Here is a 57,671-nt window from a genome sequence, read left to right on the forward strand (position 1 = left end):
TTCACGGTTTAGATCGCCTTGGCTTGATCCACCGCATTGCCAATGTAATTGGCGGGGGTTAAATCGCGCATGGTTTGTTTTGCGTGTTCGGGGATATCCAAGGTTTCTACAAATGCAGCGAGCACTTCGCGGTTAATAGTCTGGCCACGAGTCAGTGCTTTTAATTTCTCATAGGGTTCTGCGACGTTATAGCGACGCATAATGGTTTGGATTGGTTCGGCTAACACTTCCCATGAATTATTCAAATCTTCCGCGAGACGTGCACGGTTAATTTCTAATTTGCTCATACCTTTTAACGTAGATGCGTAAGCAATCATGCCGTAACCAAAACCGACGCCCATATTACGCAATACAGTTGAGTCGGTGAGGTCGCGCTGCCAGCGGGAGATTGGCAGTTTTTGTGCGAGGTGGGTGAAAATCGCATTAGCGATCCCCAGGTTACCTTCAGAGTTTTCAAAATCGATCGGGTTCACTTTGTGGGGCATGGTGGAAGATCCCACTTCACCGGCGATGGTCTTTTGTTTGAAGTAACCGAGTGAGATATAACCCCAGATGTCGCGGTCAAAATCGATCACGATGGTATTGAAACGTGCAATCGCGTCAAACAATTCAGCTATGTAATCGTGCGGTTCGATTTGGGTAGTGTAGGGGTTCCAGCTCAAGCCCAAGCTTTCAACAAATTCTTTCGCATTGGTTTGCCAATCTACATCAGGGTAGGCAGACAAGTGTGCATTGTAGTTACCAACGGCGCCATTAATTTTGCCGAGCAATTCCACTTCTTTAATGGTTTTTAACTGGCGACGTAAACGCGCAGCCACGTTCGCCATTTCTTTGCCCACAGTAGTGGGTGATGCGGTTTGGCCGTGAGTGCGGGAGAGCATGGAATCTGCCGCGTAATCGTGTGCGAGTTTGGCGATTCCGTCGATAATGGATTCAGCATCTTTCAGAAATACTTTGCGGCCTTCGCGCAGCATTAATGCGTGCGAGAGGTTATTGATATCTTCCGAGGTACATGCGAAGTGTACAAATTCCAACACGGCCTCGAGTTCAGGATTGCCAGCAAATTTGTTTTTAAGAAAATATTCAACCGCTTTTACATCGTGGTTGGTGGTGCGCTCGATATCTTTTACTGCTTGTGCATCGGCCTCGTTAAAATCAGTAACGATCTTGTCGAGAAATGCATTGGTCGCTCCACTGAATGCCGGGACTTCCTGAACACCTTCAAGGCGACTGAGTTGTTGCAACCAGCGAACTTCCACTTCTACGCGGAAACGAATTAATCCGAATTCGCTAAAAATGCTGCGCAGTGCGATGGTTTTGCTACCGTAACGGCCATCAACTGGCGATACAGCATTAAGCGCGTTGAGTGTGTTAAATGAATTGTCCATTGTGTTTCTCGTTTAAAGATTAAAAAATAAAATGCGAATTTGTTCACCGTGTTTTATGAATCAATTACATCCTGCGCAAAAAATCATCGACCTGTTGCGCAATATGCTTACGATAAAACAGGAGTTGCAAGCGGTTGCCGCCAACTTGTCGCCATAAGATTGCCGACCGCACTGAAGCGAGCAGCAGGGCGCGTATTTGGTTGGCGATGCGCTGTTGTTGCAGATAATTGTAGTCGCCATTAACTTGAATGCGAAAACGGAAGGTGCTCAGCGTTTCGGTATAGAGCGTGCCTAAATTGGCGATAACGTTTTCATGGGTAGACGAAAAATGTTGCGCCTGTTGCGCAACTTGTTCCAGACGGCTGCCAATAACGCCGAGCATATCGCGCCGGCCAGCGAGTTTTTTCTGCAGGTGTAGCACACCTAAACCATAGCGCAATGTTTCCCGGTGTTTTTGCGAGCCGGGGCGCAGTAGTTCGCGCATGACTTCGAGCCCGGTACGAAGGTTTTCCAGGTTCCCGCCATAAACGGCGAGTGTGCTCTCAGGATTGAGGTCGAGCATGCTTTCAATACTGCATTTATAGGCATCGGGCGGGACATGGCCTGTTTTTGCAACCTGTTCCACTAATGCAGTTGCTTGGAATACGCCTGCGAGGGCGAGGGTAATGTCTTGCCAGTTTTTGCTCACGCGAAATTCTCTCAGCTACTTGAAAAGGGATTTGATTTACGGGTTAGCGGTTGTCGGTAGATTCGATCACTGCACCACCGAGGCAGATGTCATGCTCATAAAAAACGACGGATTGGCCCGGTGTTACTGCGCGCTGCGGTTGCGCAAAACCCACATCCAGGGTGCCATCAGCCAACAGGGTTACTACGCACTCCTGATCGGGTTGGCGGTAGCGGGTTTTGGCAGTACAGGTAAAGGTAGATGAGGGCGGGGTGCCATTAATCCAATGGGCTTGCTGGGCAATTAAGTGATCGGTATATAAAAGAGGGTGATCCGTACCTTGCACTACTATCAGCACATTGCGTGTCAAGTCTTTCTGCGCAACGAACCAGGGCTCTTCGTTGGCACCTTTTACGCCGCCAATGCCCAACCCCTGACGCTGGCCAATAGTGTGATACATCAGACCCATATGCTCGCCGATCACCTTGCCGTCTGGGGTTTGAATCTCACCCGGTTGTGCGGGCAGGTACTGTTGCAAAAAGTCTTTAAAGCGGCGCTCGCCGATAAAACAAATCCCGGTGCTGTCCTTTTTGTTGTGAGTAACCAGACCGTGTTCTTCTGCAATCCGGCGTACTTCCGGCTTTTCCAGCTCACCGACAGGAAACAGGGACTTGGCAAATTCAGCTTCGCCCACCGCATGTAAAAAGTAACTTTGGTCTTTGTTGGGGTCTAGGCCTTTCAGCAGATGGGCATGGCCATTGCGGTCGGCCCGGCGCACATAGTGGCCGGTGGCAATCAGCTCGCCACCCAACATGCGCGCGTATTCCATAAAAACTTTGAATTTGATCTCGCGGTTACACAGGATATCCGGGTTAGGTGTACGCCCGGCCTTGTACTCTTCGAGGAAGTGTTCGAATACGTTATCCCAATATTCCGCTGCAAAATTAGCGGTGTGTAGCTTGATACCAATGCGTTCGCAGACCATTTCGGCATCCGCCAGATCGGCTTTGGCCGTACAGTATTCAGTGCCGTCGTCCTCATCCCAGTTTTTCATGAACAGGCCTTCGACCTGATAGCCCTGTTGTTTCAGGAGCAGGGCAGAGACTGAGGAATCAACACCGCCGGACATTCCAACGATAACTTTTTGGCCCTGGCCTATAGATGAGCTTGAGACGGGGGCGGGAAGAGCGTCTGACATAAGGAGCAACTGCTGGGAAAGGGAAAGGCGGGCATTTTACCCGCCCCGGCCCCTCACTGCCACCTTAGCCGACGACATTGAGGGGAAAGCGGCGCCCTGCAAGGTATTCTTCAATGATTTGCAGGGTCATGGGGCTGCGTAACTGGTCTTTGCGGGCCAGCAGCTCCTCATAGGTCAGCCAGACGGCTTCAATGATGCCGGTATCCAAAGTGCGCGCTGCATCATGACTGACGACGTTGGCAATAAACGTGGTGCGGAAGTAGGTGATACCATTGCTGGGCGCGGTATACAAATTCACACCTACTACACCAGTCAACTCCACAGTCCAGCCTGTCTCTTCCAGGGTCTCGCGAATTGCCGCTTCTTTTAATGTCTCGTTAGGGTCTAAATGGCCAGCCGGTTGGTTGTAAACTTTTTTGCCATCGGCCTCTTCGTACACCATTAGAAAACGATTATCGCGTTCAATAATGGTGGCGACGGTTACGTGGGGTGCCCAGGTCATAAATATTCCTTGGAAAAATCGAAAGAGCGCAAATCCTAGCAGACTTATCGCTAAATTCAGCGAGTTTCATTTGTTGATTTTTAGTCGGTTCTTTGGTTGAATCCGCCTAATCACGGACAGACATTAATCAACACATACAGCAAGGATGTTTATATGACCGCCACTGCATTAATTTTTTATCCTGAACCCTATGTTGGTTTTAATAAAACTCAATTGATTGAGCGCCATCTGTCTGCGGCAGGGGTGATAGGTTCAAAATTCAAATCTTCTTCTTTCTTTTCGGCTGGGCAAAATTTCCGCCATTTTATTCCCAAAGTTGATTCTATTCATAAATACCATTACGGCCTTATTCGTATCCAGATCCAAGCGGTTGGTGGGTGGGTAAAAGTGGCAGGTAGGGCTGCAATTCTGGATTGCTCAAACGTGGTTCTGGTGGAGGGCGATATCATCGGTTATCCGCTTGAACGGTATGCGGCCCTTCGTGAATTGCTTGCTCAAATTACCGGTGACCACTACGAGGTAGGTATTGTTCATGATCCTTTGGGGGGCGGCGTATCTGAGCCGGAGAGCAATTACTGCATTACCACCGCCGAGTTGGTCGATTGAGCTTTTATCATCCTTCATAACGGGCGATTAGTTCTGCTGACAGGTCTTGTCACTCCATTGTGGAGAATAGCGGCATCATTGAATGATGAATGTCATAACTTTGTGTTATGCCTAACAATTCGTTGGACAATGATCAAAAAGGGAATATTATTTGCCAACCGACCAGATGGTCGGCTGGTTTTCTCTGACAGCTAAAGCGGATAGGTCACTTTTACACTTTGTGACACTTGTTGGTTTTGGTTTTATATGTGGCTGTGCAACAATTCTTCAGCTGAAAAATGCCGAAGTTATGGTTGGGATACCTACGGTTTATCACCTCCTCCCTCCGTAGTCGCTTGCCAACCCCATATTTTTGAATCCTCTCTCCTTTCAATGGTTCTTCATCTTATGAACAATGCGAAATCAATCGGTATTGCTGCGGTAAGTCTTATCGGAATTGTGGCGATTGCTGCGGGCATTAAATTTACGCAGTTTTATGCTATGGGACAGGCTCAAGCTAGTACACCTCCTCCGTCCGAAACCGTCAGTACCTTCACCACGGAAATGCAAAAGTGGCCTAACAGTTACACGGCGATGGGTACTGTAGAAGCCTCCGAAGGTATTGTGATTGCCGCCGAAGTTGCCGGTAAGGTGAAAGAGATACGCTTTAAATCCGGTGAACAAGTTAAAAAAGGTACTGTGATTCTGGTGCAAGAGTCGGGTAATGAGCAATCGCAACTGAGCGCCGCGGAAGCGCGTCTGCGTTTGGCTAAATCAAATCATGAACGGTTAGTGGAGCTTCGCAAGCGCAATACTGTTTCGCAAAGTGAACTCGACACTGCCGTTCAGCAAATGGAATCTGCTGAAGGCGATGTAGGCGATTTGAAAGCTACTCTCGAGAAAAAAATAGTGCGCGCGCCTTTCGATGGGCGCTTGGGCATTCGTCAAGTGGACTTGGGGGAAGATCTACAAGTCGGTGGCGAAATTGTATCTTTACAAGCGACTAATAGTGTGCGCGTCAATTTCCCCGTACCACAATTCTGGTTGGTACAAATGAATCGCGGTTTGCCAGTTGAAGTCAACGTGGGCGATGGCTCTGATGCGACAATTACCGGTGAAATTACGGCGATTGGTGCAGAGATCAGTTCAGTAACCCGTAATGCAATTGTGCAATCCTATTTGCAAAACGAAAAAAATCAGTTGATTCCCGGTATGGCAGTTGAAACCAAAGTGACTTTGTCTGATCCGCAGGAAGTATTGGCTGTTCCAAGTACAGCAGTCATTTATGCGCCCTTCGGTGATACGGTTTTTGTAATTGAAGCCGGTGAAAAAGCCGGCACATTTAAAGCGCGTCAACAATTTGTACGCTTGGGTAAGGCACGCGGCGATTTTGTTGAAATCGTTGATGGCTTGAAAGTGGGTGATGTAGTTGCCAGTGCAGGCGCATTCAAATTGTTGAATGGACAAGCGGTAACGGTAAGTGCATTGCCAACACCGGAGTTCAAGCTCGAACCAACTCCAGCTGATAGTTAGTATTTGATTACCTGCTCGCTCCTCATTGTGGAGCGAGTGACAAGATCACACGCTTTACTTACTCCATAAGCCAAAAAGCCCATGAGCCTAACTTATGAAATTTACTGATATTTTTATCAAACGGCCGGTACTTGCCATCGTGGTGAGCCTGCTTATTTTAATTTTGGGTATACAGGCAGGTTCCAACCTGACTGTGCGTCAATATCCCCGTAGTGATATTTCCGTCATTATCATCAACACCGTTTATGTTGGTGCTAACGCAGAATTGGTGCGTGGATTCATTACTACTCCGATTGAGCGCGCGATTGCCTCCGCGGGTGGTATTGATTACATCGAATCGCAAAGTGCGATGGGTATGTCGACCGTCACTGCGCACTTGCGTTTGAATTACGACCCACTGAAAGCCATGACTGAAATTTCGGCCAAGGTGAATCAGGTGCGTGGTGATTTACCACCAGAAGCGGAAGTGCCTGCGATTCGTATCGAGGCAGCGGATTCTCAATTTGCTGCTGCCTACTTAAGTTTCAGTTCTGAAATTCTTGAACAAAACCAAATCACTGATTTTTTAACCCGCTCGATCCAACCGCGTTTAACGGCCGTTGCAGGTGTACAAAAAGCTGACGTGTTGGGTGGTAGAACTTTTGCTATGCGTATTTGGTTGAAGCCAGAACGCATGGCGGCGTTAAACGTAACACCAGTACAAGTGCGTGCTGCATTAGCGGCCAATAACGTGCAAGCAGCGGTAGGGCAGACTCGAGGCACCTATACCCAGGTTAATTTGCGAGCTGATACGGATTTAAAAAGTGTCGATGAATTTAAGCAGCTAGTTATTCGCAACTCTGCTGATGGCATTATCCGGTTAAGTGATATTGCTGACGTCGCATTAGGCGCAGAGAATTACGACACAGTTGTTAACTACTCAGGCGATACTGCGGTATTTATGGGGGTATGGGTTGCACCCAATGCAAACGCATTGGATGTAATGAAAGCGGTCAATAAGGAAATGGAAGCGATTAAGGCAGAATTGCCGACAGGTTTATCCGGCACAGTTGCCTATGACTCAACAGAGTATATCGACGCCGCGATTCATGAAGTAATCAAAACCCTCTCGGAAACCCTGTTGATTATTGTGATAGTAATCTTCTTATTCCTTGGGTTTAGCCGCTCGGTCATCATTCCGGTATTGGCGATTCCACTGTCGTTAGTCGGCGCATTATTTATTATGCAGGTCTGCGGTTTCTCCCTGAACTTGCTCACGCTACTCTCAATCGTACTTTGCGTAGGTTTGGTTGTGGATGATGCGATTGTGATGGTGGAAAACATCGAACGCCATATTCAGGAGGGGATGAAACCTTTCCCTGCCGCAATTATTTCCGCACGTGAATTGGCGGGCCCCATTTTGGCGATGACAGTAACACTGGCTTCTGTGTACATTCCAATCGGTTTACAAGGCGGTTTGATCGGGTCATTGTTTCGTGAGTTTGCGATAACACTTGCAGGAGCAGTGACAATTTCCGCGATTGTTGCAATTACTTTGTCGCCGATGTTGGGGTCGCGCATGTTGAAACCCCACACTGGTTTGAAGGCGCCGCTGGAAAAACCTTTTGAGCGTTTTCGTGAATGGTATAGTCGCAACTTGGCGGCAAGTTTGCAAAATCGCGTAGGTGTTTACATTTTTTGGATTGGTATAACAGCGCTCTGTTTTCCTCTCTATCTTTTTTCCGCGAAAGAGTTAGCGCCTACGGAAGATCAGGGCGTTATTTTCGGGATTGTAGAGGCTCAAGCCAACTCTACGGTTGATCAATCGTCGCATTACGGTAAGCAAGTGAATGAAGTCTTCATGAGTGTTCCTGAAACTGACTTTACATTTCAGTTGACCAGTCCGACCGGTGGTTTTTCTGGCATGGTGACTAAGCCTTGGGAGGAGCGTGATCGCGATGTTTTCCAAATCATGCCAGAAGTGCAACAAAAATTATCAGCGGTTGCTGGAGTGAAAATTCTACCAATTACGCCGCCGGCATTACCGGGTGGCGGCCAATTTCCAGTAGAAATTGTGTTGGCATCTACAGCTGATATCAAAGAAATCTATGAGCAAGCATTGAAGGTGCAAGACATCATGGCGAAATCGGGCATGTTTTACTTTACGACTCTGGACGTGAAAGTAGACCAGCCAGATTACAAACTGACCATTGATCGTGAAAAAGTTGCGGATTTAGGCTTGGATTTGCAAACAGTTACACGTGATGTAGGTACATTGTTGGGTGGTGGCTATGTCAATCGCTTCAATATGGCTGGACAAAGTTACAAAGTAATTCCGCAAGTGAAGCGTGTTGAGCGTTTAAATCCTGAGGATCTCGCTAATCTTTATGTTACTGGACCTGATGGCGGTTTGATTCGTCTGGATCAAGTTGCCGGCCTTACGCACAGCACAGAGCCTCGCTCGATCAATCGTATGCAACAATTAAACGCAGTTAAAATCAGTGGCGTTACTGGCAAGCCACTAGGTCAGGCATTGGCTCATGTAGAAACAGAGGCGCGAAAAATATTGCCTAAAAGTTACACCATTGACTACACCGGCGAATCGCGTCAATTAATTCGTGAAGGCAATACCTTTCTGCCTGCATTCCTAATGGCAATCGTGATGATCTTCCTTGTATTAGCGGCGCAATATAATAGCTTCCGTGATCCATTGGTTATTTTAGCTGGCTCAGTACCCTTAGCGATGTTCGGTGCACTTTTGTTCACCTTCCTGAAGATTCCTATGCCCATTCCGTTCTTTACCAATGGATTCACCAGCACACTGAATATTTATTCACAGGTGGGCTTGGTGACCCTCATGGGATTGATCGCACGTAACGGTATTCTGGTGGTGGAATTCGCCAATAAATTGCAGGAGCAGGGTGTCGCCAAGCTTGATGCAATTCGCGAGGCATCCTCGTTGCGTCTGCGTCCGGTGATGATGACTAGCGTCGCGACTATTGCCGGCCATACGCCCTTGATATTTGCGGCAGGTGCAGGTGCGGAGGCGCGCAATGCGATTGGTATTGTGTTAGTGCTCGGTATGACGATTGGTACTTTCTTTACCTTGTTTGTATTGCCCTCGGTGTACATGCTGCTTGCCAAAGATCATCAGCATGATCGCGAAGAGCTTGAGCATTTGGCTGAAGCTAACTAAAGCAGCCGATTACAAAAAAGGGTGCCAATTGGCACCCTTTTTTGTTAGGGTGCGACCAAATTCATTAGCAGAAATTTGAGTGCTGAATAGCGTTACACAGAGGGTTCTATGGCAAGCAATCAAAGTACAACACATCATCAAGCGATCCCGCAGGTAAAAAATATTATCGCGGTTGCATCGGGTAAGGGGGGAGTAGGTAAATCCACTACTGCCGTTAATCTTGCACTGGCGTTAGCAGCAGAAGGTGCGCGGGTAGGTATTTTGGATGCGGATATTTACGGCCCCAGTCAACCGCAAATGTTGGGGGTAGGGCAGCGCCGCCCGGAAGTGGTTGGTGACCAGGGTAAGCAGCAAATGCTACCGATCAATGCTTACGGTATCCAATCGATTTCCATGGGCTATCTGGTTACTGAAGATACTCCAATGCTCTGGCGTGGCCCTATGGCGACGGGAGCGCTGCAGCAATTATTGATGCAAACCCGCTGGGATAATTTGGATTATTTAATCATCGACATGCCCCCAGGTACCGGCGATATACAAATTACGCTCGCCCAAAAAGTACCAGTAACGGGTGCGGTGATTGTTACCACACCACAGGACATAGCTTTGCTGGATGCCAAAAAAGGCATAGAGATGTTCCGCAAAGTCAATGTGCCAATTTTAGGTGTAATTGAAAATATGGCGATTCATATTTGCTCCAACTGCGGCCATGAAGAGCATGTTTTTGGTGAGGGTGGTGGCGAACGCATCGCGCGCGATTACCAAACAGAATTGCTCGGTTCTTTGCCACTGGATTTATCCATTCGTGCAGATGCAGACCGGGGTAAGCCTTCAGTGGCTGCTGATCCCGAATCGGCGATTAGCCAAAAATATCGCGCAATTGCGCGTAAGCTAGTAGTTAATGTACAGCAACATAATCAAAGTAACCAAGTGTTGCCGGATATTGAAATTTCGGATGATTAGTGTTCTTTAACGAAAATTATTGGCCCGGCTCGCTCAAACGAGTCGGGTATTTTTTTATTCAGTTACGTGGTTTCTATTATTCAGTTCTTCACAGGGATTCTTATGCTGAAAAATATCGTGTGTATGTTCTGCACCATAAGTGTGTTGCTGGTAGTTAGCCCACTGGTTAATGCGGGTTCCTATACCCCTAATGTTGACCAGTGCGATGGGTTCGCCCAATTACCTGTTGTAACCCAGGCGGGAACCTGTTTGGGGTTGGTCGCGGCGCGCAGTCCAAAAAATCCATTTAAAATGCCACGTACATTGGTGCAAACTCCCGATGATAAGTTGCTCATTGTTGATATGGGAGCTTGGGTGCCGCGCAAGGGGCAGTTGCTGCTTTTGGATTACCGAAATCCTGATGCTTCAGTCAAAATTTTATTAAGTCACTTAAATTTACCACATAAAATTTTGCAGGGGCATGATGGGAAAATATATGTTGGTGAAGCTAATCGTATACAGCGTTTTTCATGGAAAAACGGTCAGATAGTTGATCTGGAGACGGTGGTCGATAATTTGCCTGTTGATGTTGATTATTTACATCCGCTCAAAAATTTTACATTTGATGAGCAATCAAACCTGCTGGTTAATATCGGTAGTTCATCAGATCGTTGTAACAAAAAAGCGCCACTCACTGATTGCATCAATGGCAAGGAAGCGAGTATCCGTCGCTACCGCCTAGATAAAAAAACAAATAAATTTTCCTCGGATTTTGAAATCATAGCGCGCGGCCTTCGCAATTCCATGGCATTAGTTGTGCACTCATCTGGAACTATTTTGCAGGCTGAAAATAGTATGGATTTTCCCGAGGCCGATGAGCCTTACGAAGAATTAAATGTTATTGAAGGTAATAAATTTTATGGTTGGCCTTTATGTTTCAATCGCAATATGAATTTGTATGGTAGTAGCTGTAAACAAGCTGACTATCAACAACCTTGGACATTGTTGCCTCCCCACGTTGCTCCGCTGGATATGCTTTACTACTCACATACAAAATTACCTGCGTTACAAAACAAATTGCTTATGAGTTGGCATGGTTATCGTGTGGCAGGCAATCGTTTAGTCAGTTATGCAATTGATAAGCACGGTCGCCCCGAGTTACAGCAGAGTGCGATTTTCTTTCGGGCGCCGGCTACATTTGAAGGTGCTTATACTCAACATACCTTTTCTCCAAAAGGTGGCTTGGGGGAAGGGCAAAAAAATATGAGCGATAAAAATGTAGCGCAACACAGTGAAGTAATTTCGCAGTGGCATGAAGTTCCAGGTTTGCGGCCTGAGGGTGCACCGGTAGGTCTTACACAAGCACAAGATGGCAGTATCTTTATTGTGGATGATCGCAATGCAGCGATACTGCGCTTATCTGTTGGGAAAAATTATCAGATGCAGAAGGCGCCTGAGCGGGCAGTTATGGCTAAATCATTGGTTCCGCCTGCTGCGGTCAGTGTGATTTTGCAAGAGCGCTGCGCACAATGTCATAGCGGACTTTTGCAACAGTCGAATAGTTTGTTAACGATTAATAATTGGCTAAATAAGCAAGATGGAAAAACACAAATGGAATCCAAGATATTTGAAGATAAAAATTGCCCTATGCCGCCCGATAAAAGTTTAACGACGGAAGAGAAGAAAATACTGATGGACTGGTTTGTGAGTATTTGATTTTGATGAAAAAGCCCTCACGTTTGAGGGCTTTTTTGTTGGACTTTTTTCAGCGTTCAGAAAGTTGGCAGTTCATCCAATGTGATGACATTGTTGTGATTGTAGACCTTGGTTTTGTGCGCGTTGGTGTTGTAATACTCACCCGTCCAGAAGTTATCTTTATGGGTAACACCAGCGCCCTCGGCAGTGTGTCCATCGTTCCACACCATAAACCACAGCCACCATGCGCCATCAGTTGCAATTTTATCTGGGTCGGGAATGTAACTATTTTCGCTCAGTGCAACCATTTTGTTTTCAAACGGGTATTTGCGTGCTTGTGTATAAGTGCTGATTTGCGATTTATAAGTTTTGTTATCAGTGCTGTCATAAATATCGTGGCTGACGATATCCACATATTCATCGCCGGGATACCAAGCGGCGTTTTGTCCATTCCATACCCATAACAAATTATGGAGCCCGTGATCGTTCGTCAATCGGTTGTAAATGTGTCGCCATAATAAAATTTGGGCAAAGGACTGCGGTACACCATCGGTGCGTGTACGCCCCCACCAGAACCAGCCATCACCGTTGTTACCTGACGCTTCGTGCAGCGGACGCCAGAGCACACTTACACCGGCATCATTTAGTTTTTTCAGTTCAACGGCGATTAAATCAATGCCGGCATTGATGTGGGCGAAAGCTGCGCTGCCTGTATCCAATGCGCCATCTTTAACAGGTATCTGGAAGTTGGTGTCTTTAGTATAAAACTGGGCGTCATTAACACTTGCGGTATTGAGCAATGCCGGATCGCGCCAGTGCCAGGCGAAAGTCACCAAGCCCCCCTTTTTGGCGTAATCGATAGCTTCTTGTGTTTGTTTAACGCCCTCGACCCAGTTGGCAGTCATGCCATAGTTCATAAAATCGTAACCCATTATGGCAGGGTATTTACCCGTATCAGTAAACACGCGCTCCGCCATATCGATGGAATCTTTCCAGGTTAAATCCTGCTGCCCCGAAAGGGTTTTTTGTCCCCAGATGCTCTTCAGGTAAGTGTAAATTGCCTGAGTTTTCGCATTTGCATTGGGATCGGTTGGCGCTGTACGTGTTGCTGTGACAGGCAGGCTAGTGCGGTTAGCTGGGCAGAATTTTTGAGCTATGCAGTATTGGCTATTTTCAAAACTCCAACTGCCATTATCACTGGCGCAGACATTCCACTGCTTGCCATCAACCGTGCATTTAGCAAGCGCGGCAAGGCTCGATGACGATACTTGGGATGAGCTACTTGATGCGATTGAACTGGGGGCGATGCTCGAAACAGGGGGGCTGGATGCCGGTTTGGATGCGGTAGGTTTAGATGAGCCACCTCCTCCTCCGCCACAAGCCGTTAACACTAAGGTGATACCCAGACAGATTGCACCTGTAGCAAATTTGGTTGAACTCTTCATTAGGACTCCGAGCTTATTATCATTTTGGATTATGGGGTTATTAACCAATGTAACCGGTTACTTTGTAAGTATACATACGCTAGATGCTTTCAGATAGTCCGATTAGATCTTAGCCGCAGGAAAAACTGATTTTTTAAGCGGTGCAGAGGCTTAGCTACTTGCCAGTCATCGCTACCTGCTGTGTGATTTGGCCTCAAGAGTCATCTCATGTAGAATGCGCGCCTCGCTTTTTCTGCCTGTTTCAGGCCTAAACCCAGACTAAATTGCGCATCATCATGGAAATTAATCCCTTATTACTTGCCCTTAAAGACCTGACCGAGCGCACTAATGTGCTTAGGGGGTATCTTTGACTACGATCTTAAAAAAGAGCGTCTAGCAGAAGTTGAACTTGATCTCGGCGAGCCGAGCGTCTGGGATAAACCTGAGCGTGCCCAGGCGTTGGGACGTGAGCGGGCAGCCTTGGAGATGGTGGTAAAAACCATCGATGATCTGGATAACGGCGTGCGCGATTCGCGCGAGCTGCTCGACATGGCTGTGGAAGAGGATGATGAATCCATGGTGGCCGATGTACAGGCCGAGCTGGAGCGCCTTGATAAACAATTGGGCGTGCTGGAATTCCGCCGCATGTTTTCGGGCGAGACAGATGCGAACAATGCGTATCTTGATATCCAATCCGGTTCAGGCGGTACTGAAGCGCAGGATTGGGCTGAAATTGTTTTGCGTATGTATCTGCGCTGGGGTGAAGCCAAAGGTTTTAAAGTGACGCTGGAAGAAGTGTCCGCTGGTGATGTGGCCGGCATCAAAAGCGCCACCATTTATTTTGAAGGCGAATATGCCTTTGGTTGGTTGCGCACCGAAACGGGCGTGCATCGTTTAGTACGCAAGTCACCATTCGATTCTGGCAATCGTCGTCACACCTCTTTCTGTTCGGTATTTATCTCACCGGAAATCGATGACAACATCGAAATTGATATTAATCCCGCCGATTTGCGTATCGATACCTACCGCGCCAGTGGTGCTGGTGGTCAGCACATTAACAAAACGGATTCGGCTGTACGTATTACACATATTCCAACCAACATTGTGGTGCAGTGCCAGAACGAACGTTCGCAACACGCCAACCGCGATAAAGCCTACAAAATGCTGCGTGCAAAAATGTACGAGCAGGAAATGCAAAAGCGCAACGCTGAAAAGCAGGCGATGGAAGATAATAAATCCGATATCGGTTGGGGTAGCCAGATCCGTTCGTATGTACTGGATGATTCGCGCATTAAAGATCTGCGTACCGGCGTGCAAACATCGAATACCCAAGCAGTGTTGGATGGCGATCTCGACCAATTTATTGTCGAAAGCCTTAAAGCCGGTTTGTAATTTATTTTTTGGTTAATCCCTAAATTTTTTCAGCCCTAAACCTTTTATTAATGATCAGTGAAGACTATGAGCAACGAAATCAATTCAGCACAGCCAGATGCACATGACGAAAATAAATTGATCGCAGAGCGCCGTCAAAAGCTGTCTGCGATTCGCGAAAAGGGCAACGCATTCCCTAATGACTTCCGTCGCGGTGACAAGAGCATTGATCTGCAAAAACAATTTGGCGAAAAAACCAAAGAAGAATTGGAAGCACTGAATCATGTGGTTAGTGTTGCCGGTCGTATCATGGCAAAACGTGGCCCGTTTATGGTTGTGCAGGATGGTGAAGGCTCAATCCAGTTGTATGCTGATAAAGCAGCGCAAGAAGTTATCAAAGACAAATGGGGTTTGTGGGATATAGGCGATATCGTTGGGGTTAAAGGCGCATTGCACAAATCAGGCAAAGGCGATTTGTATGTGAATTTGGAGGAGTACCAACTGCTCACCAAATCCCTGCGTCCGCTGCCAGACAAATACCATGGTCTGAGCGACCAGGAAATTCGCTATCGCCAACGCTATGTCGATTTGATTGTGAATCCGGAAGTGCGCGACACATTCCGTTTGCGTTCACAGTGCATCAGTTTTATCCGCAATTACATGAGCGGTTGTGGTTTTATGGAAGTAGAAACGCCCATGTTGCATGTTATTCCAGGCGGCGCATCTGCCAAGCCATTTATTACCCATCACAACGCATTGGATATGGAAATGTTCCTGCGTATCGCGCCGGAATTGTATTTGAAGCGTTTGGTCGTTGGTGGTTTTGAGCGTGTGTTTGAAATTAACCGTAACTTCCGTAACGAAGGTGTTTCAACTCGCCACAATCCAGAATTCACTATGATGGAGTTCTATCAAGCTTATGCTGATTACAAAGATTTGATGGATTTAACGGAAGATTTGCTGCGTAAATTGTGTATTGAGGTGACTGGCGGTACCACGCTGAAATACCAAACCAGCGAGTACGATTTTGGCAAGCCATTTGTTCGCCTGTCTATGTTTGATTCTGTATTGCATTACAATCCACAAATTACGGCAGAGCAATTAAGCAGCGTTGAAGGTGCTACCAAAGCGGCCGAAGATTTGGGTTTGAAAATTAAACCCGGCACTGCACTCGGAAAAATCCAAACCGAAATTTTTGAAGAAACCGTTGAGCATAAACTGGATCAGCCAACATTTATTACAGAGTACCCAATTGAAATATCGCCGCTTGCACGTCGTAGCGATCACAACCCGGCAGTAACTGACCGCTTTGAATTCTTTATCGGCGGGCGTGAGTTGGCGAATGGTTTCTCTGAGTTGAACGATGCAGAAGACCAGGCTGAGCGTTTTATGCAACAAGTGCGCGAGAAAGATGCCGGTGATGACGAAGCAATGCATTACGACGCTGACTTTGTGCGTGCACTGGAATACGGTTTGCCACCAACAGCGGGTGAGGGCATAGGTATCGATCGCTTGATTATGCTCTTTGCCAATGCACCGTCAATTCGCGACGTATTGTTGTTCCCGCACATGCGTCCGGAATAACGATCGGAAGTGAAAGTAGCGCCTTCAGGGCGCTATTTTTTTATCTGTACTTTTCTATGCTCCGTCTTGGTATCTTCGAATAAAAAATATTGGTTCACGGTTCGACTTTTTTTATAGCGTCAAAATGTTAGTTTGTTCGTGTTTTTATACGGTAAATGCTTGCATTGCACAAAAGATATACTTATTCTCAGTGGCAGTCTCTTGTCTTGATTTAAGTTTGTCCTCCCGCCCGTACCGGAAATTTCCCCAGATATTGATGTTCCTTTTACCTTGCTGGTTTCTGTGTATTTGCAAATGACAACGTTGACAATAGCTGACCGGCGAATATAAAAAGGTTTTAGCCTTATGCAACCGCCATTGACGGTGAGAGATTTTTGTTGCGATTCGCCAACCCCGTTTCCTTAACTAACGATAATGAAAGGATAAATAACGTCGATGAAAAAAATACTTTCACTGGGTGCGCTACTCAGCGTTTCCTTAGCCTCAATGGATGCCTTTGCCGTAAGTTGTGCTGGTTTGCCACAATGGAATAGCAGCAGCGTTTATACCCAGGGCAATAAGGTCCAACATTTGAATCGTGGTTATACCGCGAATTACTGGACCCAAGCGAATAATCCGACCACTTCATCAGGACAGTGGGCACATTGGACCGACAATGGTGTTTGTGATGGCGCTACCTCCAGTGTTGCTCCAAGTTCTGTGGCCCCAAGCAGTTCACGTTCTTCAAGCTCTCGCTCATCAACACCAAGTTCAATAGCGCCAAGCAGTGTTTCATCATCAGTTGGCAGTGTTGGTTCTTGCCCTGCCTTTGTTGCGGGCACTAGTTATGCTGCCGGTGCGGTGGTGATTAATGCCGGTGGTGCTTACACCTGCCAGGTTCCGGGTTGGTGTTCATCAACGGCAACTTGGGCTTACGCACCAGGCACGGGTACTTATTGGCAACAAGCCTGGACTGCCGGTGGCAATTGCCCGGGTACCAGTGCATCCAGTGCGAGTACATCTCGTTCCAGTTCCAGCAGCTTGGTACCGTCATCGGTTAGTTCATCCAGCGTGAGTACATCGCGCTCCAGTGTTTCATCAGCAAGCAGTAGTTCCGTAGCGCCGAGCAATGGCAGGGAATTGGTAGGCTATTGGGAAAACTGGCATTGGCCGTTGGAAGTACCAGCGACAATTCCTAATTACACTGTATTGAATATTTCATTCCCTTCAATCAATGCCAATGGTTCGCTCTATCTTGGTAATGATGGTGGCGTGCAAAACAATCCAACCGCAGAACAAATTTCTGCAGCAAAAGCCGCAGGCAAAAAAGTATTGCTGTCGATCGGCGGAGCTAATGCGACTTTTGTACTGAACAACCAAACGCATGAAGATAATTTTGTAAACTCTTTCATCGCGATTAAAGATCAGTTTGGTTTGGATGGTATTGATATCGATACCGAAAAAGGTTTGCATACCAATCCAAATGCGCAAATTAGCCAAACCAGCCCGCAATATTCAGCGGATTATCTGGTGCGTGCAATCAAGCGTTTGAAAGCGCGTTATGGTGCGAACTTCCTGCTGACTATGGCTCCTGAAACTGCACACACCATAGGTGCGAACCTGCCCAATAACTGGTTGGGTCAATACAACTGGGGTGTTTATTTGCCACTGATGAATGCATTGCGCGACGACATCAGTTGGATCCAAATGCAGTACTACAACACCGGTTCTATGCCAGGCAAAAATGGCCAGTTCTATAACTCTGCAACGCAAGACGGTTTGGTGGCTTGGACAGAAGCGCTGATCGAAGGCTTCCCAATTGGCAGCACTGGCGTAAGTTATCTGGGCCTGCCTGCTAACAAAGTGGTGATCGGTTTGCCAGCATCTACTTCACCCGCTGCAGCCGGTAGTGGTTACACGAATCCTACTGTTGTGAAAGCGGCAATACGTTGCTTGCGTTCCGGTGATTGCGGTAGCGGTTACAAACCAGCAAAAACCTATCCAGATCTGCGCGGTGTGATGGCATGGTCTACGTGGGAAGATGGTTTAACGGGTTATGCTTTCTCGAATGCTCTGAAGGCTTGTGCGTTGAATAATCAATGTAACTGATAGCGTTAGATCGCGAGTAAAAAATCCCCACTGGCCGCGAGGCTAGTGGGGATTTTTTCATTTAGATATTGATGAATAAAAATTGCTGAATTGTTAATTATTATTTAGCTTGATTTCAACTCTGCGGTTGTAGAACGGTTGCCATTTTAAATCTGTTGCTGAACGCCACAGCCATTCGATAGGTCCATAGCTGAAATATTTCAGCCACCAACGGCAGATCAAAATTTGTGTGGCGAAAATCGCTATGCATAACAGCGCATTCTGGCTGGGGCTAGTTAACGTAAATAAGCCAAGGCCGATGTTAAAGAATAAAAATACACCGATAACTGATTGGCTCAGGTAAACACTCAGTGCCATTTTTCCAACGCTGGCCAGAGGGCTTAATCGTGCTTCCCACTTAGGCTTTAGAATTAATAGGCTAATGCCGGTGATATAGATCAGTGTAAGGCTGGTGTTGAAAATTTCCAGAATAAACCCGCCTATCCATCCTGCAAATGGAGTATTTTGCATATCAATCTTTAATGCAAAAGTGGTTGCGCCGAAAGCTATTCCTACTAAAACGGTTATCAGTAAAATCCATCCACTTCTTTTCAAAACCTGCTTAAAGCGCGCCTGATGTTGATCTATATTAACGAACCACTGCATACGCCCAGCAAGCATGCCTAGTAAAAAGAATCCAAGCGTAATAAAACCGCGACCGCTATTAATCTGGTAGGTAAGCTTTTCCGTTACTGCATGGATGTTATGCTGGATCATTTGAGCAAAATTGCTGTTTTTAATGATTTCATAATATGCTGCACCTGCAGTTTTGTGATCTTCCTGAATCAACTGCAATTGATCGCGTAGTAGAATGGAAATTAGTTCAGCGCATTTAGTTGGGATATTTAATACTAATAACGAACCCACAATCAGCAAGGTTTTATTACTTAGGTTGCGAAAAAACAGTAGCAAAAACCCGAGCGGAACATAAATTGTTAAAATATCAGCGCGCCAAAAAATGTGGTGTAACGCACCTATAACACCCAATATGGCCAAGCGCCAGCCGAAACGTGTCAAGACTGGCTCATGGCGTTGGACAAGCCCTTGAATCTGGATGTGGAAACTCAAGCCAAATAAGAATGAAAAAATCGCAAAGAATTTACTAAGTATAAAAATCATGTAAGTCCCTATTGCGATTCCGCTCCCTAAATCTTTATAAAGTTGATAAGTCTCTTGAGGCAACGGACCGCCGGCGTACCAAAAAATCATATGCGCGTAGAGAATTCCAAACAGTGCGAAGCCACGCAGGACATCCAGAGTGACTATGCGATCCATTTTATGAATGGGATGGGGGGAGGGTACAGATGCTGTCATGGGAGATTCCTTGCGCCGACGATGGTAATTCGATCATGAAAATGACCGGTTATTCAATTTCGCATTGATAAGACTGGATGTTTTCCGGTTTTGGATTCACCAGCCTTTACTATTTTTAATCAATCGTTATTTGAGCTGCAATTCCTGCGGTAATTCTACAATTACCGGCTGTTTGGTATTGGGGCAAACAAACTCCAATCGATAAGCCAGCAATTGCAAACCCGAAGGGGATTTGGTGCCGTAAAGTTTGTCGCCCACAATCGGGTGGCCGATATTGGCAAGGTGTCGGCGGATTTGATGTTTGCGGCCGGTTTCGATATGCACATCCAGCAAGGTTTTATTGTTTTCCACGCGAATTTTTTTGATATGGGTAGTGGCGGATTTGCCATCCAACTCCTCATTCAGAGTGAGCCCTGTGGTGGGGACATCGCAATCATCCACTACCCACGCCTGATAAAATTTGCGCATATCGCGCGCTTGGAAGAGAGTGGATAATTTTGCTGCGCTTTGGCTATCGTGCGCGAGGATAATGAGCCCCATTGCATCAGCATCCAAGCGGTGTACTAAAAAACACTCGCGTTGCCGCTGCCCTTCATTAGGTTGGCCATTCACTTCAACCCACCGTAAAATGCTACAGTGGTCGCCCCATTGGGAACCCTGCGAGAGCATACCAGCGGGTTTGAACCAAATGCTGTAATTGCCCCCGTCATAAATCAGGTTGGCGCTTTCAGGTTTGCGTGCAAGCACCTGCTCATCGTAAAAAAACTGGATTTTAGAACCCTTGTACAACACTTTGGTGGCGCGACGTAAACGCAGTGTTTTGCCTTTGAGTGTCCACCAGACGGCGCCTTTATTCATCGCATCTTTAATGCGCTGCTTGGATAGCCCGGTGCCTTCGGCCAACAAATCCAATGCGGTTTGCTCGGCTTGGGTAACAGTGAATTCGAATTTTTGCGGTATTTCAAATGAAGTATCGGACATTATTTAGCTTTAAATAAGTGAGAAAAATTGTGGCAGTGAAGGCAACTATTTATAAGGCGAACCTGAGCTTGTCGGATATGGATCGCAATGTGTTTGGCAATTTCAACCTGACCGTCGCCCTCCATCCCTCTGAGACTGTTGAGCGCATGATGGTGCGTATTCTAGCCTTTTGTTATCGCGCTGCGGAAAATTTAACCTTTACTAAAGGCCTATCCTCCATGGAGGAGCCGGATTTATGGTTGAAGCACGATAACGGCACTATCCTTGAGTGGATTGAGGTAGGGCAGCCAGCACCGGATCGCTTGAAAAAAGCATCGGGCCAAGCGCAAGCGGTGAAAGTGTTTAGCTATGGCCGCGGTATGGATGTCTGGTGGAAGACCAACAGCGCTGCCATCCGTGCCTTGCCCAAAGTGAGCGTCCACCATTTTGCTGCTGATGAATTACAGGCCCTGACGGCATTGGCAGATAAAACGATGAACCTGACAGTCACAATTACCGAAACTATCGCCTATGTTTCCACAGCGACTGAGAATGTGGCGATTAGCTTGCGTGAGATGGAATAACCCCTATGAAAACTCCAGAAATGAATGCTCCCTTATTAGCGATTGTTGATATAACCCTCGATAACGCTCAGCAGTTTTTAATTGTTATCTAGGCATTTAACTGTAACCATTTGTTTACAGTTGTCCAATACAGCTTTATTCTCGGTCTTTCTTCAGTCGTAGGAGAGGTTGATTATGGAGTTGCTTTTCGCTAGCGATGAGTTTGAAATTCATGGCGTTTCCTACCCTGGATTTCCGCTTATATTTGATCGGCATATGGATTTGGTATGTGAAGCATTCGACTTCTTAGTTAAGTACTGTATAAAACGAGGGAGAGTCCAAAGCGCACATTCATGGAAGGCATATGGTCAAAGTATCTATGATTTTTTAAGTTTCCTTGAAGTTAATAATGAGTGGGATTGGAGAAATACCAATCTAAATCGTGACGACACGATACTGGTTTCTTACCGGGACTGGTCTTTAGGTACGCTGGGTTTAAAACCATCTACAGTAAATTTTCGCTTGCGGATTATTAATGCATTTTACCGCCATGCTTTACTTAAGGGGTGGATAAGCTCCCTTCCTTATCAGCTTGAACGTGTTGTTGTCAAACAAGCTAAAGGATTTCTGGTTCATACGAGTTCTAAAGGGAACTCAATGTTGTCCCCAGATGTGATGTTAAAATCTCATGGCGCTCGTATTCGAGTGTTGAATCTTGTTCAGATAAAACAATTCCTATCTGCGGTAAAAAATCCTACACAAAAGCTTATCGCTCGCTTGGCTGTTCAGGCAGGACTGAGGAAGGATGAGCTAGTTACTTTTCCGGTTAAATATATACGCTCGCCACGTTCGTTGACAGATGTGTCTAGTCATATCAGTGTGGAGTTAAATCCTGCTGATATGCACACCAAAGGAAGTAAGGCGCGTACCATACACGTCCCTCTCGGTTTAATGGCTGATTTATGGGAATATGTACTTCACGAAAGAAATAAGCTTGAAAAACAATCAGGCATGAAGCAAGCTCAATTGTTCCTAAATAGATTTGGCCATCCTTATGCGCATGGTGGTTTATCGCTTAATAAACTTTGGAATAATTTAGAGTTACCATTCAAAGTTTTCCCTCATATTTTGAGGCATTCCTATGCAACCCACACGCTAAGCGAATTGAGAAAGAAAAAAGATTGCGGGGTGGATCCACTTATGTATGTGCGTAATCGCCTTGGGCATTCCAGCATATTAACAACACAAAAATATTTACATTTTTTAGATGATATCGATGATGATTTAATGAATGATTTTCAAGCTGAGATAGATCGGTTTTCGATGGGATCTGCGGATGAATAAAAAGAATTTTACATCTGGAATAGTAAAGGATCTAGCGCTTGATGTGCCAAGCGTTTCAGGACAATCGAGCATATCTCCAATTAAAATTCTCCCTGCGGTAACTGTAGTCAAATTTCCTAAGCACACTCATTCTTCTCGGAAATTTGATTTTTCAATATATTATCGTACCGGATTTGATGAAATTGTCATCCGTACTCAGGAGGTTATAGAGCATCTTGTGAATGAAAGTGTTTCGACTCGCGGAGCCAGTTTAAGTATCGCTACAATTCAAGGCTACTGTGATGGTGGATTAGTATACTTTTTTCAATTTTGTAAAATTGTTGCATCATCTATAAAGCGAGAATTATATTTTAATGACATTGGCAGAGAATTTATAGAGCACTTTATAGTGTACCTAAGCCAATCTGGCCTCAAATCAACAAGCCAAAAAAATGCATATAGTAAAGTGAAGGCTTTACTGATGATAATCGGTAGGCAAGGTCTTATGGGGGCGGACTACTTTAACTATTTCCCCAGAAACCCATATCCCGGAAACCATAGAAAAGCGAAGGGGGAGAGTCCACTATCGACACAAGACATCAGTACCTTAACTAGGTGCCTAAAGAAAGAACTCGATCGAATATCAAAAGATACCGGTGAAATCAACTCGTATGATCTAACAATATGTATATTGGCGATAGCTATTCGTACAGGAATAAATAAAACCCCTCTCCTTGAATTGCAGGCCGACTGTATTCAACCACATCCATTGAAACATGATAGGCGTTTGCTTATAAGCTTCAAGCGCAGAGGGAAATCATTTCATTTTTCGGCATTGAGAAAAACACAAGATATAGCCGCGCTGCATACCGTAATGCTGGATACAATTTCTATTGTTGAGATGATTGTTGCGCGAAACGAAAGGGCGCGAGTCAAATCCAATACAAACAGACTCTTTGCATACACAGTATCCAAGCTTAAGCCCAAGACCAATTCTAGGCTCCGGTCCAGCAGCAAGGCTACATTTATCTCCTCATCTACGCTGGAGCGTTTGACCACAGAGGTCATTGAAAGGTGTAATTTAATAGACTCTGAGGGAAAATATCTGGTTGTTAATATCGGTAAATTGAGAAAAACCTTTATTAATAGAATATGGTCTCTATCAGGGCAGGATGCGATCTTAACAGCTGCTATGGGTGGGCATAGCATAAAGGTTTCAAATGATCATTATCTGGAGGCGCCTCCTGAAGCGGAAAGAAACTTTAATCTTCTAGGTGAGATTCGAGTAAAGGAATTGCTGGGCGACGAGGGAAGCGATGGCACTGAGCGTACACCAATTGCTCAGTGTGAGGATCCTAGATATGGTCATCGGGCTCCTAAAAATGGGAATTATTGCACGTCATTTTTATCTTGCTTTCAGTGTAAAAGTTTTGTGGTGACTGAAAATGACTTGTACCGGATATTCAGTTTATATTGGTTGCTAATCAAACAGAGATCTATTGTGGGGGCAAAACGATGGGGGCGCTATTATGCAAATATAGTTAAGATCATTGATAATGAAATAGCACCGAAATTCTCCAGCAAAAAAATTTCTGAAATACGTAAGTATGCTCACGATTCTCCGCATCCCTACTGGAGAAGCATCGATCTTCTAGAGTTGGAGGATAGCTAATTATGATAGAGTCTAATCAAGTCGATGTCAGCCATATGTATACGCGTTTATGGTTTGAAAAAAACGAGGAAGTTCCTCTGGAAAGTATAATTACCTCCCAGCGAACCATCGATGGAATGTACGTTACATTAAGTTGTTATGGTGATGATGTATGGTTTTTCCCTGATGTACTTTTCCCATCATCGATTGCTGAATGTAATAGAAAAATAGATTTCAATATCATAAAAAATAAAAAATTCATTCCCGCTTTGAAGCTGGCTATGATGCGCTACTACTATCTAGGGCGGCCGGGTTATAAGCGGCCGAGAGGAACCAGCTTGATTAAGGTGTTTCGTCACTGTGCGGTATTTCTTAACTATCTAGCAGAAAAAAATATACTTGAATTAAGTGAGGTATCCGCATTTGTTGGGGTTCAGTACGCAGAGCACTCTAGAATGCAACCTGGTTTGAAAGCAGAGCGCAACACCCCGGTTTCAGTATCTCAAAGATTGATTGCGGTAGAGTCACTATACGAACTTCTTTTAAATAGTAGATACGCTTTCAGTCACCCTTGGCCAGATGCCACTACGGGGCAACTCGCTGGGCCACCCCCTGTTCCAGGAGGGAAAACCCTAATAATTCCTGATGAGCATCTTCGGGTGCTAATGAAAAAATCAACTTCACTTTTATCAAATTCAGATGATATTTTATTAAATATGAATCGATTGTCCTGGTGGGTTGAGAAAAAATATAGTCAGGAAATCATTGACCATTTGTTAAGTTTATGTGGTTATCATGGTGGGGCCAAAGGCTTAAATGAAGAGATTTTTCACTTACGATCGGCTTGTGCTTTAATAATTTTAATTACGACCGGCATTCGGGCTCATGAGATATTGAGCTTGGAAGTTGGTTGTTGTTTCAGCACTACGGATGAGGATGGAACTAAATACTGTTGGATTAGAGGTGTGTCTACCAAGACTGGAGTAGGAGCTACCGAGTGGCTATGCCCAGCGATTTGTCATCAGGCGGTTATTGTGTTGGAAAAAATTTCCAAGCCATTAAGGAATATGTTGTCGGAAAATGTGATGTCTAGCCAAGTCGATATTTCACCGTTGAAGGCATCAAAAAATTATCAAAATAAAAACAAACTATTTCTATTGAAACCTTTAAACAAAAAAATATCTATAAGGCCTCTAAATTTTCCAACATTTCAGGCGGAGCTAAAAAAATTTGTTTTGCATTGTGGTGTGCAGTGGAATTTTTCTACCCATCAGTGCAGGCGGACATTCGCTGTATATGTTGTGAAAAATGCTTTAGGTGATCTACGTTATCTTAGAGATCATTTTAAACATTGGTCTATTGATATGACTGCGATGTATGCTGAAAATGAGCTGCAAGATAAAGAGCTTTTTGGTGAAATTTATGTCGCTGCTTGCGATGAGAAATATAAGAAAATACGTCATTGGTTAGATCCAGATACTCCACTTTCTGGTGGTATGGCGCAAACTATAAAGGTATTTCGTAGTAAAGGTGAATCAATTAGATATTATAAAAATCACTCGGAAATGGTCCAAAATGTGTCTGAGAGTATTTATCTGCGTGCCACTGGGGTGGCTTGGTGTACTGCCGATCTTGGAGGGTGTGATGGGGGTAAAGCATTTGATAATACGAAATGCGGAGACTGTAGGCATTCCGTTATCGATGATAGATTTCTACCTCGGTGGAATGCAATTTACAATCAGCAGCTTGAGTTAATCCAATTAGAGGACATTGGTATCGCTGGAAAGGATTTGGCGCATCGCGCATTGGATCGTTGTAAAAAAGTATTGACTGAGTTAGGTGCTCCCTTAGAGGTGTTTGAGGCGTAAAATGACCGTACCCGCATCTGAAGTTACTAGAAAAATTATCCGTCAAGCATATATCAGAATTTTAAATGGTCGACCCAAAATCGTAGATAAAGGGCGCCGCATCAGTATCGCATCGGTGGCCGAAGAGTCGGGGCTGAGTCGTGCAACAATTCATAAGTATTATCCTGATATGGTAGATAAAATAAGAACCGCTTCAGGAAAGGCTTATCTTGATGTAAATGATCAAAAAATTTCACAACTTAAGGTGGAGCAAATTAAAAATAAAGAGCTTCGTGCTGAGCTGGGTGCGCTGAAGAAAAACTTGGAGGTTTTAGGGTCAAAATATGCTGCATTGCTCCTTAAATACGAGGAGGTTCAGGCAATTATAAATGGAAATAATGTAAGCATTTTCAATGTTAATGTTAGGAATTAGTCTGCGTAAATCATCGTTATCCGAAATCACTAGAATTATATTGGTTTACGATTTTTTTACATGAAAAAGTCTGATTTAATTATCAATACTGTTCTTGGATAGAGTGCGGTCGATCACTAAATGATGAATCTCTTGATTCAAGTGTTTATAAGGGGCTTCTGGATTCGCGCGTATAAAGTCGATGTAATTGCAGCAACTCCTGGCGAAACCGACCAAATACGTTGATGGTGGTGTCATAGGATTGTGCCAACATTGAAATATGAGTGGGTGGCAGATCGTCCGTGTCAGGTTGCGATTCGACCACAGGCATATTTTCAAAAATAATTTCCGTAATTTCTTCAAATTGTTGCGGTTCTTGTAGTTTGATCGCTAGCGGCTTGTCACCGTCGCTATTCGGCATGGTCTCGCGTCGTATGGTCGCAGACTCTGGTATTTCCTCCGCTACACGATTCGCGTATTCCACCAAATTGGGTTCAGCCGGTAGATACAAATAACTTTCACCGGGAATATCTCCCATTCGTAAAACACGCCCCAATACTTGCCGAAAATGCAATTCAGTTTTGACGCGGGTCAGGTGACAGCACACGCGCAAACGTGGAATGTTTGTGCCTTCGCTTACCATCCCTACAGAAATAATCCAGGGCTGGGTGCTGTTTCTAAAGGTATGGATATTTCCGTGGGCGTCCTCATCCATATATGTAGCAACACAGGCGCGTTGGCCCAAGTAGCGCTCCAGTAATGCCGCAATTTTATAGGCATGATCTACCGATGCTGCCACGATAAGGCCACCAGCATTCTGATGCTGCTTGCGAATTTGCATCAACTTTTTAGACGATTGTTTTAACAGATACACAATCAGTGCATCGTTATCAATTAGTTGTTGGTAGGAGCAATCCGATAGTTTGAGTAACTCGGCGAAAGATGAGTATCTCTCAGTGGTATTACCGCATCTCACGATGATGCGGTCATTGTCCACCAGCGCGATGCTAGGTGCCCGACACACATTTTCTTGGATAGCCTGCGCCATTCCATACACAAAATCACAGCGGATTTTGTTGTGTTGGCAGTAACTGGATAAGGCGATGGGTATTCGGTCGGAGCGCCAAGGTGTGCCGGTTAAAGCAATGGTATAAGTAGCGCGCCCCTGGATATGTTGGATGATGGTTTGACCCCATGCATTGGCATTCTCAAGGTTGTCTCCGGCGCAGTGATGGATCTCATCAAAAATTACCAAAACGCGATGGGTTTGAAAAAGTGCCCAAAAAGCGTCTTCCAAACTCAGCATCGATTGATATGTAAAGGACTGGCCCTTTGACCCAAGACGACCATCCATCCGGCAATGGATATGGGTTTCAAGCGCTTGTTGAAAATCTGATGACACAATAATGGAGGGGGAAAAGCATAGTACTAGGTCGATCATTCCCAACTGAAAAAGTTGTTGAGCCAATGTCGCCGCCATGACTGTCTTGCCAGCACCGGGTGTGGCGAGGCACAGGAAGTGATTATCTTCATTCCTGAATTTCACCAGAGCCTGTTCAACGCACCTGGATTGCCAGCGCCTCAACTTCATGCGCTAAACCTTTTCCCTTGCCAATAGGCTTTCCAGAGCTTTCACACGTCCAAGCAACTTGGAGCATTTGTCGCGGGACTGGTTATAAAGGGGCTGCACATCATCCCTTAAATCGGGCATTTCACTGCAAATTGCATCATATTCCTCGGTTTCACCCATCGCAGACAGCATTTCCAATTTATGCTGATTCAACCGTTCTTGCAGGTTTTGGCGCGGGTTATTTTTTGAGGTTGGAGCTTTGATTGGTGGTGCTTCTGGAGTGGACACAGTAGGTGTAAGTACTGATGGTTTAGATGATTTAGTAAAAAACTGGGGGGTTAACCGATACAAGGGCCAGCCACCCTCCACGACAACACGAGTCAGATTCCCATTATCGATAAGGCGCAGCATATTGCGATAAACGAACTGGCGAGCCGCCTTTTTGGAGCTATGAAGGCATGCCGGATCGTTTAAATAGGCTTCCGTGAGATCGTGTACGGTGAACTCGCGGTTTACCAGAGTTGATAGTGCCGAGAGCAGTCCGGACTTAACGGTGAGAGATTTCATGATAGAGATTGACGCCTCATGTCTCGAATTTCGCGCCATTCTATCCTGTCTCTATCATCGAGACAATGAAATCATCTCCGTACTCACCTCACTACGAAAAGCTTCGTCTCTGGCTAAAAAAGCAACGGGAGGCAAGTGGTTTGACACTCCGCGAGGCCTCGCTCGCAATGGGGCGACATCATTCTGTGCTAGGCAAGATGGAGCAGGATCGACGGAAAATTGAAGTGCTTGAGTTTGTGAGGTACTGCCAGGTACTGGGTGTCGATCCCCATGAGGGTTTGGAGATCCTTGTTCACTCTCTTCAAGACGAGCACGATGCATCGCAATAAAAATAGCCGCATCCATCTCCACGCCAAATGATCTACACTGGCTTCTCCTGAGTAACTTCCTTTTATTGTGCGACATGGATTTACGACCATCGGTTGTCCTATTTCGAAAAGCAATCCTGAAAGCAAAAGTGGATGGATTCCAATTTGATTCACTGGATTCTTTCCCAGTTAATTGCTGCGAGTTTTCCTCGTATTTATTGGCAAAATTTCTGATTGAAAAAATTGGCTTATCATCCCTGAAAATAGTCACGGGCGAAAATCGACATAAAAAATCCCAGCGGCATATTTGGATAAAGTTTGATGATACTGACATTGATATTACCGCCAACCAATTTTCATCGACAGATAGAACGGTCATTGTTGAAGCGCATAGTCAGTGGCATCAACGATTTGAAATAATTAAAGTTGAAAACCCCAGTCCGAAGTTGACACAGCTCAACAAAGAAGCCAAATTCGCATTGCTATATGATTACAAAAAAATCCTTAGCTGCCTCGCCTATAACGATGATTCAGTTCGAACGATTCAAAAATAATTGCGCAATGGAGAAGATATGATTTCCGATATGACCAAAGCAAATATTCTGATTGCGATAGCAGAAGGCCAGTCGGTCTCTGAAGCCGCGAAGCCCTATGGACTTAGCTATGCCCAAGCGAGGGGTGCGTTATCTCGATTTTGCCCGCAGTTGAAATTACGCTGGAATCTTGAAGAAGTCCGGGCCAATCCAAAGAAATATATTGACGCAGCACTAGCGATAGTTGCCTCACCTAAAAATGCGCTCCGTAGGGTATTGCGGGATGATTTGGTATTTCAGTTGAAGTTACGGTCACCCAATGAACTTACGCCGCAGTATGTCTCTAACATTGCCGCAGAAACCTTGCTTTCACATGGTGTTACCGAAACCGGACTTGTAGAAATACAAGAGTGGTTGCTTGCCAATGGATTGTCGTGCAAGCGCAAATTGCCGGAAACGGATGAATATATGCGGGTGGTTCAAAAAGCCATTATATTACTGGATGCCTTCGGATTGGATGTCTCCCACCCTAAAGCACAACTGAAAAATATTGATGAATAGTAAAAGAAATTTGGGAGAAGTTTATGGCGCATATGATACCTAACTCAGTTATTGGTGCTGTGTCTTCAGTGCTTGCTGAGTACTATCAGAGTCATTCCAAATTAAATGTGTTGCTCATGAGTGCAGGCGCACCCGGTGAGCCACCGGAAGGCAATCTGGAAACAAAGTGCAGTGCATGGCTTAAACGTTGCAATGAAGACGAATCGCTAAATCCGCTCGCTGTTCTCGGATTGATCATCCAGAAATTTATGGATTTAAACCCAGTCAACTCCCAAATTGCTGAAGGTCAACAACGAATTGCGGAAAGTCTTGCCAGAAATCAGTTGAGTTATCAGTTAAATGGTTTCATTACCTTTGCTGGAGCAAGCCTTGCTACAAAGTCGCTAGCGGATTTTTTTAAGGCTGGTGATTTTGCATCTGTTGAAGCTGAATTTAATCGCGCGGTATCCCAATTAGATGGTGATCCCCATGCAGCGATTACTGCTGCAAGCTCCATCATTGAGGCCTTGTGTAAAACCTACATCGAAACCTTCACTCTGGAAATGCCTGCCAAACAATCTATTGCCCCTCTATGGAAAGTCGTTCAGGGCCATTTGGGATTAAGCATCGATCCCACACTGGAAGATGACCAGAAAAAAATTCTTCAGGGATTGTCATCCATCATTGACGGCATTGGGGCTTACCGAACCCATATAGGCTCAGCTCATGGCCGAGGCTTAGAGCCTCCAACCATTGCGGTGATGGAGGCACGTCTTGCTGTGAATGCATCGCATACTCTGGTGACATTTTTAATGGAGCGCTGGCATAGCCGCTTGAATCAAAACTATACCCGCTGAATTCGCATGACATGCAAGATGGCCAGCAATCATTACCATTATTGGCAGTAATTGCACGGGCTAAGCCAAAAGATGGCGCAATCTTCCGTGTGTCTCAGTAGATCTTGCTTTGTTGTTTGGCCAACCTCCAGGTTTGACTTCCCGGGCTCTAGTTGACAATCCCAAGCTACTTTCAAAATAAAAGTGGTTCGGACCAAATAAAATTTTAATGCATCAAATTATCCGGCGTGCCCAATAAATTGATACATGTCAATCGCTTCTTTTACAAAAAGCGTATGCTAAAAAGCTATTTCTCACAAATGGCTCTGCACTAGAGTTACCAGATATCAAGGTTGTTTTATGGCTTATTTTCAAGCTCCACTTGAATGGAATTCGGAACTTATTAAGCAATATGACTTAACCGGGCCGCGTTATACGTCATATCCTACTGCGCCACAATTTAATGAAAGTTTCTCTGACGCTAATTTTAAAGCAGCGGTCGAGAGGAGTAACGCGAGCGGAAGGCCGCTGTCGCTTTATTTTCATATTCCTTTTTGCGATACCCTTTGCTTTTATTGTGGATGCAACAAAGTAGTTACTAACAATAAAGGCCGTGCGCAACCTTATTTGGAGCGTATGGAGCGGGAAATGGCGATGCAGTCAGAGTTATTTGATTCCGCGCGACTTGTAACTCAATTACATTGGGGTGGTGGTACCCCCACTTTTATCAGTGATGATGAAATGTCTTGGCTGATGGCTGCGACACGCAAGCACTTTACATTGCTGGATGATGACGCAGGTGAGTACTCTATAGAGATTCATCCAGGGCGCGTATCGACTAACACTATGGGGCATTTGCGTAAACTTGGTTTTAACCGAGTCAGTATGGGTGTGCAGGATTTTGATTCCCAGGTTCAAAAAGCAGTAAATCGTTATAACAGTGTTGAAGATGTAAGCGCCTTGGTAAAGGCACTACGCCAACAAGACTATCGCTCGATCAGTATGGATTTAATTTATGGCCTGCCAATGCAAACTTTGAGCAGTGTCGGTGAAACATTAAATAGAGTGATAGAACTTTCCCCCGACCGCTTGTCATTATTTAATTATGCCCATATGCCGCATCTTTTTAAGAGCCAGGAATTGATTAACGAGCGTGATCTTCCCTCAGCAGAGCAAAAACTTGAACTTTTGTATATGGCGATAGATCGTTTGCAGGGCGCTGGGTATATTTATGTTGGCATGGATCATTTCGCTAAACCGGATGATAGTTTGGTACAAGCACAAAGAGCAGGAAAGTTACAACGAAATTTTCAGGGCTACTCCACTCATGGCGATTGCGATTTGCTCTCTTTTGGGGCTTCTGCGATTAGCGCATTCGGCAATGTCTTTATACAAAATGCTAAGCGCGTTGAGCATTATCAAAAATCTATTGACTCAGGTGCAATCCCTTTTATTAAAGGTATTGAATTAACCAGCGAAGATCTTTTGCGGCAGTTTGTAATTAATCAGTTAATTTGTCATTTCCATTTGAATTTTGCTTCTGTTGATAGTGCATTTTGTCTGGATTCACGCAGTCATTTCGCTAAAGAATTATTGCAGTTGAAGCCAATGGTTGATGATGGGTTGCTCACGATTAACGAGGAGGGAATTGAAGTTCTCAATGCTGGACGGTTGCTTATTCGTAGAATTTGCATGGTATTTGATGAGTACCTTAACAACGCATCAACAATTCGTTACTCCAAGGTAATTTAATCGGTAATTTTTTTGGGTAGAGTTTGAGCAGGTGATGCAATCGTGATGGCATCACCTGCTCAAGGTTGTAAAGTTTTCAGGGATTATAAAATTCGCCCTGTTTGCGTAAATAAAACCACCAATTTAATAAAACACAAACTAAATAAAACACCGCAAAACCCAGCATTGCATATTCCGGTGTGGCGGCTTTAATTTGCTCGCCAAATACCTGCGGAATATAAAACGCCCCATAACCCGCTACCGCAGAGGTCCAGCCCAGCGCTGGGCCCGCTTGCTCTTTAGGAAAAATATTGGCGATGGAGCAGAAGGTTGAACCATTACCCATACCACTTGCGGCAAACAATCCCAAGAACACTAAAAAAAAGGGCGCAAAATACTGCTCAGGGCTGGCGGATTGATAGGCCATGTGCATGTAATAAGCCGCAACTATCGACAAAATAACCATGGCAATCGCACACATTTGTGTGACCAGTGCACCACCAAATTTGTCAGATACCCAGCCACCTACCGGTCGAATGAGTGCACCAATAAAGGGGGCGATCCACGCGTAAGTCAGAGCGCTTGGGCCATTCGGGTTAAGGGTGTTATGGGTCATCACCCCATCGACAGGTACATGGCTAAAACCAAAAATAACCTGAATAGAGAGAGGGAAGGCCGCTGAAAAACCAATAAATGAGCCAAAGGTCATCACATACAACACACTCATTACCCAAGTGTGTTTGTTGTTAAAAATTTTGTACTGACGATCAAGGCTGGTGCGAATAGTTCCGGGCAGCGCTTTGAGTAACATCACTGTAGCAAATAACACCAACACCAGTACCAGCTCTTTGGGAATGCCAAACCCGGAACCATTGACACTGGCAGGCATAATTAGCCACAGCCCCAGAGCTGAGGTGGCGAAGCCAATTAGCATCATTGCGATAATGATCGCAAAAGAGCGCGGTGCTCCGCCTGCCAGATTGGGAGTAACCTCGGCGGTGTTAATGTTGTTCATGCCAAACCAAATCGCAAAAGCGAGTGGGATGAGTAGCAGTAACCAGACAAACCCCGCATTTTGAATCCAGGTTTCGGTACCTGCAGGAATAGCACCGATTAAGGTACCGCTTGCAGATTTCAACACCATTGGGTCGCCACCCAATGCGCCAAAGGCGCCAAAGGTCATAAACAGCGGTACCAGAATTTGCATGCTGGTCACACCGAAATTACCTAGCCCGGCATTTAGGCCAAGCGCTAATCCTTGTTGCTTGCGAGGATAAAAAAAGCTGATGTTGGACATAGACGCGGCGAAATTACCTCCGCCAATTCCAGAGAGCAGCGCCATTAATTGGAACACCCAAAACGGCGTGTTTTGATCCTGCAAAGCCAGGCCAGTTCCAATTGCAGGTAGCATCAATAAACTGGTGGTTAAAAAAATGGTGTAGCGGCCACCACACAAGCGAATAAAAAAACTCGCTGGAATACGGAGGGTCGCTCCGGTTAAACCGGCAATCGCGGCGAGGCTGAATAAATCGCCGGCCTGATAGGGAAAGCCAAGATTCAGCATTTGCACGGTAATAATGCTCCACTGCATCCACACGGCAAAGCCACAGAGTAAGCTTGGAATTGAGATCCACAAATTGCAATTGGCAATTGCTCTCCCGCGTGAATCCCAGAACGTTTGCTGTTCCGGTTCCCATTGTTTTAGGTCAGACATGTGAAGCCCTCGGTCAAAAAAGTTGTTTTCGCGCAAGGATCACTATGGCTCTGCGCAGATATGGAAACTATTCAACCTCAGTGTTAAGTTGCGGTATTAGAGGTGTTAGCTTGCCTACCCAATAGGGGTAGGTGTAGTTGATCTATCTACCCACAAATGGGCATGTGCTGCCCTTAGGTTCTGCAAGCAGTTAAACTGCAGATAATGATGTATTGGTATTGAGGAGAGTCTTGTGACAGAAACGGCCGCGAGCATTATGTTGGTGGACGATCACCCTTTATTGCGTAAAGGGTTGCGTCAACTTTTAACACTGTCGGGCGAGATGGAAGTAGTAGCCGAAGCGAGCAATGGCAAAGATGCGATTAAATTGGCGAGTGAACTTGACCCTGATTTAATTCTGTTGGATTTGAATATGCAGGGCATGGATGGTTTGGAAACGCTACGCCATTTGCGCGATGAAGGTGTCACCTCGCGCATCGTGATGCTCACTGTGTCCGATGCCGATGAGGATGTGCTCAGTGCAATTTCAGCGGGGGCAGATGGCTATTTACTAAAAGACATGGAACCGGAAGATATGCTGGTGCAAATCGAACGCGCCTTGTCCGGCAAAATGGTGTTGAGTGAAGCTGTCACGCAGGTACTGGCCACCGCCATTCGCAATCCCACCACAAAAGGTGCTGTGGGTAGCGACAGTCTTACCCAGCGTGAATTGGAAATTCTGAAATTAATTGCCAAGGGTATGAGCAATAAAGTCATTGCCCGTGAATTGGATATTTCAGACGGTACAGTCAAAGTGCATGTTAAACATTTGCTGAAAAAATTGCATTTGCGCTCACGCGTAGAAGCAGCGGTGTGGATGATTAATCAACAAAATTAATGTTCAGTAGAGTATGTTTATGGATTGTTGTTCACAGCCTGGTTTGTTATCAGTACATGACGCGTTGTTGCGTATGCACCAACAATTAATTCCAGTACAGGAAACTGAATGGGTTGATTTGGCGCTTGCATTAGACCGCATTCTCGCAGAGTCAGTGTTGGCCAGTATTAATGTTCCTGCCAGCGATAATTCCGCGATGGATGGCTATGCGCTGCGTACGTGTGATGCACAAACTGAAGGTGCTGTGTTTGATGTGATTGGTCAGTCTTTGGCTGGGCACCCCTTTCGTTTTGCAGAGCGAGAGGACGCTCAGCCAGCGCTCGGTAAAATGCAAGTTGTGCGCATTATGACCGGTGCGATGATTCCGGCTGGTGCCGATGCCGTGGTGATGCAAGAAAATGTTACGCGTACTGCTCAAACACTGCACCTGAACAAACTTGTGGTGCAAGGCGAAAATATTCGTCGCGCCGGTGACGATATAAAAAAAGACAGTGAAGTTCTGAGTAAAGGTCATCGTATTAGTGCGCTGGATATTGGTTTGTTTGCATCGCTGGGGATTGCGCGCATCAAGGTTTGGCGGAAGTTGCGTATCGCTGTGTTATCTACGGGCGACGAGTTGTTGTCACTTGGCAGTGCGCACGACGAGGATAAAATTTATGACAGCAATCGCCCTTTGCTATGCGCACTCTTGCAACGATTAAACGTCGAAATAAAAGATATCGGTATTATCGCCGATGATCTGCTGGCTCTTCGCGCAGCGTTTATGCACGCTGCACAATGGGCTGATGTCGTCATTTCTACCGGTGGGGTCTCTGTGGGTGATGCGGACTACACCAAAACAATATTGGAAGAGTTAGGCCAAATTGACTTCTGGAAAGTCGCGATGAAGCCGGGAAAACCTTTTGCATTTGGTCGTTTAGGGGCAGGTTGGTTCTTTGGGTTGCCGGGCAATCCTGTTTCAACAGCGGTCACTTATCATCAGCTTGTTGTGCCAGCGGTGCGATATCTAGCGGGTGAGAAATTGGTTGAATCAGTGCAGCTGAATGCTATCGCAAAACAATCCTTTAAAAAGCATCCTGGGCGAATGGATTTTCAGCGTGGAATTTTAGCGAGTGAGCAAGGTGTGAATACTGTCGTTAGCGCCGGTTCGCAAAGCTCTGGCGTGTTAAGCAGTATGGCAAAGGCTAATTGTTATATTCGCCTGGAGGCAGAGCGGGGGACAGTACTGCCAGGTGAAACGGTCACCGTTATCCCTTTCGATAGCTTTATTCGCTAATTAGGGTGAGGTTTTTTTGGATTTACTATCGCTGTTAATTGCTTGCGGTATTTTTTTTGCGGCCGTTTTGTATTCTTCAGTGGGGCACGCGGGTGCCTCTGGCTATATTGCAATTATGGCGCTTGCGGGGCTCGCCCCGGAAAGTTTGAAACCGGCCGCACTTGCGTTAAATATTTTAGTCGCCACTATCGCCAGTACTAAATATATTCGTACCAATGCATTTTCCTGGTCGCTGCTGTGGCCATTAATTATCACCTCTATTCCCTGCGCTTATCTCGGCGGCGCACTAACGCTTCCAGGTGATTATTACAAACCTATTCTGGGTGCTTTATTAATTTATGCGGCATTCCATTCATTTTTAACTGCTAAAAAATCGCCCACACAAACAATACAGGCACCAAAAAAATGGTTGTTAATATGTGCGGGGTTAATGATTGGGTTCTTGTCGGGGTTAGTCGGTGTCGGCGGGGGAATTTTCCTGAGCCCTCTATTGCTATTTCTGCGTTGGGGTGAAACTCGCATAATCTCGGGTGTAGCCGCAGTATTTATTTTGGTAAATTCCGTAGCAGGCTTGCTAGGTGTCATGTTAATGCATCCGGTATTACCAGAGGGCATTGGCTATTGGGCAGTTGCCGCCATATTAGGTGGCTGGTTGGGTGCGGAATTCGGCAGCAAACGTTTTAGTGCTACCGTTATTCGCCAAGTGATGGCGTTGGTATTGTTGGTTGCCGGAGGAAAGATGTTTTTAGGGTGAGGCTGACTTTTTGCAGCTAACTTTTTATTTTCTCACCATATTTTCAAGAATCACAACTCTTGGTGTAGGGCTTGGCATTGCGTCTTTACTTTTATCACTTGAATTATTCATTTTAAATAAAAGATCCAACCTAAGGCTACCGGCAATAATATCCAGATATCCGTCTCCGGTAACATCAGCTAATTCAAATGATGCAATACTCGCTGGTTTGGCGATAAGGTCGTGTTGAATAAAGTTCTGCTTGCCGTCATTTTCAAACCAAACCATGCTTTGTCGTTTTGGATCATTCCAATCATTCATAAAGCTGCCGGCCACTACATCCAAATCGCCGTCATTATCCATATCGCCGGCTAGTGCCAAGGCTGCTCCATAAAACCTGCCTATATCGCGGAATTTAAATGTTTTACCGTCAAGGTTTTCTAACCACTGAACGCCGTGATAAGGTTTTAAATCATTTTGGGTGTCGTAAGCATCGCCATTGGTAAACAAAATATCCATGTCGCCATCCAAATCCAAATCAAGTAAACGCATACTGGTGGAGCCAAACATGGGGTGGGGGCCGCGTGCGAGCACACGTTGAGTAAATTGTTTGTTGCCTTGATTAATAAAAGCCATAAATAATTCATGCTCTTGAGAGATGAGGCTAATAAAGTCCATGTGCCCATCGTTGTTTATATCCCAAGGAATTATGTTGAGTGCACCGGTCACATTTAATAAGGTTCGTTTTGCATGCTTGTTGTTACCCTGATTTTCTAACCAGAATATTTCACCGCTATCACCTCCTCCAAAGGCTGCAACTATTATGTCAAGATCGCCATCCTTATCTACGTCGATGGCTCTGACTTCTGCAATACGGCCTATGCCATCCATAAGCATTTCTTTAGCAAATGTTCCGCCTTTTTGTTTTCTAAGTAGAAAAATTTTCCCTACCTGTTTATCGGTATACGGAAGAACGCCAATATCTCCAATAAGCATATCGTTATCAAGATCACCATCATAATCAATAATATCGGCGTAAACAGATGTGCTTATGTCAGCAATTTTTTGCTCATTCCATTTTCCGTTATCTTTTGATAGTAAAAATACCGCATTATTGCTCATATCACTTACTATAAAATCGGGATTCTTACTGCCATTAATAGCTGCCAGTTTAATATTGGTGATAAGGGGCATATCTTGAGTTGCGCCAACTACATGCTGTTTGAATGTCAGCCTGTCTGACGGTTTGTTGTAAGGCAGGACGGGCAAATTTTCAGGTGCAGTGCCATAATAGAATGCCGTAATATCCCGCGTTTGATTGGCATCTATGATTGCTTTTCCATATTTCTTTAAGGCAATCTCGTTCATCGTCTCGATTATTCTTGGCCAACTCTTTTTGGGAGCAATATTAGGGCTTGGCATTGAATGGCATGAGCCACAGTAGTCCTTTGCCATGCTGACAATTCGATTAATATTTTCGTCAGAGATAGTGTTGTGGCTAGATAACAGCGCCAGTGCTGAAAATAAATAACAAATAATTTTTATATTCATAATTTAACGTAACGCTAGAGTAGTGTGTAAATATTCCAAACCAATTATGGGGCTTAACTAGAAAAATTGAGATGTTTACCAACGTTGAGCGAGTTGCTCGTCACTGTCTTTGGCTGAAACCCAATAGGATTCCGGTTTGCTATCCGGATTAGGCATCAAGGTTTCTTTTTTCCAAAAAGGGGCACTGGTTTTGAGTTTATCCATGATGAATTGAGCAGCTTCAAAGGCATCGGTACGATGTGCGCTGGATACACCTACCAACACAATTTGATCACCCGGTAATAGCTTCCCGGTGCGATGTATTATTGTTGTGCGCTGCAACGCCCAGCGTGCGTTTGCCTGCATACTGAGCTTGCCCAGCATGGTTTCTGTCATGAGTGGGTAATGTTCCAATTCAAGACTAACCAGCTGTTGTGGAGGAATAAAATCGCGCACCAGCCCGCTAAATAATACGACTGCACCGCAAGTAGAATTTGTAGTAATTAACCGGTTGTATTCCTTATTTAAATCAAAATCATCCGTTTGTACACGCACTAGATTACGCATCTAAACCCATCCTAACCACCTGTCACGGGTGGAAAAAAAGCGACCTCATCACCCGCTGCGATGGCGGTGTCATTACTAGCCATGGCATGATTAACGGCTATTAGTAACTTTTTTTCTAAAAATATTTTCTCCCAGTGCGGATGTTGTTTGACAATAAACGTTTTAAGCTGATTAATGTTTTCGCCTGAAAAATCCTGGACAAACAGTTCAGCACAACCTAAGCGCTCGCGTAAGTCAGCGAAAAAACACACTTTAATCATGCGTGTGCTCCTTTTGCCAGTCACCGCTTTTTCCGCCGGATTTTTGTTCCAGATAAATACTGCTTATCTCCATGTTTTTATCTACCGCTTTGCACATGTCATAAATAGTCAGTGCTGCAACGCTTGCAGCAGTAAGCGCCTCCATTTCTACTCCCGTTTGGCCAGTGGTTACGCAGCGGCTGCGAATAAAAATGGCGCCAACAGAGACATCACACACAAAGTCTATGCTAACTTTTGATAGTGCCACCGGATGGCAGAGTGGGATTAAATCTGCAGTTTTTTTCGCGGCCATAATTCCCGCAATACGAGCTACCGCTAACACGTCGCCTTTTTTTAGGCTGGCATTTTGGATCAGGCCAATAACATCGGAGCGGGTAATTACCATCGCACTGGCTACTGCGATGCGTTTGGTGATGGTTTTATCGCTAATATCCACCATGCAGGCAGCGCCGGTTTGATCGAGGTGCGTCAACGCTGGTAGGGTGTGATGCGTGTGTTGCTGGTTCATCGTCATATTCGTTCCGTTTATCCGCGTGTTCCGCAAGGTAGACGATGAGTCTTTTTTAAATGCGGTACAAAGTTGCATGGGCCCTGTGTGGAATCCAATTGGTATTTAATGATCTCATCCCACGCTGTTTTGCAGGCGTTAGTGGAACCAGGTAAACAAAAAATCAGCGTGTTATTGGCAAGCCCGGCAACCGCGCGGGATTGAATAGTGGAAGTACCAATATGGCGATAAGATATCTGGCGAAATAATTCGCCAAAGCCTTCTACGGTTTTATCAAATAAGGGGGTCATGGCCTCAGGGGTTGAATCGCGCCCGGTAAAACCTGTCCCTCCGGTGATTAAAATCACCTGAATTTTTTCGTCGGCAATCCACTGCGAACACTGGGCTCGGATTTGATAAATATCGTCGATGACCAGAGCGCGTGCGGCGAGTTGGTGTTGCGCATCTTGTAGTCGCTCAATTAACGCCGCACCGGAAGTGTCATTGGCAGTGCTGCGGGTGTCAGATACGGTCAGTACTGCAATCGCTAGCGGTAAAATATTTTCTGTGGTGTGGTGGGCCATAAATAATACACTCGCTTTCAATAGAAAAATTAACCGCCAATCATGGCTAAGTGACGGGTTGAACCGGTGATCTGGTTCTGTAAATCGTGACTGGCAGTTTTATGTTGTAGTGCGGCGCGCAAAAAATTCATCAGCGGTTGCGGGTCATCGCTTTGTAATAATGCGCGCATGGATTGATGTTGCTCGGCAAATAGACATAAATACAATTCCGCTTTGCTGGATACCCGCAGGCGATTGCAATCAGCACAAAAGTTTTTGCTGTAGGGCATTATCAGACCGATAGAGCCGATGTAATCCGGGTGGATAAACTCTTTGGCGGGTCCAGCATTAGCGCTGCGAATTTTTTGCGTCCAGCCTTCGCTAAGTAGCCGCTGTTGAATACGCTCGCCACTTAGATGTTGACGGGCAAAAAAATCCGCGTTGTCGCCAGTGCGCATTAACTCAATAAAACGAAGGGTAATTCTGCGGGTTTTAATAAATGCAAGAAAATCGTCCAGCTCACGGGCATTCTGTTCGCGCAGCAACACGGTGTTAATTTTGAGTTGTTTAAAGCCCAGTGCTTGAGCCTCATCAAGGCCCGTTAAAATGCTGCGCAACTTTCCACTGCCGGTGATTAGTTGAAACATCTCCGGGCGCAAGCTATCAATGCTGACATTAAGCGCATCCAAACCCGCAGCACGCCAGCTGGCTACGTCTTTTTCCAGGCGAAAGCCGTTAGTGGTAAGTGCTACCGAGTTAATTCCTGCAACACTTTTACAGGTTTTTATGATGTCACACAAATCGCGGCGCAAGCTCGGTTCACCGCCGGTCAAGCGAACTTTCTGAGTGCCCAATAATGTAAAGGCGGTGACTAAACGACGAATTTCAATAAGACTTAAATCACCCTCCATCGAATGGCATTCACTGCCATCGGGTAAGCAATAGCTGCAACTGAAATTACATTTTTCGGTGAGTGACAGGCGCAAATAACCAAACGTGCGCGCAAACCTGTCCGTCAGTAGCGATTCATCCAGCATAAAACACCTTTCCAAATCCGGGAGGCCTGTTCATTTCTAAACAGACCCATTGGCTTAATTCCATAGTCAGGATGACCTTAGGCCATTAAGCTCGGCGTTGTTTCTATAGTGGTTTCATACTAGCGGTTTTGGTTGGGTGATGTTATTGCCGTGAATGGGTGCACGATTACCACTTTGGGGGTAGTTGTGAATCCAGCGGTATGTAGCTGGTTGTTAATTTTCGGTGAGTTTGTGTTAAATCAAATAGTCTGTTAATGGGATCTGTCGCAGAGAATGAATAAACTAATCAATGTTTTTTATGGATAGCAATTGATGTGCAGCACTCAAGGCCTTATGCATATCGCCAATAGAGCAACCCTGATGTTCTATTTTTTTTAACCCCAAGCTACTCAATTCAAAATGCCAGCTGGCTTTAATCTGATGCATTTCCAACACTTTTTTTACACAGACGATTTTACAGCCATCAATGGCGAGAATAGGGCGGCCCGATTTTGCAAGTTTGACTAACCCTTTCACATTGCCCCCCACACCAGCGATGCAGGACATTTGAGCATGTCCTTCCCGGTCTAGTACTATGGCAATATCATTCGCGAGCTGTGCTACATTTGAGCAGCCTGAGCATGAATAGACTAATGGTAAATCGCATTTTTTGTCGGTCATGGCAATGTCCTGATACATTTATGTAATCGGAAAAATAAATTGTAATCAGTATAAAAATGCTGGGCTTTTTGCGCTTGATCTGCATCAAGCCCTTTAGAATAGAATTAATGTTCCTGAGGGTTTGCGTTGCGATGCAATTCTTTTTCGGCATGTACAGGGCGAACTTCGGAGAAGTACATCCACATCAGTGATGTCCAGATAATGCCGAACATAAACATAAATGCTGAAGAACGGACACCTGTTAAATCAACTAAGGCGCCAAATAAAATAGGCAAAATAAATCCTCCCAAACCACCAGCCAAACCTACCACTCCGGAAACAACACCAATATTTTGTGGGTAATCATCAGAAATATATTTAAATACCGATGCTTTGCCTACCGCGAAAGCAATACCCATGGTAAACATAATAATAGTGAAACTGGTAGCTCCAAGGCCGAAGTGAAAACTCCGAGGGCCATTAATGGTGGTGAGCACTATTTCTGTGGGCGGGTAGGAGAGAAAAAATAAACACACGAGCGATACCCAAAGTACCCACCAGGTTACCGTGTGGGCGCCAAATTTGTCGGAGAAGTATCCGCCTAATGCGCGCAACATGCCGCCGGGTAAACTAAATGCAACCGCCAAAAGTGCTGCTGTTTTTAAATCAAAGCCGTATTCGGTGATGTAGTATTTTGTCATCCATAGCGAGAGCGCCACATAACCGCCGAATACAATGGAATAATACTGGCTGTAGCGCCATACCCGTGGATCTTTTAATACTGCAAGTTGTTGTTTAATAGTGATGCTGCTAGCAGCGCTGTGCGATTTATCAGTAAAGCTAAAAAACCAAAATAAAATCGCTGTAATCAGCATAAGCACGGCATAAACTTTGGGAACCATTGTCCAGCCATATGCCACTACAATGATGGGCGCAACGAGTTTGGTAACGGCTGCGCCGGTATTACCTGCACCGAATATTCCCATTGCCAAGCCTTGGCGCTCTTTTTTAAACCAGCGAGCGCAATAGGCAATCCCCACGGTAAATGAGCCGCCCGCGACGCCCACAAATAAACTCAACACTAAAAATTGCCAATAGACAGTTGCATAAGAAATTAGCCAAATCGGAATCACCGTTGAAAGCATCAAAATAAAAAATACGATCCTTCCACCAAAACGGTCGGTCCACATGCCCATGGGTAAGCGGATTAAAGATCCAGTCAGTACCGGCATCGCAATCAGTAAACCAAATTCAGTTTCATTGAGCGCCAATGCTTCTTTGATAGGGATTCCGATAACCGCAAACATCATCCAAATCATAAAACAAATGGTAAATGAAAACGTACTAGCGATAACAACTGACCAGGCTTTGTATTCACTTTTTTCCATAATTCTCTCCTAGTGATACCAATAATTCATAACGCTAGCATTAATAAATGCATGTTATTCAATAGGAGTTTACTGTGCGCGTCTTAAGCTTGCTATCGGTGCGGGTCGGTTTGAATGGGTAGCAGCTACCTACAATGAGGTAGGTCTGGACGGTTGTGTTATTGCGCTAATATTGAATGCGCTGCAGTTAAATCCTGAGGAGTGTTAACGTTAAAAAATGCGTTTTCATTGCTGTTAGAAAAATCAACGGTGATGGCTTGCAGTAAACGCAATATGTCTTGCATTCGGTATTTTTCAGTTGAGCGTAAAATTACATCCAACTGTGGGAACAGTGCGATATTCCAGAGTGCAAAAACATACTGCTGTTGGTGATTATGTTGTGCGACGAAAACATGATTATTGTGCAGCCTTGTCGCTTGCAAGAATCGGCTATACAAATCAGTGGGTATAAATGGCGTGTCAGAAGCGACACTGAGCAACCAGTTCGCCGATGAATTGCGCGCGCGCAGGTATTGCATGCTACTAGCGATGCCTGCAAGCGGGCCTGAGAATGAGGAATATAGGTCTTCAACCACACTGATATGTGCAGGTCGATGTGTGGGGTGTCTAAAAGTCTCCTCTACCAGTGTCGAGCCGGGAGCGATATTCAAAAGAATTTCATCAACTTGTGGGGTAAGTCGTGCTAATAAGGAGTCGATGATGCGCTCCTCGCCCAAAGAGCACAGGCATTTGGGGTGTCCGCCCATTCGGCTTGAGCGACCACCGGCCAATACTACGGCGATTGTTTTTTCCATTTAGTGGCTTCCGGTACTGGCGATGATTAATTCCTTGCCCGCTTGATCATGCCAAAAGCCATTGCAGTCAGGCTTTTGTAAAGGAAATGTTGTTGGATTGTGTAATTGCTGTTGAAAGCGTTCCAGCCACAAAAATGTATCATTTTCTTGCGGGCTTAAACGAATAATATCAATAGTATGCTGTAGCCCTTGTAAATCGTTAATGAGGTTGTGTCGATAACCGGATTGGGTTTGAATACCATTTAATGTAAATAATGTCTCGCCTTCCTGGCTGGTTACTGCTCGGCCTGCTGGATATTTTTTGCAGCACAAATCGCATTGATCTTTGGATTTACCCTCGGCACGCGCGCTGAAACAGCGCGCCGACCAAGCCAGTGGTAAGTGGCCAAAGGCAAACAGTTCGGTAGTAAAGCATTCGCGTACATCGTTTATTTCACTGCTCTCTAACATACTGTTTATCCAGCGCAGGGGTAATTCAACGGGAACTACCCAGCGTTGCATCCCCATTTTCATTAAATAGCGCAAACTGTGTTGGTTATAACAATTGAGTGTATTGCCCGCCACAAAAGGCAGCCCGCGCTCGTTCAGTAAACCCACGGCGCCTATGTCATTTGCTTCAATTAAAAAGTCGCCGTTGTCGCAGTAGCGATTTAACTCGCGTAAATCTGCCGGGGATTCCAGCAATGTCATGCTGGAGAGCACCACTTCTTTGCCTGCTTCACGCAATTGGTGTGCAAGGTCGATGTAATCTTCCAAGCGCAATTCGCGACGCTTGGGGCATACGGTTTCACCCAAATAAATAATATCCACACAAGATTCGGCGGCAGTGCGGTAGAAATCCAGCACGCTGTTTTTATCCCAAAAATATAAAATCGGTCCGAGTGAAAATTTCATAATAAAAACCTTTTGGTTTTATCGCCACTGACGTTCGTAAGCACCCAGTGTGGTTTGGCTGCCTTCAGCCAGTTGCGTGAGTGCAGCTTGCCATTCATTTTTAACTAAAAATTTTTCAGGGTCGGCGCGGCAGCAATCAATGGCTTGGCGCCACGCGCGTGTAACTTGCGCGACGTAAGCCGCGCTGCGTTGGCGCCCCTCAATTTTTAATGAACGAATACCCAGTGCGAGCAGTTCCGGCAATAATTCCATCGTATTTAAACTGGTGGGCTCTTCCAATGCATGATAGGGCGTCGAACTGGATTCATCGGCGAGTGTAAAGCGGCCTTTGCACAGTGTTGGGTAGCCCGCTGTTTCATTCGTGTCAAAGCGATCAATTAATACATTATTTAAACGGGATTCCAACACGCCATTGTGGTCTTCCCAGCGCACAAATTCGGCAGGTGAGCAGGCACCAAACGTATTGGGTGATTGCCCGGTTAAATAAGAACTCAAATAGCAACGCCCCTCCGCCATAATGCACAGGCTGCCAAAGGCGAATACTTCCAAAGGTGTAGTGCAGGAGCGCGCCAGATTCTTTACTTGAGCGATAGACAGTACCCGAGGCAATACCACGCGCTGCACATTAAATTGCTGTGCATAAAAATCGATGGCGGCCGCGTTAGTTGCCGATGCTTGTACCGATAAATGCAGTTCTGCCTGCGGGTAGCGTTCGGCGGCATACTGCAGAATACTCAGGTCAGCAATGATCAGCGCATCAACTCCGCAGGTAATTGCTTCATCTACTGCGCTTGTCCAATGCTGCCAGGTATCCGGGTGCGCAAAAGTATTAATCGCCAGATGCACCTTGCACCGGTGTTGATGCGCATAGTGTGCTGCTTCTTTCAGTTTTAAAGCGTCCAGATTCAAACCGGCAAAATGCCGCGCGTTAGTTTCGTTGCGCAACCCCAAGTACACTGCATCGGCACCATTTTCAATGGCAGCTTTAAGTGCAGGAATATTGCCTGCAGGGCATAACAATTCCATCGCCTACCTCCAATGGTTTATAGCCAGCTTGGTGTTAGCTTGTCATGATTGGTAATGCTCTATTGTCGATCATGAGGTGCAAAAATGTTATACCAACAAAGGGTAAGCAAAGGGGTAGATGCTCTCGCACAAGCGATGATTCCACATCTGCCTGGCGCAATGGGTTGGGCTGCGCGAGTGGTGCCTGACCGGTTGCAGCAAGTGGCGCTGGCACGCAGCCTTAACTATGCGCTACGCGAGGCTATTGCTGCGGGTGAATTGGATTTTTTTTGCGATAAATTGCTGAATATTTGTGTTAAGGATATAGGTGTTCAATTTAGCGTTCGCTACTGCAATCATAAGCTGGTTGTGGCGGAAGCACAGGCCGAACCCGATCTGCGTTTTAGCGCAAGCAGTTACGATCTGTTACTGATTGCAACCCAGAGGCTTGATCCTGACATGCTGTTTTTTCAGCGGCGGTTGGAAATGAATGGTGATACCGAATTGGGTTTGGGGATTAAAAACCTATTGGCCAGTATTGAGTTAAATACACAATTACCATCGCGTATCGCTGCGGCCGTACAACAAATTGCTGGATATGTTGCGCGTTATCGCTAAATTAATCCCGCAAAAAACTGCACACCGGCTAAGGGGTGCCGGGTGCAGAAAGGGCTGAGGGGGTTTAGCATCCATGGGTTTTGAAACGTTAATCGAGTGTTAATTGGCTAATAAATTATCTCAGGCGGCAGCGGTCGAATCATGTCGCTCAGCCTGATGTTGAGGGCTATTAACCGAAGTGGTGCGTGCTTTTTTCATATGGTAATGACGCAGCTTGTGCTCTTTGCGACGCCCGGCACTGAAGGACGAAATGCGTTTTAAATACCCAATCACGCGCGTGCCGTAGTCCACATCATCTGAGCCACACGCGGAGCATTTATGCAGGGTGCGTTTGTCGATCTGTTGGCATTGGTTACAGATAGTAATTTTTACGTTGATGCAAAAATAGTTACAGCCAGTTTTAGCCGCAATATTGATAAGGTTAAGGTAGGCGTCTGCACTTAATGCTTCATCCAGATTTAAATGGAGTGCAGAGCCACCGTCGAGATAATCAATCAATTCTCGGCCATGCAAGATAAATTTGTCGAGGGGATTGGTGTCTTCATCTTCCACCACATAAAAATAAGAATTGTAGCAGTCGCGCTTAACTTCATAACCATCAGCTTTATCCCATTTAGCATTTTTAATACCGAGATTTTCAGCTGGAACAAATTCAGTATTAAATAAATAGCCAAATTCGGCCTTGGCTGCTTTATTTGCGTTATAAATGACCTTTAAATGATTTTGAACGAAGGTAATGTAGTCCTTGTTGTTGCTAGCTTTTATGCCTTGAGATTCAGCCGCTTCCGCCATACCGTTGATGCCAATAGTAAGGAATTGTTTTTCCAGGCTGATAAAGCCAGCGGAGTACACATTGAGCATACCGGCTGCTAAATATCCCTCCATTAATTGACGATAAGCGACTTGATAACAGTGAATTTTTTTCACTTCAGCGAGTAAGTCGCGCTTATCCTGTACCAGGCGATTCATATTGATCGTGATCACATTGATCGAACCCGTAGCAACTCCGCCAGCACCGAGTGTGTAAGAGAAGGTGTGGTCGCTAATTTCGTTGCGCAGGCGACAGCAGGAGGCAAGAGAATCAGCATTGTCAGAAAGATAAATAAAGAATGCGCTACCCGCTGCCAGATGCGAGCCAATAGAAGCGGCAAATGGGTGGTCTTTACATTGACCATTTTCGGTGAGCATGGCCACTGTAACTACCGGGAAGGTCAGCAGGGTTTTACTGCGTTCGGCATTAAACCAATGCAGAAAAAAATCTTGCAACTCCGCCACATTCTTCCACTCGGGCTTGGTGAAATCCGGAAATACAAATTCACCGAACATCGAATCAAAATAATGTTGGTCGTAAATGGAAATGTTCCAGAACACGCTTTGATAACCGCGCGCTGCTGCTGGTTGATTGAGCGCGTAAACCACATGTTGTAAATGGTTGGCGATTTGTTTGGTGTGGGTGTTCAGGTAGTTATCACCATAGTCTCTACGAGCGAAATAATCAAAATAGGTAAGAAATTCGACGGTGGCTATAGCACCGGCAAATTGTGAACTAACAGCAAAAACAAAATTTACAAATGTACCGCAAAAGGATTCCAGATGTTGTGGTGCGCGCGATTCGCCGCCCAGCTTGGTTAATCCATCCAACAAAAATGGATACATGGTGAGCGATGCACAGTAGGGCTTCAGGCTGGTTTCATCGTGCACATAAATTTCATGCTGTTCAATCTGGCGGATATATTCTGCTGCCATAGTATCGCCAAATAATTCTGCAATTTTGCGGCTTACCTGTGTACGATTCACTTGCACAAAAAAATCCTTCATTAATTCCGCCTCCAATGTCGCAATATTTTTTTGCGTGACATTGGCGTTGGCGTCCATAGTAGAACCGTCGGCTGCATTTTCTGCCGCCAAATAATGTTGAATAAAATCTAATTTTTCATCGAGTTGGGCAGGGTTCAGACGCAGCATAAAAACTCCTCGTTATGGATAATGACTAGTGTGTGATTAACAATTGGCGCTAGTGTGGAACTTGTAATTCAGTAATTCGTTGGTGCGCAAATCAATAAATCGCTGATTGGTGTTGGGATTGTCTAAACCGCCGCGCGCTGCAACCCAAGCCCCAGTTTTCACATAGGTCAAATGCGGCAACAAGCAGTCGGGTATCAGATCAAAACCGCTGTATAGACAGGTGTTTAAGTTGGCGCGCCGCGCTTGTTCAAGCAGAGGCTGTAATAAAACCGGTAGCCATTCGCCGCCAAAAAAGACAACACAGCTGATCAGTCCGCGATAGGCGTCCAAACGGCTCTGGAAATAATCACCATAGAGCGGTTCACCCAGTTTGGGGTTGCGATACTCGCTGCTATGGCAGCCTTTGCAGCGCAGCGGGCAGCCAGTAATGGTGTAGGCGAGTGAGGTTTCACCAGGTACTTCCTGCCATACAACTTGTTCATTCACAAAGCGCATAAATTTCATAAAACACCATATGTAGTATTTATCTTTTCTTATGTGTCTATATGTGGTGTAAGGCTAGTGTGCGAACCGGCCTCAATATTTGATCTACATCAAACTTTGCGCAGAGCTACCCACAAGGGGGTAGGAGAGTTGGCAAGAGGGTGGCTAAGCCTTAGTGGGTATTTCATCGCGAACGTGTAATGCGTAAATTGTGCTATTGGGCAACAAAATGAGGTTAAGCAATGGAACACTTTGATGATTTTTTAACAGCAGCGCGCGCGCAAGCAGATGCGCAACGGTTATTGTTGGTGTTTGTGGATATTGATGATGCTGCGGGTGGGGATGCTAATGTAGGCGGTTTTCTAACGCCGAAAATGTGTGTGGATAAAACGCCGGATGAAATTACCAGCTTCAATGATCTGGTCGCTGAAGCGGCGAACACCGGCCAAGCCTGGTCGCTAGTATTTGCGGCCAGTCTCGCAGGTAACGGCGTGCAGGCACCAAGTAGTACCGATGCCAACAAACCCCTTGATGCGATGATTGCAGGCATCAACACCGGTATGATTCAGCAGTATTTGGTATTTGATAAGCAGGGTGGGATTTTATCGCTCACGGCGAATGACGAAGGTTGAATTAGTAACTGCACGAAAACGGTTAAACCAGATTATTTAACTGCAACACTTTGTAAATTTTTTTAGCACTGCGCGCCAGTTTATTGATGTCACCCAAGTTGGGTGCTTCGCCGCGCGCAAGGCTATATTCCCAGTGAATAACTTCCTGTTCCAAATATTCCAACAATTTTTTTGCGCAGCCGACGCACTTGCCGGAACAGACGCGCGCTTCATCCAATTCATCAAATGGAATCTGTGCGCGTATCTGCCCCACCAGTGCCGTCATTGCGCTGGCGGTATTCGGCTTCTTCATTTCAACTACAGGTACCACAACAAGTTGAATTGGGCTGTGGTTTGCTAAATTGTTCCTCTTGTTTAATAAATAGCAGATTATTTTCCAGGTGGATATGTTCCATCAAATCATTGCGCAACTTTTGCAGGCCTAAGTAGAGTGCGCGCCAAGTATTGCAGGCGCCCAGCGGCGGTTGCATATTGTTGGTGAGCCTCTCTAATTCACGCAGTGCCATGTCATGGTCGTCGTGTTCATGGCGCATCACACTAATGGGGCCAAGCACCATTGAGCCGGTGCCTCGTTTGATCATGGGGAATAGAATTTGTTCTTCTTTTTGCATATGCATCTCTAACTCTTGTGCCATATGCAGCAGGTGATCACTTAAACCATGGGGGCAGCCGGGTTTATCGATGTGCACTCGCTCCACTTTAGTTGCCAGGCGCACTAATTCTGGCAATTCAGCCCGATGTACCTGATGGAAATTTTCCAAAATAAAATCAATCAGCAGTGGTAGGGGCATATCCTCTGTTGCAGCAACATCACCTTTGCTGGCGATACTAAATAATGCATTGGCAATAATGTCACTATCCAGATTTTTTTCTTCTGCCGCACGGCGTAGACTTTTATTGCCACCGCAACAAAAATCTAACCCTTGGCGATGAAAAATAGCTGTGGCGCCCGGAATTTTTCGTGCTAGCTGACCCAGGCTTCGGTTAAGTAAGTCGTGTGCTGTTTCTAAGCTCATGGTGTAACCCTCGCAAGCTAAAGCGGTTTATTGCATAAGCGTTGATGTTGGTACCGAAAAATCATAACCTTCTATTTTGGCGTCGTTAATCAATTGCTGAATGTATTGTGCTATGGCTTTGTGGCGAACTCGCTCCTGTAAAAATTGTGCGATCTTGATTTTTACATCATCAAATTGCAGTGCTTGCCCCGGTGTGATGCGATTGACTTTAACAATATGAAAGCCGTAGCGACTTTCAAGAGGTTGGTGATGTAAGCCGACCGGCAAGAGCAATAATTGCCGTTCAAACTCCGGCACGGTTTGGCCGCGGCTGATAACACCCAAATCTCCGCCTTCTTGTTTAGAGGGGCAGGCGGAATATGTTCGTGCAAGTTGGGAAAAATCCTGCCCCAGTTGTAATTTGATCAATAGAGCTTCAGCGTCTTGTTTTGCCGTAATACGCGCAGCTTCATCGTCCGGTGCTGCAGCGATCAAAATATGCTGCAATTCAAGCAGTGGTGAACTCATAAAACGTTGAGCATTGGCCCGGAAGTATTGCTGGCACGCCTGCTCATCGGCAGTAGGTAATTGCACTTCTTGCGCAAGTAGGGCCTCAATAAAATCCTCATCTGAGGCCTCTGCATTGTTGTCTCCTACTTGCAGCTCCAGCTGGGCCGCTCGTTGGCGTAACAACTCGCTAATGATTAAGGCCTCGGCGGCTTTAATCATCGCGTCACGCTGTGAATCCGCTGGGTGGTATTGCATTTCAGCCAAAATATGTTGTTCGCTTATGGTGGCTTGATTGACTTGAATCATAGCTTTCTCTCCTGTGCGTTATTTACGTTTGCCATTAATGCCAGGCTTTTTTGCGTACAATTTGATAACGGCGCCCTACGTATTTCACTGGCACACTAAATACATGTACCAAACGGCTGAAGGGAAATACCACAAATAAACTCATCCCCAAAAATACATGGAGTTTGTAAATCCAGTGTACTGAGGCTATAGCCGTAGCCGCTTGCGTAGGATCAAAAGTGGCGATGTTTTGTGCCCAGCTCATTAGCAACAACATCTCTTCGCCATCGGTATGCTGCGCAGAAATAAAAATAGATCCCAAGCCTAATATTAACTGCGCGTAGAGTAGCAGCAGTACGGCAATATCCATGTTGCTGCTGGTGGCGCGAATACGAGGGTTAAATAAACGGCGACGCAATAAAATGGTTAATCCAATAAAACAAATAACACCAAAAATTCCACCCAGCGTCATTGCAATAATTTGTTTGTGATGAGCGTGAATGCCGAGTAGATGCCAGAGTTCAACGGGGGTTAATAGGCCGACAAAATGACCCAATAAAACGACTATGATGCCCACATGGAATAAGCGGCTGCCAATCTTAAGTTGTTTCCCTTCCAGTAACTGGCTGGAGCTGGCTTTCCAAGTGTATTGTTCGCGGTCGTAGCGAATCCAACTGGCGATGAAACAAATAATCAATGCCAGATAGGGGTAAAGTCCAAATAATAAGGTGTTGAGATAATTCATAATGGCTCCTATTACCGCGCACTGGCTTGTAATTTAAGTAACTCATCGACGTTCAGAAATTCGACATGATCACGGCTTTGTTGTGGCGTTGGGCGTGCGGTTGAACTGCTACAACTATCGGCATTTTTTTCTGCACCGAAATTCACCACTTCATCCTCCCAGACTTTATCCAAGGCCTCTGGTGTGTCATCGCGTTTTTCTTGCTCTAATTGGGCATGTAATTCGTCGAGATTCACCTCAACACCCGAGAGCAAAATCAAACAGTGAAATAGCCCGGCATAGGGGTTATTGCGTTTTTCCAGCCGACAAGCCAGCACTGCCAAAATCGGCGCAACTTCCTCCAAACCAATACGCGCATTTTCTTCGCCCTGAGTGGATAGAAACTCCAGGTACAGCGGCAAATAGTCAGGCAATTCTTTTACTCCTATGTCCAAACCGGCATCCCGGTATTGCTGTTGTAGATTCACCATAGCTTGGCCTCTATCGCGTGATTCACCATGGATATGTTCAAACAAATGCAGCGATAGTGAGCGCCCGCGTTCGAACAAGCTGTCATAAGTAGATTGCAAATCCAGCAGCGGCGTGTGTGCGTAGTGGTTTAAAAATTCATCTAAAAAAGTGTGTATTTGTTGCTTAGACTGCGAAGGTGCTTCTATTAATTGCATGCCGATGCGCAGTACTGCTACCAGTTCGGCAGAGTTGTCTTCCGGATAGTCCATCAGGAGTGATAAAACGGTTAGTAATTTCATGGGTCTTACTCCTGAATCGATACGGGAATGACTTGGCGAACCCCTTTGGCTTTAGTGCCAAATAGGCTCACATCATTGTCGCCATCGCCACAGCCATTACCAAAACTAAAACCGCAACTGCTTTTTAAATCGTAGGCATTTTCGGCATAAGCGCGGTGACTGGTGGGTACTACAAAACGGTCTTCGTAATTGGCGATGGCCATATAGCGATACATTTCCTCTACCGTTACTACATCTAATCCGACTTGTTTAAGCACCTCCAAATCCTGCACACCGTCCACATGTTTACTACGCATATAAGCGCGCATGGCAATCATGCGTTCCAGTGCATGCTCAACGGGTTTTTCATCGCCTGCTGTTAATAAGTTAGCGAGATAGCGCAGTGGAATACGCAAGGATTTTAAATCGGGAATTTCACCATTCATGCCCACATGACCCGCTTGCGCGGCGTTTTGAATGGGCGATAGTGGTGGTATATACCAAACCATGGGCAGGGTACGATATTCAGGATGCAGCGGCAGTGCGACTTGCCATTCGACCGCCATTTTGTAAACGGGCGAACGCTGTGCGGCCTCAATCCACGCCTGTGGAATACCTTCTGCTTGAGCAGCGGCGATAACGCCGGGTGAATTGGGGTCAAGAAAAATATCCAACTGCGCTTGATATAAATCTTTTTCACTCGCCACACTGGCTGCTTCAGCAATGCGATCAGCATCGTATAAGAGCACACCTAAGTAGCGAATGCGGCCCACACAAGTTTCCGAGCAAACAGTCGGTTGACCTGCTTCAATTCGTGGATAACAGAAGGTACATTTTTCTGATTTTCCGCTTTTCCAGTTGTAATAGATTTTTTTGTAGGGGCAGCCCGATACACACATGCGCCAGCCGCGACATTTGTCTTGGTCGATTAATACAATGCCGTCCTCATCGCGTTTATAAATCGCACCGGAAGGGCAAGAGGCAACACAGGCAGGGTTTAAACAGTGTTCGCATAAACGTGGTAAATACATCAAAAACGTTTTTTCGAATTGACCGTAAATTTCGGTTTGCACTACGTCATCAAAATTTTTGTCTTTTCTGCGCTTGGCGAATTCGGTGCCGAGAATTTCCTCCCAGTTTGGTCCCCAATTAATTTTTTCCATGCGTTGACCGGTAATTAATGACCGGGGGCGCGCGGTAGGCTGGTGCTCACTTTTGCCTGCTGTGTGAAGGTGTTGGTAATCAAAGTCAAAGGGTTCGTAATAGTCGTCAATTTCCGGCAGATCCGGGTTGGCGAAAATATTGGCAAGCACGCGCAATTTGCCACCGATGCGCGGGGTTAATTTCCCATCCGCACTGCGCTGCCAGCCGCCTTTCCATTTATCCTGATTTTCCCACTCTTTGGGGAAGCCAATACCGGGTTTTGTTTCTACATTGTTAAACCAGGCGTATTCCACGCCTTCGCGTGAAGTCCAGACATTTTTGCAAGTAATAGAGCAGGTGTGGCAACCGATACATTTATCCAGGTTCAACACCATGCCAATTTGGGCACGAACTTTCATTTTTTTTGCCTCTGTAAATTCGAGAAATTTTTTGGGGAAGAACCCCCGCCTGGCCTCCCCCTTTATAAAGGGGAGGGTTAGGGTGGGGTTAAGGTGTATCTAACCAATCCACTTCTTTCATTTTTCTCACCACCACAAACTCATCGCGGTTGCAGCCAACGGTTCCGTAATAATTAAAACCGTAAGCCTGTTGCGCGTAGCCACCAATCATGTGAGTTGGTTTCATAATCGCGCGCGTTACCGAGTTGTGCATACCGCCGCGGGTTTTAGTGAGTGATGAGCCGGGCATATTTATAATGCGCTCCTGAGCGTGGTACATCATGCCCATGCCCTGCGGCACACGTTGCGACACTACGGCGCGCGCAGAAATCGCACCATTTACGTTAAAAATATCGATCCAATCGTTGTCCTCAATGCCTGCCGCTTTTGCATCGATTTCGCTCATCCACACAATCGGGCCGCCGCGCGATAGGGTCAGCATTAACAAATTGTCGCTATACGTACTGTGAATGCCCCATTTTTGATGCGGAGTAATCCAGTTCAAAATAATTTCTTTGTTGCCGTTTGGTGTACGGTTCATCACTGGGTCAATCGTTTTTAAATTGACCGGCGGTTTGTAACAGCACAACTGCTCGCCAAAATCGCGCATCCATTCATGGTCCTGATAAAACTGCTGGCGGCCAGTGATGGTGCGCCATGGAATTAACTCGTGAACATTGGTGTAGCCCGCGTTGTAAGAGACGTGTTCATCTTCAAGACCCGACCAGGTGGGTGCTGAAATAATTTTGCGCGGCTGGGCAACAATATCGTGGAAGCGAATTTTTTCATCTTCTTTGGATTTGGCTAAATGGGTGTGATCGCGCCCGGTAATTTTTGACAGTGCTTCCCAAGCCTTTACCGCTACGTGGCCGTTTGTTTCAGGCGCTAGCGATAAGATAACTTCGCAGGCATCAATCGCCGTCTCAATTTTCGGCCGACCTTGGTGTGCACCGGCTTCGGTATGGGTGCGATTTAATTTACCGAGAAATTCTACTTCCTCTTTGGTGTCCCATTTAATGCCTTTGCCACCGTTGCCGAGTGATTCCAGCAGTGGACCAAGTGAGGTGAAACGTTTATACGTGTTTGGGTAATCGCGCTCTACCACCACCATATTAGGCATGGTCAGACCCGGAATGGCTTCGCATTCACCTTTCCACCAAGCCTTAACGCCGTAAGGTTGTGCGAGTTCATCCGGCGAATCGTGCATCATCGGTTGAGTAACAAAATCTTGCTCTACACCTAAATGTCCATTGCACAGTTCCGAGAATTTTTCGGCGATTCCTTTAAAAATATCCCAGTCACTCCGCGACTCCCATACCGGGTCAATGGCTTTGGTGAGCGGATGAATAAACGGATGCATATCCGAGGTATTCATGTCGTCTTTTTCATACCAGGTGGCGGTAGGCAAAACGATATCGGAATACAAGCAGGTAGTAGACATTCTGAAATCGAGCGTTACTAACAAATCCACTTTGCCGACTGCGCCTTCTTGATGCCATTTCACATCTTCCGGTTTTTTCCCATCAGCGCCCAAATCTTTACCGAGTAAACCGTGTTTGGTACCCAGCAAATGATGCAGCATATATTCGTGGCCTTTGCCACTGGAGCCCAATAAATTCGAGCGCCAGATAAATAAGTTGCGCGGAAAATTTTGCGGTGCATCCGGGTCTTGGCAAGCGAATTCAATTGCGCCCGTTTTTAATTGTTCGACAACATATTCCTTTGGTGCTTTACCGGCTGCTTTTGCGGCGGCAACAATGTGCAAGGGATTAGTGCCGAGCTGTGGGGCAGAGGGTAGCCAACCCATACGCTCAGCGCGGGTATTAAAATCAATTATGCTACCGCTCCATTTTTCTTTGTTAGCGAGTGGTGAAACCACTTCACTCATGTCAAGTTTTTCGTAGCGCCACTGGCTGGCATGGTTATAAAAAAATGAAGTGCCGTTCATTTGACGGGAAGGGCGCTGCCAATCCAAACCGAAAGCGAGTGGCAGCCAACCATTTTGTGGGCGCAATTTTTCTTGCCCTACGTAGTGTGCCCAACCGCCGCCACTTTGACCTACGCAGCCGCACATCATGAGCATGTTAATCAGGCTGCGGTAATTCATATCCATGTTGTACCAGTGGTTGAGTGCAGCTCCTACAATCACCATTGAGCGACCGTGGGTTTTGTCAGCGGTGCGCGCAAACTCGCGTGCAACACGAATGACATCGGCGCGCGGTACACCGGTAATTTTTTCTTGCCATGCGGGAGTGTAGGGCGCGTCATCATCAAATGATTTGGCGACATTTGAGTCGCCTAGCCCGTTATCTACTCCATAGTGAGCAACCATTAAATCAAATACGCTGGCAACCCACGCGCTTTCGCCATTGGCCAGTATCACTTTGCGTGCAGGCACTTTATGCAATTGAATATCACTGTGATCGGTGTGATGAAAGTAATTGTATTCATGTTCGTTGCCGCCAAAATAAGGAAAAGCGACATCCAGAATTTCATCGCAATTATTTTTTAGCGATAAGAGTACATCTGCATCGGCCCCGGTTTTTCCATCGCGCTGTTCAAGATTCCATTTTCCACTTTGCCCCCAGCGATAGCCGATGGAGCCATTAGGGCTGATTAATTCTTGCGTGTGTGAATTAATGGCGATGGTTTTCCAGTCGGGGTTATTTTCTTGTCCGAGATTGTCTACCAAATCCGCTGCACGCAAAAAACGCCCTTGGGTCAAATGCTGGCCATGTGGCTCCAGCATGACCAACATGGGCATATCGGTATATTGTTTTACGTAATTGGTGAAATAGTTACTGGGGTTGTCGATATGGAATTCTTTTAAAATGACATGACCAAAGGCCATCCCCAGTGCCGCATCAGTACCTTGTTTTGGCGATAACCAGGTGTCACCAAATTTGGATGCTTCGGAATAGTCAGAGGTAATGACGCAGGTTTTGGTGCCTTTGTAGCGAACTTCGGATAAGAAGTGGGCGTCCGGTGTGCGTGTTTGA

The 57,671-nt window shown here is 45.7% G+C and carries 53 protein-coding genes and 1 riboswitch (1 of these 54 cut by a window edge); of the genes, 23 read left to right on the forward strand and 30 right to left on the reverse strand.

Annotation, left to right across the window (positions count from 1 at the left end; genetic code table 11):
* Positions 1-8 precede the first annotated feature (8 nt).
* From purB to B4E62_RS02215, 4 genes are all read right to left on the reverse strand, one after another.
* The gene (gene purB / locus B4E62_RS02200) at positions 9-1,388 is read right to left on the reverse strand and encodes an adenylosuccinate lyase (protein WP_331350881.1); all 1,380 of its coding nucleotides are present in this window, start codon (positions 1,386-1,388) and stop codon (positions 9-11) included.
* Positions 1,389-1,452: 64 nt separating this feature from the next.
* Complete coding sequence (hflD, locus tag B4E62_RS02205) at positions 1,453-2,076, reverse strand: high frequency lysogenization protein HflD (RefSeq protein ID WP_310072292.1); 624 nt, start codon at positions 2,074-2,076, stop codon at positions 1,453-1,455.
* Positions 2,077-2,119: 43 nt separating this feature from the next.
* Positions 2,120-3,253, reverse strand: coding sequence for a tRNA 2-thiouridine(34) synthase MnmA (mnmA, locus tag B4E62_RS02210; protein ID WP_331350882.1), 1,134 nt, complete (start codon positions 3,251-3,253; stop codon positions 2,120-2,122).
* Positions 3,254-3,317: 64 nt separating this feature from the next.
* Positions 3,318-3,755 (reverse strand): NUDIX hydrolase, encoded by a 438-nt coding sequence (locus B4E62_RS02215; protein WP_331350883.1) that lies wholly within the window; start codon positions 3,753-3,755, stop codon positions 3,318-3,320.
* Between the two features lie 153 nt (positions 3,756-3,908).
* On the opposite strand from B4E62_RS02215, the gene B4E62_RS02220 reads away from it, so the two are divergent.
* The 5 genes from B4E62_RS02220 (at position 3,909) to B4E62_RS02240 (ending at position 11,706) form a co-directional block, all read left to right on the forward strand.
* Positions 3,909-4,361, forward strand: coding sequence for a hypothetical protein (locus B4E62_RS02220; protein WP_310072298.1), 453 nt, complete (start codon positions 3,909-3,911; stop codon positions 4,359-4,361).
* A 387-nt stretch (positions 4,362-4,748) separates the two neighbouring features.
* Positions 4,749-5,873 (forward strand): efflux RND transporter periplasmic adaptor subunit, encoded by a 1,125-nt coding sequence (locus B4E62_RS02225; RefSeq protein ID WP_331350884.1) that lies wholly within the window; start codon positions 4,749-4,751, stop codon positions 5,871-5,873.
* Between the two features lie 94 nt (positions 5,874-5,967).
* The gene (locus B4E62_RS02230) at positions 5,968-9,048 is read left to right on the forward strand and encodes an efflux RND transporter permease subunit (protein ID WP_331350885.1); all 3,081 of its coding nucleotides are present in this window, start codon (positions 5,968-5,970) and stop codon (positions 9,046-9,048) included.
* Between the two features lie 108 nt (positions 9,049-9,156).
* The gene (gene apbC / locus B4E62_RS02235; RefSeq protein ID WP_331350886.1) at positions 9,157-10,011 is read left to right on the forward strand and encodes an iron-sulfur cluster carrier protein ApbC; all 855 of its coding nucleotides are present in this window, start codon (positions 9,157-9,159) and stop codon (positions 10,009-10,011) included.
* Between the two features lie 306 nt (positions 10,012-10,317).
* Positions 10,318-11,706, forward strand: coding sequence for a PQQ-dependent sugar dehydrogenase (locus B4E62_RS02240; protein WP_331350887.1), 1,389 nt, complete (start codon positions 10,318-10,320; stop codon positions 11,704-11,706).
* A 56-nt stretch (positions 11,707-11,762) separates the two neighbouring features.
* Here B4E62_RS02240 and B4E62_RS02245 read toward each other — a convergent pair whose 3' ends face one another.
* Positions 11,763-13,130: a glycosyl hydrolase gene (locus B4E62_RS02245; protein ID WP_310072304.1), complete on the reverse strand. Its 1,368-nt coding sequence runs from the start codon at positions 13,128-13,130 to the stop codon at positions 11,763-11,765.
* A gap of 275 nt (positions 13,131-13,405) precedes the next feature.
* On the opposite strand from B4E62_RS02245, the gene prfB reads away from it, so the two are divergent.
* The 3 genes from prfB (at position 13,406) to B4E62_RS02260 (ending at position 18,152) form a co-directional block, all read left to right on the forward strand.
* Positions 13,406-14,501 (forward strand): peptide chain release factor 2 gene (gene prfB / locus B4E62_RS02250; protein ID WP_310072306.1). Its coding sequence is split into 2 segments (ribosomal slippage): positions 13,406-13,477 and positions 13,479-14,501, totalling 1,095 coding nucleotides; the frame shifts between segments, so codons are not numbered across the junction.
* 66 nt (positions 14,502-14,567) lie between these two features.
* On the forward strand, positions 14,568-16,064 hold the full coding sequence (gene lysS, locus B4E62_RS02255; protein WP_310072308.1) for a lysine--tRNA ligase: 1,497 nt from the start codon (positions 14,568-14,570) through the stop codon (positions 16,062-16,064).
* 435 nt (positions 16,065-16,499) lie between these two features.
* Positions 16,500-18,152: a glycosyl hydrolase family 18 protein gene (locus B4E62_RS02260; RefSeq protein WP_310072310.1), complete on the forward strand. Its 1,653-nt coding sequence runs from the start codon at positions 16,500-16,502 to the stop codon at positions 18,150-18,152.
* Between the two features lie 93 nt (positions 18,153-18,245).
* On the opposite strand, the gene B4E62_RS02265 is transcribed toward B4E62_RS02260, so the two are convergent.
* A complete protein-coding gene (locus tag B4E62_RS02265) occupies positions 18,246-19,505 on the reverse strand; it encodes a DUF418 domain-containing protein (protein ID WP_331350888.1) in 1,260 nt (419 codons plus the stop codon).
* 126 nt (positions 19,506-19,631) lie between these two features.
* A complete protein-coding gene (locus B4E62_RS02270; RefSeq protein WP_331350889.1) occupies positions 19,632-20,486 on the reverse strand; it encodes an RluA family pseudouridine synthase in 855 nt (284 codons plus the stop codon).
* A gap of 29 nt (positions 20,487-20,515) precedes the next feature.
* On the opposite strand from B4E62_RS02270, the gene B4E62_RS02275 reads away from it, so the two are divergent.
* The 5 genes from B4E62_RS02275 (at position 20,516) to B4E62_RS02295 (ending at position 26,282) form a co-directional block, all read left to right on the forward strand.
* Positions 20,516-21,049: a YaeQ family protein gene (locus B4E62_RS02275; RefSeq protein WP_331350890.1), complete on the forward strand. Its 534-nt coding sequence runs from the start codon at positions 20,516-20,518 to the stop codon at positions 21,047-21,049.
* A 174-nt stretch (positions 21,050-21,223) separates the two neighbouring features.
* Positions 21,224-22,372 carry a tyrosine-type recombinase/integrase gene (locus B4E62_RS02280; protein WP_331350891.1) on the forward strand — a complete coding sequence of 383 codons (1,149 nt, stop codon included), beginning with the start codon at positions 21,224-21,226 and terminating at the stop codon, positions 22,370-22,372.
* A complete protein-coding gene (locus B4E62_RS02285) occupies positions 22,365-24,023 on the forward strand; it encodes a phage integrase SAM-like domain-containing protein (protein ID WP_331350892.1) in 1,659 nt (552 codons plus the stop codon). The genes B4E62_RS02280 and B4E62_RS02285 overlap by 8 nt, the downstream gene beginning before the upstream one ends.
* 2 nt (positions 24,024-24,025) lie before the next feature.
* Entirely contained in the window at positions 24,026-25,870 is a 1,845-nt protein-coding gene (locus B4E62_RS02290; RefSeq protein WP_331350893.1) for a tyrosine-type recombinase/integrase, read from the forward strand.
* 1 nt (position 25,871) lies between these two features.
* On the forward strand, positions 25,872-26,282 hold the full coding sequence (locus tag B4E62_RS02295) for a hypothetical protein (RefSeq protein ID WP_331350894.1): 411 nt from the start codon (positions 25,872-25,874) through the stop codon (positions 26,280-26,282).
* Between the two features lie 145 nt (positions 26,283-26,427).
* On the opposite strand, the gene B4E62_RS02300 is transcribed toward B4E62_RS02295, so the two are convergent.
* Both B4E62_RS02300 and B4E62_RS02305 read right to left on the reverse strand, forming a co-directional pair.
* Positions 26,428-27,852, reverse strand: coding sequence for a DEAD/DEAH box helicase (locus B4E62_RS02300; protein ID WP_331350895.1), 1,425 nt, complete (start codon positions 27,850-27,852; stop codon positions 26,428-26,430).
* Positions 27,853-27,855: 3 nt separating this feature from the next.
* Positions 27,856-28,398, reverse strand: coding sequence for a hypothetical protein (locus tag B4E62_RS02305; RefSeq protein WP_331350896.1), 543 nt, complete (start codon positions 28,396-28,398; stop codon positions 27,856-27,858).
* A gap of 65 nt (positions 28,399-28,463) precedes the next feature.
* On the opposite strand from B4E62_RS02305, the gene B4E62_RS02310 reads away from it, so the two are divergent.
* The 5 genes from B4E62_RS02310 (at position 28,464) to hemN (ending at position 32,367) form a co-directional block, all read left to right on the forward strand.
* A complete protein-coding gene (locus tag B4E62_RS02310; RefSeq protein ID WP_331350897.1) occupies positions 28,464-28,727 on the forward strand; it encodes a helix-turn-helix transcriptional regulator in 264 nt (87 codons plus the stop codon).
* Positions 28,728-28,801: 74 nt separating this feature from the next.
* A complete protein-coding gene (locus tag B4E62_RS02315; protein ID WP_331350898.1) occupies positions 28,802-29,260 on the forward strand; it encodes a hypothetical protein in 459 nt (152 codons plus the stop codon).
* An 18-nt stretch (positions 29,261-29,278) separates the two neighbouring features.
* Entirely contained in the window at positions 29,279-29,800 is a 522-nt protein-coding gene (locus B4E62_RS02320) for a helix-turn-helix domain-containing protein (protein ID WP_331350899.1), read from the forward strand.
* 23 nt (positions 29,801-29,823) lie between these two features.
* On the forward strand, positions 29,824-30,636 hold the full coding sequence (locus tag B4E62_RS02325) for an abortive infection family protein (RefSeq protein WP_331350900.1): 813 nt from the start codon (positions 29,824-29,826) through the stop codon (positions 30,634-30,636).
* A 339-nt stretch (positions 30,637-30,975) separates the two neighbouring features.
* Positions 30,976-32,367, forward strand: coding sequence for an oxygen-independent coproporphyrinogen III oxidase (gene hemN, locus B4E62_RS02330; RefSeq protein ID WP_331350901.1), 1,392 nt, complete (start codon positions 30,976-30,978; stop codon positions 32,365-32,367).
* A 76-nt stretch (positions 32,368-32,443) separates the two neighbouring features.
* Here hemN and B4E62_RS02335 read toward each other — a convergent pair whose 3' ends face one another.
* Positions 32,444-34,060, reverse strand: a complete 1,617-nt coding sequence (locus B4E62_RS02335; RefSeq protein ID WP_331350902.1) for an antiporter — start codon at positions 34,058-34,060, stop codon at positions 32,444-32,446.
* A 232-nt stretch (positions 34,061-34,292) separates the two neighbouring features.
* Between B4E62_RS02335 and narL the strand changes: the two genes are divergently transcribed.
* Genes narL through B4E62_RS02350 form a run of 3 tightly spaced genes read left to right on the forward strand, consistent with a single transcriptional unit; the run spans position 34,293 to position 36,967 of the window.
* Entirely contained in the window at positions 34,293-34,937 is a 645-nt protein-coding gene (narL, locus tag B4E62_RS02340) for a two-component system response regulator NarL (protein WP_007645575.1), read from the forward strand.
* Positions 34,938-34,956: 19 nt separating this feature from the next.
* Positions 34,957-36,213 (forward strand): gephyrin-like molybdotransferase Glp, encoded by a 1,257-nt coding sequence (glp, locus tag B4E62_RS02345; RefSeq protein ID WP_331350903.1) that lies wholly within the window; start codon positions 34,957-34,959, stop codon positions 36,211-36,213.
* 16 nt (positions 36,214-36,229) lie between these two features.
* Positions 36,230-36,967 (forward strand): sulfite exporter TauE/SafE family protein, encoded by a 738-nt coding sequence (locus B4E62_RS02350; RefSeq protein ID WP_331350904.1) that lies wholly within the window; start codon positions 36,230-36,232, stop codon positions 36,965-36,967.
* Positions 36,968-36,991: 24 nt separating this feature from the next.
* On the opposite strand, the gene B4E62_RS02355 is transcribed toward B4E62_RS02350, so the two are convergent.
* From B4E62_RS02355 to ubiU, 11 genes are all read right to left on the reverse strand, one after another.
* Positions 36,992-38,497 carry a VCBS repeat-containing protein gene (locus tag B4E62_RS02355; protein WP_331350905.1) on the reverse strand — a complete coding sequence of 502 codons (1,506 nt, stop codon included), beginning with the start codon at positions 38,495-38,497 and terminating at the stop codon, positions 36,992-36,994.
* A 75-nt stretch (positions 38,498-38,572) separates the two neighbouring features.
* Positions 38,573-39,043 (reverse strand): molybdenum cofactor biosynthesis protein MoaE, encoded by a 471-nt coding sequence (locus B4E62_RS02360; RefSeq protein WP_331350906.1) that lies wholly within the window; start codon positions 39,041-39,043, stop codon positions 38,573-38,575.
* Positions 39,044-39,054: 11 nt separating this feature from the next.
* Entirely contained in the window at positions 39,055-39,303 is a 249-nt protein-coding gene (locus B4E62_RS02365; RefSeq protein ID WP_151031210.1) for a MoaD/ThiS family protein, read from the reverse strand.
* On the reverse strand, positions 39,296-39,817 hold the full coding sequence (gene moaC / locus B4E62_RS02370) for a cyclic pyranopterin monophosphate synthase MoaC (protein ID WP_331350907.1): 522 nt from the start codon (positions 39,815-39,817) through the stop codon (positions 39,296-39,298). The genes B4E62_RS02365 and moaC overlap by 8 nt, the downstream gene beginning before the upstream one ends.
* A gap of 11 nt (positions 39,818-39,828) precedes the next feature.
* Positions 39,829-40,374, reverse strand: a complete 546-nt coding sequence (moaB, locus tag B4E62_RS02375; RefSeq protein ID WP_331350908.1) for a molybdenum cofactor biosynthesis protein B — start codon at positions 40,372-40,374, stop codon at positions 39,829-39,831.
* A gap of 29 nt (positions 40,375-40,403) precedes the next feature.
* Complete coding sequence (gene moaA / locus B4E62_RS02380) at positions 40,404-41,390, reverse strand: GTP 3',8-cyclase MoaA (protein ID WP_331350909.1); 987 nt, start codon at positions 41,388-41,390, stop codon at positions 40,404-40,406.
* Positions 41,379-41,499: riboswitch (molybdenum cofactor riboswitch) on the reverse strand. It overlaps the preceding gene by 12 nt.
* Positions 41,500-41,672: 173 nt before the next feature.
* On the reverse strand, positions 41,673-42,050 hold the full coding sequence (locus tag B4E62_RS02385; RefSeq protein ID WP_331350910.1) for a putative zinc-binding protein: 378 nt from the start codon (positions 42,048-42,050) through the stop codon (positions 41,673-41,675).
* 104 nt (positions 42,051-42,154) lie between these two features.
* Positions 42,155-43,417 (reverse strand): nitrate/nitrite transporter, encoded by a 1,263-nt coding sequence (locus B4E62_RS02390; protein WP_331350911.1) that lies wholly within the window; start codon positions 43,415-43,417, stop codon positions 42,155-42,157.
* Positions 43,418-43,575: 158 nt separating this feature from the next.
* Positions 43,576-44,211 carry a molybdenum cofactor guanylyltransferase MobA gene (gene mobA, locus B4E62_RS02395; RefSeq protein ID WP_331350912.1) on the reverse strand — a complete coding sequence of 212 codons (636 nt, stop codon included), beginning with the start codon at positions 44,209-44,211 and terminating at the stop codon, positions 43,576-43,578.
* Positions 44,212-45,105 (reverse strand): U32 family peptidase, encoded by an 894-nt coding sequence (locus tag B4E62_RS02400; RefSeq protein ID WP_331350913.1) that lies wholly within the window; start codon positions 45,103-45,105, stop codon positions 44,212-44,214.
* A gap of 18 nt (positions 45,106-45,123) precedes the next feature.
* The gene (gene ubiU / locus B4E62_RS02405; protein ID WP_331350914.1) at positions 45,124-46,131 is read right to left on the reverse strand and encodes a ubiquinone anaerobic biosynthesis protein UbiU; all 1,008 of its coding nucleotides are present in this window, start codon (positions 46,129-46,131) and stop codon (positions 45,124-45,126) included.
* An 84-nt stretch (positions 46,132-46,215) separates the two neighbouring features.
* On the opposite strand from ubiU, the gene ubiT reads away from it, so the two are divergent.
* A complete protein-coding gene (gene ubiT, locus B4E62_RS02410; RefSeq protein ID WP_331350915.1) occupies positions 46,216-46,728 on the forward strand; it encodes a ubiquinone anaerobic biosynthesis accessory factor UbiT in 513 nt (170 codons plus the stop codon).
* A 120-nt stretch (positions 46,729-46,848) separates the two neighbouring features.
* Here ubiT and nrdD read toward each other — a convergent pair whose 3' ends face one another.
* Together nrdD and nrdG are read right to left on the reverse strand one after the other, a co-directional pair.
* The gene (nrdD, locus tag B4E62_RS02415; protein ID WP_331350916.1) at positions 46,849-48,693 is read right to left on the reverse strand and encodes an anaerobic ribonucleoside-triphosphate reductase; all 1,845 of its coding nucleotides are present in this window, start codon (positions 48,691-48,693) and stop codon (positions 46,849-46,851) included.
* Positions 48,694-48,729: 36 nt separating this feature from the next.
* Complete coding sequence (gene nrdG / locus B4E62_RS02420) at positions 48,730-49,197, reverse strand: anaerobic ribonucleoside-triphosphate reductase activating protein (protein ID WP_331350917.1); 468 nt, start codon at positions 49,195-49,197, stop codon at positions 48,730-48,732.
* Between the two features lie 221 nt (positions 49,198-49,418).
* Here nrdG and B4E62_RS02425 point away from each other — a divergent pair, with 221 nt between their 5' ends.
* Positions 49,419-49,808 carry a ribonucleotide reductase subunit alpha gene (locus tag B4E62_RS02425; RefSeq protein WP_331350918.1) on the forward strand — a complete coding sequence of 130 codons (390 nt, stop codon included), beginning with the start codon at positions 49,419-49,421 and terminating at the stop codon, positions 49,806-49,808.
* Positions 49,809-49,830: 22 nt separating this feature from the next.
* On the opposite strand, the gene B4E62_RS02430 is transcribed toward B4E62_RS02425, so the two are convergent.
* The 7 genes from B4E62_RS02430 to B4E62_RS02460 all read right to left on the reverse strand — a co-directional run.
* On the reverse strand, positions 49,831-50,100 hold the full coding sequence (locus B4E62_RS02430) for a hypothetical protein (RefSeq protein WP_331350919.1): 270 nt from the start codon (positions 50,098-50,100) through the stop codon (positions 49,831-49,833).
* Between the two features lies 1 nt (position 50,101).
* Complete coding sequence (gene ytfE, locus B4E62_RS02435) at positions 50,102-50,824, reverse strand: iron-sulfur cluster repair protein YtfE (RefSeq protein ID WP_331350920.1); 723 nt, start codon at positions 50,822-50,824, stop codon at positions 50,102-50,104.
* 27 nt (positions 50,825-50,851) lie between these two features.
* Positions 50,852-51,619, reverse strand: a complete 768-nt coding sequence (locus B4E62_RS02440; RefSeq protein ID WP_331350921.1) for a peptidylprolyl isomerase — start codon at positions 51,617-51,619, stop codon at positions 50,852-50,854.
* 34 nt (positions 51,620-51,653) lie between these two features.
* The gene (gene narI, locus B4E62_RS02445) at positions 51,654-52,343 is read right to left on the reverse strand and encodes a respiratory nitrate reductase subunit gamma (protein ID WP_331350922.1); all 690 of its coding nucleotides are present in this window, start codon (positions 52,341-52,343) and stop codon (positions 51,654-51,656) included.
* 11 nt (positions 52,344-52,354) lie between these two features.
* Entirely contained in the window at positions 52,355-53,092 is a 738-nt protein-coding gene (gene narJ, locus B4E62_RS02450) for a nitrate reductase molybdenum cofactor assembly chaperone (RefSeq protein ID WP_331350923.1), read from the reverse strand.
* A gap of 5 nt (positions 53,093-53,097) precedes the next feature.
* Positions 53,098-54,633 (reverse strand): nitrate reductase subunit beta, encoded by a 1,536-nt coding sequence (gene narH / locus B4E62_RS02455; RefSeq protein WP_331350924.1) that lies wholly within the window; start codon positions 54,631-54,633, stop codon positions 53,098-53,100.
* An 88-nt stretch (positions 54,634-54,721) separates the two neighbouring features.
* Positions 54,722-57,671: the 3' portion of a nitrate reductase subunit alpha gene (locus B4E62_RS02460; RefSeq protein ID WP_331350925.1), read on the reverse strand. 773 nt of this gene lie beyond the right edge of the window; only the last 2,950 of its 3,723 coding nucleotides appear in the window; its start codon lies off the right edge, out of view; its stop codon occupies positions 54,722-54,724.

Source organism: Cellvibrio sp. UBA7671 (genome assembly GCA_002483145.1).
Classification (GTDB): Bacteria; Pseudomonadota; Gammaproteobacteria; order Pseudomonadales; family Cellvibrionaceae; genus Cellvibrio; species Cellvibrio fibrivorans.

What these genes read in the sequence shown, in the direction of transcription:
- ubiT (WP_331350915.1), top strand. Translation starts at nt 46,216, where the DNA reads ATGTTATACCAACAAAGGGTAAGCAAAGGGGTAGATGCTCTCGCACAA.
- glp (WP_331350903.1), top strand. Translation starts at nt 34,957, where the DNA reads ATGGATTGTTGTTCACAGCCTGGTTTGTTATCAGTACATGACGCGTTG.
- B4E62_RS02360 (WP_331350906.1), bottom strand. Translation starts at nt 39,043, where the DNA reads ATGCGTAATCTAGTGCGTGTACAAACGGATGATTTTGATTTAAATAAG.
- mobA (WP_331350912.1), bottom strand. Translation starts at nt 44,211, where the DNA reads ATGGAAAAAACAATCGCCGTAGTATTGGCCGGTGGTCGCTCAAGCCGA.
- moaC (WP_331350907.1), bottom strand. Translation starts at nt 39,817, where the DNA reads ATGACGATGAACCAGCAACACACGCATCACACCCTACCAGCGTTGACG.
- ubiU (WP_331350914.1), bottom strand. Translation starts at nt 46,131, where the DNA reads ATGGAATTGTTATGCCCTGCAGGCAATATTCCTGCACTTAAAGCTGCC.
- B4E62_RS02320 (WP_331350899.1), top strand. Translation starts at nt 29,279, where the DNA reads ATGATTTCCGATATGACCAAAGCAAATATTCTGATTGCGATAGCAGAA.
- B4E62_RS02295 (WP_331350894.1), top strand. Translation starts at nt 25,872, where the DNA reads ATGACCGTACCCGCATCTGAAGTTACTAGAAAAATTATCCGTCAAGCA.
- B4E62_RS02315 (WP_331350898.1), top strand. Translation starts at nt 28,802, where the DNA reads ATGGATTTACGACCATCGGTTGTCCTATTTCGAAAAGCAATCCTGAAA.
- B4E62_RS02265 (WP_331350888.1), bottom strand. Translation starts at nt 19,505, where the DNA reads ATGACAGCATCTGTACCCTCCCCCCATCCCATTCATAAAATGGATCGC.
- purB (WP_331350881.1), bottom strand. Translation starts at nt 1,388, where the DNA reads ATGGACAATTCATTTAACACACTCAACGCGCTTAATGCTGTATCGCCA.
- B4E62_RS02245 (WP_310072304.1), bottom strand. Translation starts at nt 13,130, where the DNA reads ATGAAGAGTTCAACCAAATTTGCTACAGGTGCAATCTGTCTGGGTATC.
- B4E62_RS02260 (WP_310072310.1), top strand. Translation starts at nt 16,500, where the DNA reads ATGAAAAAAATACTTTCACTGGGTGCGCTACTCAGCGTTTCCTTAGCC.
- B4E62_RS02285 (WP_331350892.1), top strand. Translation starts at nt 22,365, where the DNA reads ATGAATAAAAAGAATTTTACATCTGGAATAGTAAAGGATCTAGCGCTT.
- B4E62_RS02280 (WP_331350891.1), top strand. Translation starts at nt 21,224, where the DNA reads ATGGAGTTGCTTTTCGCTAGCGATGAGTTTGAAATTCATGGCGTTTCC.
- B4E62_RS02400 (WP_331350913.1), bottom strand. Translation starts at nt 45,105, where the DNA reads ATGAAATTTTCACTCGGACCGATTTTATATTTTTGGGATAAAAACAGC.
- apbC (WP_331350886.1), top strand. Translation starts at nt 9,157, where the DNA reads ATGGCAAGCAATCAAAGTACAACACATCATCAAGCGATCCCGCAGGTA.
- moaA (WP_331350909.1), bottom strand. Translation starts at nt 41,390, where the DNA reads ATGCTGGATGAATCGCTACTGACGGACAGGTTTGCGCGCACGTTTGGT.
- B4E62_RS02355 (WP_331350905.1), bottom strand. Translation starts at nt 38,497, where the DNA reads ATGAATATAAAAATTATTTGTTATTTATTTTCAGCACTGGCGCTGTTA.
- hemN (WP_331350901.1), top strand. Translation starts at nt 30,976, where the DNA reads ATGGCTTATTTTCAAGCTCCACTTGAATGGAATTCGGAACTTATTAAG.
- ytfE (WP_331350920.1), bottom strand. Translation starts at nt 50,824, where the DNA reads ATGAGCTTAGAAACAGCACACGACTTACTTAACCGAAGCCTGGGTCAG.
- moaB (WP_331350908.1), bottom strand. Translation starts at nt 40,374, where the DNA reads ATGGCCCACCACACCACAGAAAATATTTTACCGCTAGCGATTGCAGTA.
- B4E62_RS02270 (WP_331350889.1), bottom strand. Translation starts at nt 20,486, where the DNA reads ATGTCCGATACTTCATTTGAAATACCGCAAAAATTCGAATTCACTGTT.
- B4E62_RS02425 (WP_331350918.1), top strand. Translation starts at nt 49,419, where the DNA reads ATGGAACACTTTGATGATTTTTTAACAGCAGCGCGCGCGCAAGCAGAT.
- B4E62_RS02225 (WP_331350884.1), top strand. Translation starts at nt 4,749, where the DNA reads ATGAACAATGCGAAATCAATCGGTATTGCTGCGGTAAGTCTTATCGGA.
- B4E62_RS02365 (WP_151031210.1), bottom strand. Translation starts at nt 39,303, where the DNA reads ATGATTAAAGTGTGTTTTTTCGCTGACTTACGCGAGCGCTTAGGTTGT.
- B4E62_RS02305 (WP_331350896.1), bottom strand. Translation starts at nt 28,398, where the DNA reads ATGAAATCTCTCACCGTTAAGTCCGGACTGCTCTCGGCACTATCAACT.
- B4E62_RS02325 (WP_331350900.1), top strand. Translation starts at nt 29,824, where the DNA reads ATGGCGCATATGATACCTAACTCAGTTATTGGTGCTGTGTCTTCAGTG.
- mnmA (WP_331350882.1), bottom strand. Translation starts at nt 3,253, where the DNA reads ATGTCAGACGCTCTTCCCGCCCCCGTCTCAAGCTCATCTATAGGCCAG.
- B4E62_RS02335 (WP_331350902.1), bottom strand. Translation starts at nt 34,060, where the DNA reads ATGTCTGACCTAAAACAATGGGAACCGGAACAGCAAACGTTCTGGGAT.
- lysS (WP_310072308.1), top strand. Translation starts at nt 14,568, where the DNA reads ATGAGCAACGAAATCAATTCAGCACAGCCAGATGCACATGACGAAAAT.
- B4E62_RS02310 (WP_331350897.1), top strand. Translation starts at nt 28,464, where the DNA reads ATGAAATCATCTCCGTACTCACCTCACTACGAAAAGCTTCGTCTCTGG.
- narH (WP_331350924.1), bottom strand. Translation starts at nt 54,633, where the DNA reads ATGAAAGTTCGTGCCCAAATTGGCATGGTGTTGAACCTGGATAAATGT.
- B4E62_RS02430 (WP_331350919.1), bottom strand. Translation starts at nt 50,100, where the DNA reads ATGAAGAAGCCGAATACCGCCAGCGCAATGACGGCACTGGTGGGGCAG.
- B4E62_RS02440 (WP_331350921.1), bottom strand. Translation starts at nt 51,619, where the DNA reads ATGATTCAAGTCAATCAAGCCACCATAAGCGAACAACATATTTTGGCT.
- nrdD (WP_331350916.1), bottom strand. Translation starts at nt 48,693, where the DNA reads ATGCTGCGTCTGAACCCTGCCCAACTCGATGAAAAATTAGATTTTATT.
- B4E62_RS02385 (WP_331350910.1), bottom strand. Translation starts at nt 42,050, where the DNA reads ATGACCGACAAAAAATGCGATTTACCATTAGTCTATTCATGCTCAGGC.
- narJ (WP_331350923.1), bottom strand. Translation starts at nt 53,092, where the DNA reads ATGAAATTACTAACCGTTTTATCACTCCTGATGGACTATCCGGAAGAC.
- B4E62_RS02390 (WP_331350911.1), bottom strand. Translation starts at nt 43,417, where the DNA reads ATGGAAAAAAGTGAATACAAAGCCTGGTCAGTTGTTATCGCTAGTACG.
- nrdG (WP_331350917.1), bottom strand. Translation starts at nt 49,197, where the DNA reads ATGAAATTTATGCGCTTTGTGAATGAACAAGTTGTATGGCAGGAAGTA.
- narI (WP_331350922.1), bottom strand. Translation starts at nt 52,343, where the DNA reads ATGAATTATCTCAACACCTTATTATTTGGACTTTACCCCTATCTGGCA.
- B4E62_RS02220 (WP_310072298.1), top strand. Translation starts at nt 3,909, where the DNA reads ATGACCGCCACTGCATTAATTTTTTATCCTGAACCCTATGTTGGTTTT.
- B4E62_RS02290 (WP_331350893.1), top strand. Translation starts at nt 24,026, where the DNA reads ATGATAGAGTCTAATCAAGTCGATGTCAGCCATATGTATACGCGTTTA.
- B4E62_RS02300 (WP_331350895.1), bottom strand. Translation starts at nt 27,852, where the DNA reads ATGAAGTTGAGGCGCTGGCAATCCAGGTGCGTTGAACAGGCTCTGGTG.
- B4E62_RS02230 (WP_331350885.1), top strand. Translation starts at nt 5,968, where the DNA reads ATGAAATTTACTGATATTTTTATCAAACGGCCGGTACTTGCCATCGTG.
- B4E62_RS02215 (WP_331350883.1), bottom strand. Translation starts at nt 3,755, where the DNA reads ATGACCTGGGCACCCCACGTAACCGTCGCCACCATTATTGAACGCGAT.